At 69.0% G+C, this 55,960-nt stretch carries 52 protein-coding genes and 3 pseudogenes (2 of these 55 running past the window's edge); 16 read left to right on the top strand and 39 right to left on the bottom strand.

The window, feature by feature from the left end; genetic code table 11:
- The 12 genes from Q3A80_RS05470 to Q3A80_RS05415 form a co-directional block, all read right to left on the bottom strand.
- On the bottom strand, nt 1–71 hold the start of the coding sequence (locus Q3A80_RS05470) for an SDR family oxidoreductase (RefSeq protein ID WP_446328045.1). Its footprint begins 808 nt before the window's first position; only the first 71 of its 879 coding nucleotides appear in the window; its start codon is at nt 69–71; the stop codon falls past the left edge of the window.
- A 47-nt stretch (nt 72–118) separates the two neighbouring features.
- Nucleotides 119–1,270, bottom strand: coding sequence for an acetyl-CoA C-acetyltransferase (locus Q3A80_RS05465; protein WP_446328044.1), 1,152 nt, complete (start codon nt 1,268–1,270; stop codon nt 119–121).
- Nucleotides 1,267–2,337 (bottom strand): acyl-CoA dehydrogenase family protein, encoded by a 1,071-nt coding sequence (locus Q3A80_RS05460; RefSeq protein ID WP_446328043.1) that lies wholly within the window; start codon nt 2,335–2,337, stop codon nt 1,267–1,269. Before Q3A80_RS05460 ends, Q3A80_RS05465 begins: the two co-directional genes overlap by 4 nt.
- 34 nt (nt 2,338–2,371) lie before the next feature.
- A complete protein-coding gene (locus tag Q3A80_RS05455; RefSeq protein WP_446328042.1) occupies nt 2,372–3,541 on the bottom strand; it encodes an acyl-CoA dehydrogenase family protein in 1,170 nt (389 codons plus the stop codon).
- Nucleotides 3,538–4,347 carry an enoyl-CoA hydratase family protein gene (locus tag Q3A80_RS05450; RefSeq protein WP_446328041.1) on the bottom strand — a complete coding sequence of 270 codons (810 nt, stop codon included), beginning with the start codon at nt 4,345–4,347 and terminating at the stop codon, nt 3,538–3,540. The genes Q3A80_RS05455 and Q3A80_RS05450 overlap by 4 nt, the downstream gene beginning before the upstream one ends.
- A gap of 25 nt (nt 4,348–4,372) precedes the next feature.
- Nucleotides 4,373–5,464 (bottom strand): NAD(P)H-dependent flavin oxidoreductase, encoded by a 1,092-nt coding sequence (locus Q3A80_RS05445; protein WP_446328137.1) that lies wholly within the window; start codon nt 5,462–5,464, stop codon nt 4,373–4,375.
- Between the two features lie 5 nt (nt 5,465–5,469).
- Nucleotides 5,470–6,387 carry an enoyl-CoA hydratase gene (locus tag Q3A80_RS05440; protein ID WP_446328040.1) on the bottom strand — a complete coding sequence of 306 codons (918 nt, stop codon included), beginning with the start codon at nt 6,385–6,387 and terminating at the stop codon, nt 5,470–5,472.
- Nucleotides 6,388–6,395: 8 nt separating this feature from the next.
- Nucleotides 6,396–7,193: a CoA-transferase subunit beta gene (locus Q3A80_RS05435; RefSeq protein WP_446328039.1), complete on the bottom strand. Its 798-nt coding sequence runs from the start codon at nt 7,191–7,193 to the stop codon at nt 6,396–6,398.
- Nucleotides 7,194–7,203: 10 nt separating this feature from the next.
- Nucleotides 7,204–8,097, bottom strand: a complete 894-nt coding sequence (locus Q3A80_RS05430; RefSeq protein WP_446328038.1) for a CoA transferase subunit A — start codon at nt 8,095–8,097, stop codon at nt 7,204–7,206.
- A 9-nt stretch (nt 8,098–8,106) separates the two neighbouring features.
- Nucleotides 8,107–9,003, bottom strand: a complete 897-nt coding sequence (locus Q3A80_RS05425) for a VOC family protein (RefSeq protein WP_446328037.1) — start codon at nt 9,001–9,003, stop codon at nt 8,107–8,109.
- 247 nt (nt 9,004–9,250) lie between these two features.
- Nucleotides 9,251–9,667 (bottom strand): PIN domain-containing protein, encoded by a 417-nt coding sequence (locus tag Q3A80_RS05420; protein ID WP_446328036.1) that lies wholly within the window; start codon nt 9,665–9,667, stop codon nt 9,251–9,253.
- Nucleotides 9,654–9,890 (bottom strand): FitA-like ribbon-helix-helix domain-containing protein, encoded by a 237-nt coding sequence (locus tag Q3A80_RS05415; protein ID WP_014899176.1) that lies wholly within the window; start codon nt 9,888–9,890, stop codon nt 9,654–9,656. Before Q3A80_RS05415 ends, Q3A80_RS05420 begins: the two co-directional genes overlap by 14 nt.
- Before the next feature lie 647 nt (nt 9,891–10,537).
- On the opposite strand from Q3A80_RS05415, the gene Q3A80_RS05410 reads away from it, so the two are divergent.
- The gene (locus Q3A80_RS05410; protein WP_446328035.1) at nt 10,538–11,764 is read left to right on the top strand and encodes an acyltransferase family protein; all 1,227 of its coding nucleotides are present in this window, start codon (nt 10,538–10,540) and stop codon (nt 11,762–11,764) included.
- A 487-nt stretch (nt 11,765–12,251) separates the two neighbouring features.
- Here the strand turns inward: Q3A80_RS05410 and Q3A80_RS05405 are convergent, their stop codons facing one another.
- The 8 genes and pseudogenes from Q3A80_RS05405 to Q3A80_RS05370 form a co-directional block, all read right to left on the bottom strand.
- A complete protein-coding gene (locus Q3A80_RS05405) occupies nt 12,252–13,025 on the bottom strand; it encodes an SDR family NAD(P)-dependent oxidoreductase (RefSeq protein WP_446328034.1) in 774 nt (257 codons plus the stop codon).
- Nucleotides 13,026–13,062: 37 nt separating this feature from the next.
- A complete protein-coding gene (locus Q3A80_RS05400; protein WP_446328033.1) occupies nt 13,063–14,649 on the bottom strand; it encodes a FadD3 family acyl-CoA ligase in 1,587 nt (528 codons plus the stop codon).
- A 46-nt stretch (nt 14,650–14,695) separates the two neighbouring features.
- Complete coding sequence (locus Q3A80_RS05395; RefSeq protein ID WP_446328032.1) at nt 14,696–15,754, bottom strand: 2Fe-2S iron-sulfur cluster-binding protein; 1,059 nt, start codon at nt 15,752–15,754, stop codon at nt 14,696–14,698.
- Between the two features lie 10 nt (nt 15,755–15,764).
- A complete protein-coding gene (locus tag Q3A80_RS05390) occupies nt 15,765–15,965 on the bottom strand; it encodes a hypothetical protein (protein WP_446328031.1) in 201 nt (66 codons plus the stop codon).
- A gap of 40 nt (nt 15,966–16,005) precedes the next feature.
- Nucleotides 16,006–16,524: a flavin reductase family protein gene (locus Q3A80_RS05385; protein ID WP_446328030.1), complete on the bottom strand. Its 519-nt coding sequence runs from the start codon at nt 16,522–16,524 to the stop codon at nt 16,006–16,008.
- A pseudogene (locus Q3A80_RS05380) lies at nt 16,524–18,280 on the bottom strand (FAD-dependent oxidoreductase). Before Q3A80_RS05380 ends, Q3A80_RS05385 begins: the two are co-directional and overlap by 1 nt.
- A 10-nt stretch (nt 18,281–18,290) precedes the next feature.
- A complete protein-coding gene (locus tag Q3A80_RS05375; RefSeq protein ID WP_446328029.1) occupies nt 18,291–19,484 on the bottom strand; it encodes an acyl-CoA dehydrogenase family protein in 1,194 nt (397 codons plus the stop codon).
- 184 nt (nt 19,485–19,668) lie between these two features.
- On the bottom strand, nt 19,669–20,808 hold the full coding sequence (locus Q3A80_RS05370) for an LLM class flavin-dependent oxidoreductase (protein ID WP_446328028.1): 1,140 nt from the start codon (nt 20,806–20,808) through the stop codon (nt 19,669–19,671).
- Nucleotides 20,809–21,067: 259 nt separating this feature from the next.
- Here Q3A80_RS05370 and Q3A80_RS05365 point away from each other — a divergent pair, with 259 nt between their 5' ends.
- On the top strand, nt 21,068–21,418 hold the full coding sequence (locus Q3A80_RS05365) for a VOC family protein (protein ID WP_446328027.1): 351 nt from the start codon (nt 21,068–21,070) through the stop codon (nt 21,416–21,418).
- 102 nt (nt 21,419–21,520) lie between these two features.
- Here the strand turns inward: Q3A80_RS05365 and Q3A80_RS05360 are convergent, their stop codons facing one another.
- On the bottom strand, nt 21,521–22,390 hold the full coding sequence (locus Q3A80_RS05360) for a LysR family transcriptional regulator (RefSeq protein ID WP_446328026.1): 870 nt from the start codon (nt 22,388–22,390) through the stop codon (nt 21,521–21,523).
- A 184-nt stretch (nt 22,391–22,574) separates the two neighbouring features.
- Here Q3A80_RS05360 and Q3A80_RS05355 point away from each other — a divergent pair, with 184 nt between their 5' ends.
- On the top strand, nt 22,575–23,963 hold the full coding sequence (locus tag Q3A80_RS05355) for a DHA2 family efflux MFS transporter permease subunit (RefSeq protein WP_446328025.1): 1,389 nt from the start codon (nt 22,575–22,577) through the stop codon (nt 23,961–23,963).
- Between the two features lie 27 nt (nt 23,964–23,990).
- On the opposite strand, the gene Q3A80_RS05350 is transcribed toward Q3A80_RS05355, so the two are convergent.
- On the bottom strand, nt 23,991–24,371 hold the full coding sequence (locus Q3A80_RS05350; protein WP_446328024.1) for a DUF4377 domain-containing protein: 381 nt from the start codon (nt 24,369–24,371) through the stop codon (nt 23,991–23,993).
- A gap of 245 nt (nt 24,372–24,616) precedes the next feature.
- On the opposite strand from Q3A80_RS05350, the gene Q3A80_RS05345 reads away from it, so the two are divergent.
- From Q3A80_RS05345 to Q3A80_RS05335, 3 genes and pseudogenes are all read left to right on the top strand, one after another.
- Nucleotides 24,617–25,795: a helix-turn-helix transcriptional regulator gene (locus Q3A80_RS05345; RefSeq protein WP_446328023.1), complete on the top strand. Its 1,179-nt coding sequence runs from the start codon at nt 24,617–24,619 to the stop codon at nt 25,793–25,795.
- 102 nt (nt 25,796–25,897) lie between these two features.
- A pseudogene (locus Q3A80_RS05340) lies at nt 25,898–26,652 on the top strand (SDR family NAD(P)-dependent oxidoreductase).
- 89 nt (nt 26,653–26,741) lie between these two features.
- Nucleotides 26,742–27,943, top strand: a pseudogene (locus Q3A80_RS05335) (tyrosine-type recombinase/integrase).
- A gap of 106 nt (nt 27,944–28,049) precedes the next feature.
- Here Q3A80_RS05335 and Q3A80_RS05330 read toward each other — a convergent pair.
- The 3 genes from Q3A80_RS05330 to Q3A80_RS05320 all read right to left on the bottom strand — a co-directional run bounded on the left by Q3A80_RS05330 (nt 28,050) and on the right by Q3A80_RS05320 (nt 30,879).
- Entirely contained in the window at nt 28,050–28,235 is a 186-nt protein-coding gene (locus Q3A80_RS05330; RefSeq protein WP_446328022.1) for a YXWGXW repeat-containing protein, read from the bottom strand.
- 74 nt (nt 28,236–28,309) lie between these two features.
- A complete protein-coding gene (locus Q3A80_RS05325; RefSeq protein WP_446328021.1) occupies nt 28,310–29,473 on the bottom strand; it encodes a DUF1501 domain-containing protein in 1,164 nt (387 codons plus the stop codon).
- A gap of 2 nt (nt 29,474–29,475) precedes the next feature.
- On the bottom strand, nt 29,476–30,879 hold the full coding sequence (locus Q3A80_RS05320) for a DUF1800 domain-containing protein (protein ID WP_446328020.1): 1,404 nt from the start codon (nt 30,877–30,879) through the stop codon (nt 29,476–29,478).
- A gap of 282 nt (nt 30,880–31,161) precedes the next feature.
- Here Q3A80_RS05320 and Q3A80_RS05315 point away from each other — a divergent pair, with 282 nt between their 5' ends.
- Nucleotides 31,162–32,085 (top strand): DMT family transporter, encoded by a 924-nt coding sequence (locus Q3A80_RS05315; RefSeq protein ID WP_446328019.1) that lies wholly within the window; start codon nt 31,162–31,164, stop codon nt 32,083–32,085.
- 16 nt (nt 32,086–32,101) lie between these two features.
- On the opposite strand, the gene Q3A80_RS05310 is transcribed toward Q3A80_RS05315, so the two are convergent.
- The 5 genes from Q3A80_RS05310 to Q3A80_RS05290 all read right to left on the bottom strand — a co-directional run bounded on the left by Q3A80_RS05310 (nt 32,102) and on the right by Q3A80_RS05290 (nt 35,300).
- Nucleotides 32,102–32,947, bottom strand: a complete 846-nt coding sequence (locus tag Q3A80_RS05310) for a GNAT family N-acetyltransferase (RefSeq protein WP_446328018.1) — start codon at nt 32,945–32,947, stop codon at nt 32,102–32,104.
- Between the two features lie 166 nt (nt 32,948–33,113).
- Entirely contained in the window at nt 33,114–33,617 is a 504-nt protein-coding gene (locus tag Q3A80_RS05305; RefSeq protein ID WP_446328017.1) for a periplasmic heavy metal sensor, read from the bottom strand.
- Nucleotides 33,614–34,039 carry a hypothetical protein gene (locus Q3A80_RS05300; protein ID WP_446328016.1) on the bottom strand — a complete coding sequence of 142 codons (426 nt, stop codon included), beginning with the start codon at nt 34,037–34,039 and terminating at the stop codon, nt 33,614–33,616. The genes Q3A80_RS05305 and Q3A80_RS05300 overlap by 4 nt, the downstream gene beginning before the upstream one ends.
- Nucleotides 34,036–34,779, bottom strand: coding sequence for an RNA polymerase sigma factor (locus tag Q3A80_RS05295; RefSeq protein WP_446328015.1), 744 nt, complete (start codon nt 34,777–34,779; stop codon nt 34,036–34,038). Before Q3A80_RS05295 ends, Q3A80_RS05300 begins: the two co-directional genes overlap by 4 nt.
- Nucleotides 34,780–35,000: 221 nt before the next feature.
- Nucleotides 35,001–35,300 carry a YXWGXW repeat-containing protein gene (locus tag Q3A80_RS05290; protein WP_446328014.1) on the bottom strand — a complete coding sequence of 100 codons (300 nt, stop codon included), beginning with the start codon at nt 35,298–35,300 and terminating at the stop codon, nt 35,001–35,003.
- A gap of 306 nt (nt 35,301–35,606) precedes the next feature.
- On the opposite strand from Q3A80_RS05290, the gene Q3A80_RS05285 reads away from it, so the two are divergent.
- Nucleotides 35,607–37,292, top strand: a complete 1,686-nt coding sequence (locus tag Q3A80_RS05285) for a purple acid phosphatase family protein (protein WP_446328136.1) — start codon at nt 35,607–35,609, stop codon at nt 37,290–37,292.
- A gap of 93 nt (nt 37,293–37,385) precedes the next feature.
- On the opposite strand, the gene Q3A80_RS05280 is transcribed toward Q3A80_RS05285, so the two are convergent.
- Together Q3A80_RS05280 and Q3A80_RS05275 are read right to left on the bottom strand one after the other, a co-directional pair.
- Nucleotides 37,386–38,018, bottom strand: a complete 633-nt coding sequence (locus Q3A80_RS05280) for a LysE family translocator (RefSeq protein ID WP_446328013.1) — start codon at nt 38,016–38,018, stop codon at nt 37,386–37,388.
- 133 nt (nt 38,019–38,151) lie between these two features.
- Nucleotides 38,152–39,048 carry a LysR family transcriptional regulator gene (locus Q3A80_RS05275; RefSeq protein WP_446328012.1) on the bottom strand — a complete coding sequence of 299 codons (897 nt, stop codon included), beginning with the start codon at nt 39,046–39,048 and terminating at the stop codon, nt 38,152–38,154.
- A 240-nt stretch (nt 39,049–39,288) separates the two neighbouring features.
- Here Q3A80_RS05275 and Q3A80_RS05270 point away from each other — a divergent pair, with 240 nt between their 5' ends.
- The 3 genes from Q3A80_RS05270 to Q3A80_RS05260 all read left to right on the top strand — a co-directional run bounded on the left by Q3A80_RS05270 (nt 39,289) and on the right by Q3A80_RS05260 (nt 41,404).
- A complete protein-coding gene (locus Q3A80_RS05270) occupies nt 39,289–40,137 on the top strand; it encodes a sulfite exporter TauE/SafE family protein (RefSeq protein ID WP_446328011.1) in 849 nt (282 codons plus the stop codon).
- 420 nt (nt 40,138–40,557) lie between these two features.
- Nucleotides 40,558–40,818 carry a hypothetical protein gene (locus Q3A80_RS05265; RefSeq protein ID WP_006760082.1) on the top strand — a complete coding sequence of 87 codons (261 nt, stop codon included), beginning with the start codon at nt 40,558–40,560 and terminating at the stop codon, nt 40,816–40,818.
- 286 nt (nt 40,819–41,104) lie between these two features.
- Nucleotides 41,105–41,404, top strand: coding sequence for a DUF4148 domain-containing protein (locus Q3A80_RS05260; RefSeq protein WP_446328010.1), 300 nt, complete (start codon nt 41,105–41,107; stop codon nt 41,402–41,404).
- A 117-nt stretch (nt 41,405–41,521) separates the two neighbouring features.
- Here the strand turns inward: Q3A80_RS05260 and Q3A80_RS05255 are convergent, their stop codons facing one another.
- From Q3A80_RS05255 to Q3A80_RS05245, 3 genes are all read right to left on the bottom strand, one after another.
- The gene (locus tag Q3A80_RS05255) at nt 41,522–43,297 is read right to left on the bottom strand and encodes a diguanylate cyclase domain-containing protein (protein ID WP_446328009.1); all 1,776 of its coding nucleotides are present in this window, start codon (nt 43,295–43,297) and stop codon (nt 41,522–41,524) included.
- The gene (locus Q3A80_RS05250; protein WP_446328008.1) at nt 43,294–44,418 is read right to left on the bottom strand and encodes an extracellular solute-binding protein; all 1,125 of its coding nucleotides are present in this window, start codon (nt 44,416–44,418) and stop codon (nt 43,294–43,296) included. The genes Q3A80_RS05255 and Q3A80_RS05250 overlap by 4 nt, the downstream gene beginning before the upstream one ends.
- A 239-nt stretch (nt 44,419–44,657) precedes the next feature.
- Nucleotides 44,658–45,380, bottom strand: a complete 723-nt coding sequence (locus Q3A80_RS05245) for a FadR/GntR family transcriptional regulator (protein WP_446328007.1) — start codon at nt 45,378–45,380, stop codon at nt 44,658–44,660.
- A 262-nt stretch (nt 45,381–45,642) separates the two neighbouring features.
- Here Q3A80_RS05245 and uxuA point away from each other — a divergent pair, with 262 nt between their 5' ends.
- From uxuA to Q3A80_RS05230, 3 genes are all read left to right on the top strand, one after another.
- Entirely contained in the window at nt 45,643–46,752 is a 1,110-nt protein-coding gene (gene uxuA, locus Q3A80_RS05240) for a mannonate dehydratase (protein WP_446328006.1), read from the top strand.
- A 71-nt stretch (nt 46,753–46,823) separates the two neighbouring features.
- A complete protein-coding gene (locus Q3A80_RS05235; protein WP_446328005.1) occupies nt 46,824–48,134 on the top strand; it encodes an MFS transporter in 1,311 nt (436 codons plus the stop codon).
- Entirely contained in the window at nt 48,134–48,469 is a 336-nt protein-coding gene (locus tag Q3A80_RS05230; protein ID WP_446328004.1) for a hypothetical protein, read from the top strand. Before Q3A80_RS05235 ends, Q3A80_RS05230 begins: the two co-directional genes overlap by 1 nt.
- A gap of 40 nt (nt 48,470–48,509) precedes the next feature.
- Here Q3A80_RS05230 and Q3A80_RS05225 read toward each other — a convergent pair whose 3' ends face one another.
- The 3 genes from Q3A80_RS05225 to Q3A80_RS05215 form a co-directional block, all read right to left on the bottom strand.
- Entirely contained in the window at nt 48,510–49,787 is a 1,278-nt protein-coding gene (locus Q3A80_RS05225; protein WP_446328003.1) for a virulence factor family protein, read from the bottom strand.
- Nucleotides 49,784–52,378 (bottom strand): bifunctional lysylphosphatidylglycerol flippase/synthetase MprF, encoded by a 2,595-nt coding sequence (gene mprF, locus Q3A80_RS05220; protein WP_446328002.1) that lies wholly within the window; start codon nt 52,376–52,378, stop codon nt 49,784–49,786. The genes Q3A80_RS05225 and mprF overlap by 4 nt, the downstream gene beginning before the upstream one ends.
- A 379-nt stretch (nt 52,379–52,757) precedes the next feature.
- Entirely contained in the window at nt 52,758–53,660 is a 903-nt protein-coding gene (locus Q3A80_RS05215) for a LysR family transcriptional regulator (protein WP_446328135.1), read from the bottom strand.
- 98 nt (nt 53,661–53,758) lie between these two features.
- Here Q3A80_RS05215 and Q3A80_RS05210 point away from each other — a divergent pair, with 98 nt between their 5' ends.
- Together Q3A80_RS05210 and Q3A80_RS05205 are read left to right on the top strand one after the other, a co-directional pair.
- Complete coding sequence (locus tag Q3A80_RS05210; RefSeq protein WP_446328001.1) at nt 53,759–54,196, top strand: GlcG/HbpS family heme-binding protein; 438 nt, start codon at nt 53,759–53,761, stop codon at nt 54,194–54,196.
- A 4-nt stretch (nt 54,197–54,200) separates the two neighbouring features.
- Nucleotides 54,201–54,977, top strand: a complete 777-nt coding sequence (locus Q3A80_RS05205) for an SDR family oxidoreductase (RefSeq protein ID WP_446328000.1) — start codon at nt 54,201–54,203, stop codon at nt 54,975–54,977.
- A gap of 135 nt (nt 54,978–55,112) precedes the next feature.
- On the opposite strand, the gene Q3A80_RS05200 is transcribed toward Q3A80_RS05205, so the two are convergent.
- Nucleotides 55,113–55,960, bottom strand: the 3' portion of a protein-coding gene (locus tag Q3A80_RS05200) for a molybdopterin-dependent oxidoreductase (RefSeq protein ID WP_446327999.1). It continues 3,340 nt past the right edge of the window; 848 of the gene's 4,188 nt are visible here — the last part of the coding sequence; its start codon lies off the right edge, out of view; its stop codon occupies nt 55,113–55,115.

Below are 55,960 nucleotides of genomic sequence, written 5' to 3'. Positions count from 1 at the left end.
CGCGCGTACTCGCGCCCGAGCCCGCCGCCCGCGCCGGTGATGATAACGGTGCGTCCGTTACAGATTCCCATGCTGGTGCCTCTTGAATCGAGAGATCGTGAAATCGACCATGACGCGCTCACAGGCGCTCGATGATCGTGACGTTCGCGAGCCCGCCGCCTTCGCACATCGTCTGCAGTCCGTAACGGCCGCCGGTGCGCTCCAGCTCGTGCAGCAGCGTCGTCATCAGCCGCGCGCCGGTCGCGCCGAGCGGATGACCGAGCGCGATCGCGCCGCCGTTCGGGTTGGTCTTCTCGTGCGGAAAGCGCGTATCGGCGAGCCATGCCTGCGCGACCGATGCGAACGCCTCGTTCAGCTCGACGACGTCGATCTGCGCCCAATCGAGCCCGCTCTTTTTCAGCGCGGCCCTGGTCGCGGGAATCGGCGCCGTGAGCATCCACAGCGGATCGTCGCCGAGCACGCTCAGGTGATGGATCCGCGCACGCGGCGTGAGGCCGTAGCGCTTCAGCGCCTCCTCCGACACGATCAGCAGCGCCGCGGCCGCATCGCAGGTCTGGCTCGCGACGGCGGCCGTCAGCGAGCCGCCGGGCGCGAGCGGTTCGAGCGTCGCCATCTTTTCGAGCGACGTGTCGGGACGCGGCGTCTCGTCGTGCATCACGCCTTCGAACGGCACGATTTCCCGCTTGAAATGGCCGGCTTCGATCGCCGCGATTGCGCGGCGATGGCTCTCCAGCGCATAGCGCTCCATCGCGTCGCGCGACAGGTTCCAGCGATCGGCGATCCGCTGTGCGGCGACGAACTGCGACACCGGCGCGTCGCCGAAGCGCGCGCGCCAGCCGGTGCTGCCCGAGAACGGATCGGTGAAACCGAGCGGCGCCGCGCACGTCATCGCCGACGAGATCGGAATCTGCGTCATCGTCTGCACGCCGCCCGCGACGACGACGTGCTGCACGCCGCTCATCACCGCCTGCGCGGCGAAATGCACGGCCTGCTGCGACGAACCGCACTGGCGGTCGACCGTCACACCGGGCACCTGCAGCGGCAGCCCGGCCGCGAGCCAGCACGTGCGCGCGATGTTGCCGGCGAGCGGGCCGATCGTGTCGACGCAGCCGAACACGACGTCGTCGTAGTCGTCGGCCGGAATCGCGTTGCGTTCGACGAGCGTCTTCAGCACGAAGCCGCCGAGGTCCGCCGCGTGCACGTGCGCGAGCCCGCCCTTGCGGCGGCCGGTCGGCGTGCGCAGCGCATCGACGATATAGGCTTGTTTCATGGATGGGTTTCCTCGAAATCGAAGGTCTGCGCGGGGCCGATCGGCAATGCGTCGCCGAGGATCGCGTCGGCCACGCGGGCCTTGTGGAACGCGGTATCGCCCCAGCTGCCGGCGAGCGCCCAGATCCGTTTCATGAAGATCTGCAGGTCGAGCTCCCACGTGTAGCCGATCGCGCCGTGCACCTGCATCGTGTGGCGCGCGGCCAGCTGTGCGGCGGCGATCGCCGCGAGCTTCGCGTGCGACACGAGCACCGCGCGCTGCGGGTGATCGTCGGCGAGCGCCTGCGCGGCGCGCGCGACCACCGGTCGCGCGAATTCGTAGCGGATCGCGACGTCGGCGAGCAGGTGCTTGAGCGCCTGGTACGAACCGATCGCCTTGCCGAACTGCTTGCGCTGCGCGCTGTAGTCGATCGCGACGTCGAGCACGCGCTGCGTGAGGCCGAGCAGCTGCGCGGCGACCGCGAACGCGCCGTGGTCGAGCGCACGGTTCAGCAGCGGCGCGGCTGCGTCGGCGCTCGCGATGCGCGTGGCCGCCGACGGCTCCCAGTCGAGCGTGAACAGGCGCCGCGACGGGTCGACGCTGTCGACCGCGCGCCACACGCATTGCGCGGGGTCGACGCGGTGCAGTTCGCCGCGGTGCTCGCACAGCAGCGCCTGCGCGACGTGCACGTCGGCCGCATACGGATTCACCGGATGCACGAGCGCGACACGTGCGCGCCCTTCGGCGATGTCGCGCAGCAGCGCGTCGCGCCAGTCGCCGGCAGGCAGCCGCGCGAGCACGCCGGCCGACACGAGCGCCGTGTCGAGCAGCGGCTCGGGGCTGCCGAAGTAGCCGTAGGTCTGCGCGAGCAGCGCCCATTCGACTTCGGTCAGGCCGAGGCCGCCCTGGGCTTCGGGCACCGACACGGCGGTCAGCCCCTGCGACGCGAACAGCGACCACAGCGCGTCGGAGCGGCCGGTCGGCGTGGCCCACAGCTCGCGGATCAGCTCCGGCGTCATCTCGGTCATCAGCAGGCGCTTCACGCTGTCCGCGAGCGCTTCCTGGTCTTCATCGAATACGAAATCCATACGATGTCCGTTCAGTGAGGGAATCGCCGTGCGCTTACGCGCGCGGCATGCCGAGCATCCGTTCGGCGACGATGTTGCGCTGGATCTCGTTGGTGCCCGCGTAGATCGGGCCCGCCTGCGCGAACAGGAAGCCGTCGAGCCAGTGGCCGAGCGTCGCGTGCTGCGCGGCCGTCTGCGGGACGACCTCGCCGTGCGCGCCGAGGATGTCGAGCGCGGTCTGGTGCATCCGCAGGTCGAGCTCCGACCAGAACACCTTGTTCGTGCTCGACTCCGCGCCGATGTGGCCGCCTTTCAGCAGCCGGCTCGCGGTCGCGTAGGTCGACAGCGCATACGCCTGCGCATCCATCCATGCGGACACCACGCGTTCGCGCAGCGTCGGGTCGCGGTCCGCGCTGTCGCGGTGCGCGAGATACAGGTCGCGCAGCGCCTGAGCGGTGCGCTGGAAGCGCGCGGGCGAACGCAGCATCAGCCCGCGCTCGAAGCCGGCCGTTGCCATCGCAACCTGCCAGCCCGCGCCTTCGGCCGCGAGACGGTTCTCGACCGGCACGCGCACGTCGTCGAAGAAGATTTCCGCGAAACCCGTCTGCCCGTTCAGCTGGCGGATCGGCCGCACCGTGATGCCCGGCGCCGACAGCGGCACCATCAGGAACGTGAGCCCGTGGTGACGCGACGACTCCGGATCGCTGCGGAACAGCCCGAACAACCAGTCGGCCCACACCGCGCGAGTCGACCAGATCTTCTGGCCGTTGAGCACGTACTCGTCGCCGATGCGGATCGCCGACGTGCGGATCGCGGCCATGTCCGAGCCCGCGTTCGGCTCCGACCAGCCCTGCGCCCACACGTGCTCGCCAGCGGCCATCGCGGGCAGGAAGCGCGCCTTCTGCGCATCGGTGCCGAAATCCATCAGCGTCGGGCCGAGCAGGAAGATGCCGTTCTGGTTCACGCGCATCGGTGCATCCGCACGCCAGTACTCCTCCTCGAAGATCAGCCACTCGATCAGGTCGCAGCCGCGCCCGCCCAGCTCGCGCGGCCACGTGACCATGCTCCAGCGGCCCGAGTGCAGCGTGCGCTCCCAGTCGCGGTGCGCGGCGAACCCCTCCTCGGTATCGAAGCTCGGCAGCCGCTCGCGCGGCACGTGCGCGGCGAGCCATTCGCGGATTTCCGCGCGGAACGCCTGTTGCTGCGGCGTATAGGTAAGGTTCATGCGCGGGCCTCCTCGGCGGCTGCCTGCGCGTCGAACCGCGCATCGCGCTTCTCGACGAACGCGGCACGCGCCTCCGTCGAATCGTTGGTCATGTATGCCTGCAGCGTGAAGCCCTGCTCCCAGCGGTATTTGTCCTCGAGATCGCCGTCCTCGACGCCGTTCAGCGCCTCCTTCGCGAGCCGCACCATCGCCGGGCTCTTGTCCGCGATCCTGCGCGCGATCGCGAGCGCCGCGCCGCGCAGCGCGTCGCGCGTCACGACCTGCTCGAGCGCGCCGAGCCGGTACGCTTCGGCCGCGTCGATCATGTCGCCGGTGAAGTACATCGCACGCACCTTCTGCACACCGAACAGCCGTTGCAGATGCGCGCCGCCGCCCATCGCGCCGCGGTCGATCTCCGGCACGCCGAAGCGCGCGCAGTCGGCCGCGACGACGATGTCCGCCGCGCCGCAGATGCCGATCCCGCCGCCGAGCACGAAGCCGTGCACCGCCGCGATCACCGGCTTCGGATTGCGATGCACCGCGCGGAAGGTTTCGTAGTTGCCCGCGTTGACCGACACGATCCGTTCCGGATGCGCGGCCAGCTCCTTGATGTCGACGCCCGCGCAGAAGCCGCGGCCGTCGCCGCGCACGACGATCGCGCGCACGTCGTCGTCCGCGCCGAGCGCATCGAGTGCACGCGCAAGCGCATGCCAGCCCTGCGCATCGAGCGCGTTTACCGGCGGATGCGCGATCACGAGTTCGGCGATGCCGTCCGCGCGCTCGACCCGGAACGGCGTCGCGCCGTTCGGTTGATTGGTTGCAGTCATCTCGAAAGCCTCCCTGTGATGTTTTTCAAGCCGCCTGAGCCGCTGCCGCGCCGCGCAGCGCGGCCAGCGCATCCAGCCGCTCGCCGGCTTCCGCGACGATCCTTGCGATCAGCGCGTCGCACGATTCGATCGCGCCGATCATCGCGGCCGCCTGGCCGCTCGGCAGCACGCCTTCGTCCGGGCGGCCCTCGACGATCGCGCGCTGGATCAGGAACGGCGCGTTCGCCGCCATCAGCGTCTGGCTCGCCGTGTAGTCGTGCGAGCGCAGCGCCTTGAGCGCGAGCCCCAGCATGTCGGTCGTGCGCAGCCCGTTCTGGCGGCGCCACGCGTCGGCCGTCTTCAGCGCGAACAGCGTGCGGCGCAGCGGGCCGAAGCGTTCGAGCTTCAGCAGATACGGGTTGTCGATCATTCGTTGCGGCAGCCCGTCGAGCGCGTCCGACACGCGGATGAGCGCCGGATCGCCGACCGCGACGTACCGGTCCAGCGTCGCGCGCGGCACCGGCGACTCGGCGCTCATCAGGAAGCGCGTGCCCATCGCGATTCCCGCCGCGCCATACGCGAGCGCGGCGGCGAGCCCGCGTCCGTCGAAGAAGCCGCCCGCCGCGACGACCGGCACGCGCACCGCGTCGAGCACCTTCGGCAGCAGCAGCGTGGTCGGCACCGAGCCCGTGTGACCGCCGCCTTCCGCGCCCTGCACCGTCACGATGTCCGCGCCGAGCTCAACTGCCTTCGCCGCGTGCTTCGGCGCACCGACGGTCGGCATGCAGACGATGCCCGCGTCCTTGAAGCGGCGGATCGTCTTCGCGTCCGGCCCGCGGCCGTAGCTGACTGCGCGCAACCGGTGCTTGATCGCGAGATCGACGACCTGTTCGGCATTCTTCTGAAACATGTGGAAGTTGATGCCGAACGGCTGGTCGGTCAGCGCCTTCACCTTCAGGATCTCGGCCTCGACCTGTTCGGGTTCGAGCGTCGCGCCGGCGAGGAAACCGAAGCCGCCCGCGTTCGCGGTGGCCGCGACGAGCCGCGCGTCCGCCACCCAGCCCATCGCGGTCTGCACGATCGGGTAGCGGCAGCCAAGCAGGTCGCACAACGGCGTGCGCAGCCGGGTTGCATGCATCGTGTTCATGCCGCGGCTCCGTTGACGGCGGCCGGTGCGGCGTCGCGCTGAGCGTCGTCGCCGGCCGTGCGCTGCGAACTGGCCATCTTGCGTGCGTCATAGCCGCCGAGGCGGTCGCCGCTGACGAGTTCGTTGTGCGCATGCGCGAAGTGATGCCATGCGAACGCCGCGTCCATCGCCGCGCGCTTGCCTTGCAGTTCCTCCACGTGGTTCAGCGCCTGCTTGGTCAGCGTGAGACCGAGGCGCGGCATCGTCGCGATCTTCGCGGCGATCGCGTAGGTCGCGTCGCGCAGCCGCTCGCGCGGCACCACGCGGTTGACCATCCCCATCTGGTATGCGCGCTCGGCCGGCATCCGCTCGCCGAGGAACAGGAATTCCTTCGCGATGCGCGGGTTCAGCTCGTACGCATGCGCGAAATACTCGACGCCCGGGATCCCCATCCGCACGACCGGATCCGCGAAGAACGCGTCCTCCGACGCGACGATCAGGTCGCACACCCACGCGAGCATCAGCCCGCCCGCGATGCACGCGCCGTGCACCATCGCAATCGTCGGCTTCGGCAGGTCGCGCCAGCGCCGGCACATCCCGAGGTACACCTCCTGCTCGCGTGCATAGAGGAACTCGCCGCCTTCCTTGTCGACGTGGTCGTACCACAGCGACGCACGATCGAACGACTCGTGGATGTCGCGACCCGGCGTGCCGATGTCGTGCCCCGCCGAGAAATGCTTGCCGGCGCCCGCGAGCACGATCGCCTTCACCGCGTCGTCGTGCGCCGCGCGCCGGAATGCCGCGTCGAGCGCATAGGTCATCTTCGAGTTCTGCGCGTTGTGATACTCGGGGCGGTTCATCGTGATCGTCGCGATGCCGTCCTCGACCGCATAGTCGACGACACCGTCGCCGAACGTCATCTGGGTCGCTTCCATGTCGGACCTCATCCGCGGCGCGGCGCCGGATTGTTGCGCACGATCGTCGCGCGCAGGTTGTGAGGATCGAGCGCCCGCACGATGCGCAGGTCGTCCGCACTCGGCGCGGCCGTCGTGCCGAGTTCCGGATGCGCGAGCAGCGGGAAGCCGGTCGCGTCCTGCACCTCGTCGAAGCTCACGCCCGGATGCAGCGAGCGCACACGGATCGCATGATCGGGACCGCCGAAATCCATCACGCACAGGTCGGTGACGATGCTGCGCAGGTCGACGAAGGTCCTCATGCCGGGCAGCCGGCGCGCCGGGTTGTAGCCGACCGTGCAGACCATGTCGACTTCGCCGGCGACGAACGTGCGCTTGCCGTGGCCGCTGACGAAGAACGAGTTCGCATGGTTCGTCGAGTTGCCGGGAAAGCCGCGTGCACCCAGCAGCTGCGTCTTCGGACGCGCGTAGTCGTCGCCGAGCCACGAGATGTTCGCCTGGCCGAAGCGGTCGATCTGCGTCGGCATCACGAGCGCGTGGCGGCGGCCGTGCCACAGGCAGTCGAACACGCGTTCGTAGGTCATCCAGCCGCTCGCCTTCACGCGGTAGCCGTCTGGACGGGGTCCTAGCGGGATCGGCTCCTCGACGAGATACGCTTCGCCGTCGGTCAGCATCAGCCCGTTGTTGTACGCGAGCCGCGCGAGGCCGGCCGCGAGCCGCGGGCCCGTGCCGATGCCGGTCGCCAGCACTTCGCCGTCGTCGCGCCACAGTCGCGCGGACGCGACGATCATCAGTTCCGCGAGGGAATGGTCGAGAGATTCGCTCACAGGCGCTCCTTTACAGAATCGGCAACGGCAGCGTCGTCACGTGCGACAGGCCGCCTACGCCTTCGAGGTACTGGCGTTCGTCCTGGCCGACCACGTCGCGCAGGTACGCCGCCGTCTTCGCATCGTCTTCCGCGCTCGCGCAGTACGCGCGCAGGTGCGGCAGATCCCAGCCGTAGGCGGGCCCGCACGACGTCGGATGCGCGCCGCCCGGTGCATGCACGACGCCGGTGACGAGCGAGCGCTCGAACGGATTGCGGCGCGCGGCATCGAGATCGTCGCTCGCGAGCGATGCGTCGACCGTTTCCGCCGACACGTAGCAACGCTTCGCGGCGCGCGCCATCCATGCATCGAAGAACGGATCGGGGCCATCGATGCGCGTATTGCCCATCCGGTCGCCCGCGTTCACGTGCAGCAGCGCGGCGTCGAGTTCGATCGCCGGCATCGCGAGCAGCGTCTCGCCGTCGTCATACGGCGACTGCACGGTGCGCAGCTGCGGCGCGTGATCGAGCAGCGCGGTGCCGAGCCCGGCACGCGTCGGCAGGAACGGCAGGCGCGCGGCGGCCGCGCGCAGGCCGAGCTGCAGCATCCCTTCGTCGAGCTCCAGCACGTCGACGCGGCCCTGTTCGCGGGCGCGGCGGAAATGCGGCTCGAGCGGGATCGCGTCGAGCGACACGAAGCCGAATACCGCCTTGCGCACCTTGCCCGCAGCGCACAGCAGCCCGATGTCGGCGCCGCCGTACGCGACGATCGTCAGGTCCTTCAGGTTCGAGCGCGCGATCTCGCGCACCAGCGCCATCGGCTTGCGCCGCGGCCCCCATCCGCCGATGCCGATCGTCATGCCGTCGGCGAGTTGCGCGACCACGTCGCGCGCGGACATCGTCTTGTCGAGAGGTTTCGTCGTCATCGTGCTGGCTTACCGGTATCCGATGCTGAAATCGTGGCCCCACTGGCTCACCTTCGTGGCCTCGAATACCGCGTGCTTCGACCAGTCGACCGTGAGGCCGCCGAAGCCGTATTCGAGATCGAAGCCGCCGGGGGTCTTCATGTAGAACGAGATCATCTGGTCGTTGCAGTGCCGGCCGAGCGTCGCCGACAGCTTCACGTCGTGCGCGGCGGCCCGGTCGAGCGCACGGCCGACTTCGTCCATCGAGTCGACTTCGGCCATCACGTGCACGCAGCCCGACGGCGCGGCCATCTCGAACAGCGCGAGGCTGTGATGGCGCGCGTTGCGGCAGTGCATGAAGTGGATGCGCTTCTCGGGTTCGGCCGGATCGGGCGTGAACTTCACGCGGTAGATGTCGGACAGCTCGAAGCCGAGCACGCCGCGCACGAATGCGTCGGTCGCATCGAACTGCGGCGCGGGCAGCACCGCGTGGCCGAGCCCCATGTCGCCGGTGACGAAACGCGCGACGCCCAGCGGCGACACGAAGCGGCGGAAGTCGCAGCGTGCGCCCCAGTACAGTTCGTGGCGGTTGCCGGACGGGTCGGTGCACCATGCCATCGCCTGCACGCGGCGCAGCGCGGCTTCGTCGCGCGTCGCGCGCACGGCTTCGACGCCCGCCTGCTGCAGTGCGGCCAGCGCGGCGTCGAACGCGGCGCCGTCGGCCAGCTCCCATCCCGATGCGAAATAGCGGTCGGTCGCGCCGGGAACGATCACGTAGCGGAAATCGCGCTCGTCCATCTTCAGGTACAACGCGCCGTCGGGCGCGTCGAGCGCCTGCATGCCCAGCACGTCTTGCGCGTAGCGGCGCCACGCATCGACGCGGGTCGCCTCGACGACGACGTAGCCGAGCGCACGGACATCGATCATGTCGGCCTCCTCCAGGTTCAGAATCCGTTGTTCGTGAAAGGATTCTGGCCGGTCGGGGATGGCGTCACATCGTCTGTTGGGACGAGAGGCGGCCGGTCTTTCAGGACCAGGCCGAACGGGAAGGCGATGGCGATCGGAGGTGCGCTGAAGCCCGGCGCGGCGGGCGCAGGCGTGCGATGCGCGATGCAGAAAGCGGAAGGAAGAACGGGGAGCGCGCCGACGGGCTGCCGCGCTGCGGCGCCGCGCGTCAGTCGAACGGGTTCAGCAGCCGGACGCCGGTGCCGGCGAAGTCGTCGACATTGCGCGTGACGACCGTCAGATCGTTGATCAGCGCGGTGGCGGCGATCAGCTTGTCGAGCGCGTGCGCCGGGTCCGGCACGCGCAAATGGCCCCACATCTGGCTGGTCTCGATATCGACCGGCAGGATGTTCGACGCATAGCCGGACAGGATCGTCGCCATCCAGGCCTCGAGCGCCGACGCCTGCGGATGATCGCCGCGATGACGGATCAGGTCGACGCCGCGCCGCAGCTCGGCCACCGTCACGACCGACAGGTAAAGCGGGCTCGCGTCCGCCTCGGCCCGCCTGAAGAACGCGCGTACGCCGCGGTTGGTTCGCTTGCCCTTCCTGATCTCGCTGATGACGTTGGTATCAATCAAAAACACGCCTGACCTCGCCGGAATCCTGAACACGTTGGAAATCCGCGTCTTCGCCGACGTCCGGCATGCTCATCAGCACTTGCGCGAAGGTCCGTCGCTTCGGCCGGCCGAGCGCATCGGCCAGAATGGCCCGATGTTCGGCCTCGGCGCTCCTGCCGTTGGCCGCAGCCTGCTCGCGCAGGCTCTGAACGATACTGTCATCCACGTTACGCACCAGAAGATTTGCCATGGGTCCCTCCACTCAGGTTGCTATCAATGATAGCGCGATGCCGGTGAATTGCAAGCATTGCTATCACCGTTGTGGCCGAATGGAAGACGGGTCGGCGTGGGCCGGCGGCAGCGGGTGACGAGGGTCGCCCACGGTGCGCCGCCGGCCCGACGCGTTGAGTTGCTGTCGAGCAAGGTAAGCCGGATCGGCAGGACGGGAAAGACGGCCGAATGGCCATTGACTGACGAGTCGTCCGAGCCGGTGCGGTGCGTCCGGCGCGGCCTGCTGAGTCGTGACGTCGCGCCACCCCGTCGACCTGGACGAGTGGAGTCGCCGGTAACGGCGGACGCATCACGCGAGGAACGGGTTTTGCGGTGCCGCGATACTGAAGCCGACGCGACGCGCCTCGGTTGAACGACCTCGCGTCATCCGTCTCGGCCATCGTCCATCACCCAGTGGTGCGCCTCACAGCGACATGGCGTCGCGCCAGACGTGCGAAACATCATGTTGCATCTGCGTGCGGCATGCCGTCGCGATCGTTTGATAACATCGATTGACGAGACCGGCGCTCGAACGCCGCACAAAACGCGTGGAAGACCTAGCATCGACGCGGACCATCCGTGCCTGAAATCCCGATCCGAGCGATCCAAGACACGAGACGCCCTCCAGTGGACCTGACACCCTCTTCTCTGGACATCCTGTTTGCTCCGACTCCGGACAAGCTTTACTTCCCCGCGTGCGTCGCGGCGGTGGCGATCATCGCGTGGCTCGCGGCCAGGCACGTGCCGTTCTACCGGGCGGCCGTCGACAAGTCGCTGTCGATGCGCTATCAGAACCTCGACGGCTTCCGCGGCATCCTGGCCACCTCCGTCGTGTTCCATCACTTCGCGTGCAACCTCGGCGTGTTCTCGACCGGCGTCTGGGGCGCCACCTCCGACTTCCTGCGCAATCTCGGGGCGATTCCCGTCGCCATGTTCTTCATGGTGACGGGCTTCCTGTTCTGGGAACGTGCGTGCCGCGGCACGCTCGACGTGCGCGCCTTCTTCGTCGGACGCGTGCGGCGCGTCGCACCGCTCTACCTCTTCTACGCGGCGGTCATCGTTGCGTGCACGCTGTACTGGTTTCCGCGCAACGTCGTCAACGCGCCGATCCCGTTGCTCGTCGACCTGCTCAAGACCGCGTCGCTCGGCTGGTTCGGCGCGTTCCCGGTCAACGGCGCGGAACAAACCAGCCAGTTGAGCGGCGTATGGTGGACGCTCGCGTACGAATGGCGCTTCTATGTCGCCATTCCGTTTCTCGCGTGGTTCGTTGCGATGCAAGCGTGGCGCAAGCTGCTCGCGCTCGCGATCGTCACGCTCTGTGCCGCGCTGTACGGGCCGCCCGGCGGCATGGCGCTGCTGTTCGCGTGCGGCGCGCTCGCGTTCGAAGTATCGCGCCATCCGGCGCTGCGCGCGCTGCTCGGCACGAAATCGGCGGCCACCGTTGCGCTGCTGATTCTCAGCGTCTGCCCGTACCCGACCGAACGCTATTCGATCGAGGGCGCGCTGCCGCTGCTTCCCGTGTTCCTGTGCGTCGCGTGCGGCAATACGTTCTACGGGATGCTCACGACCCGGCCGCTCGCATTGCTCGGCACCGCCAGCTTCAGCATCTACATGATCCACATGGTGATCGTGTACGCGCTCGTCCGCGCGTTCAACAAGTTCGTTTTCCCGATCGATGCCTTCGATGACGCGGGCGTGTGGGCGTTGTCGCTCGCATGCGCGCTGGTCGCCGTCTTCTGTGCATTGATGACGTACCGCTACATCGAACATCCGTTCATCGCGAAGCGCAACACGCCGCGCCCGGTACGCCGGACGCTCGAACCCGCGCGCGAACATCACACGGCCGCGCTGTGACGCCGGCGCGGCTCGCAACCGGTACGAGATTCCGATCTGCACGACCGGATACCGGCGATACCGCGACATCATCCGGTTCGGTTCGTCGACGCGAAAAAACCGCCCCGCCGCGCGCAGCACGTACCGCCACGCGCAGCGGGTCCCCCGGCACGACATCATGCAAGCTTGCTCTTTGACGGAGCGAACGCGCGATGCCCGTTCGCGTCGCCGATACGACGCCATGCGTCCGACGCGACGGGCCGCCATCCCGCGGCTCGATCCGATCCCCGATATTTCGATGTCGTTGCGTGCCGCTCCCGCGCATCGTCATTGCGTTGCACGCGGCTGTGTCGAGCGGCACGGGCCTAGCAGCAAGGCGTGTGCCATGCGGCGCAAAGCCGCGCCGGACAAGCGTCGCGATCAAACGTCTGCGGTTACGCCGGCAGGAATCGATGGAAATGTTTCAGGAACGCAGCTGTTTTCGCAGTCCAGCACGCTCCGCGTGCCACTACAGCCCATACCCACCCGACACATTCAGTTGCTGCCCCGTGATGTAATTCGCGCGATCCGATGCGAGAAACACCGCCGCACGCCCGATGTCATGGGCCTTTCCCCAGCGCTTGAGCGCGAGCATCTTCTGCGTCTCGTCGATCCAGGCCTGATCGAACTGCCCCTGTTCGAGCAGCACCGGAAACATCCCGGCCTCGATCACGCCGACCAGGATCGAATTCGCGCGGATCTCGTAACGGCCTTCCTCGCGCGCAAGCCCCTTGACCAGCGCCTCGTTCGCCGCCTTCGGCGCGACCGACAGCCCGTCGCGATCCGGCCAGCGCAGATGGCCGGCCGAGCCGAGCGTGACGAACGACCCGCCTCCCGATGCTCGAAAATGCGGCAGCGCAGCCTTCGCCGCATTGAAGAAGCCGACCGTCTCGACGTCGATCGCGCGACGCCAGTCGTCGTGCGTCATGTCGGCGATAGCGCGCTGGTTCACGAACGGGCCGGCCGCCCACACGATCGTGTGCACGCGCCCATGCGCGTCGATCGCCGCCGCGAGCGCCGCATCGATCTGCGCGGGATCGGTCACGTCCGCGCAATGCGCGGTGGCGGCGACACCTGCGCCGCGCAGTTCACGCAACACGCGCTCCGCCACGGCGGCGTTGCTGCGATAGCCGAGCGCGACGGGCACGCCGGCGCGCGCGAACTCGAGCGCGACGCCCTGCCCGATTCCGCCGCTGCCGCCGAACACGAGCACTGCGCCATGCGGAAATCCGTTGTCGTTCATGGAATCGTCCCGTCGAAGTGATGTCGCGCGCCGCCATTCAGGCCGCCGCTTCGGCGTCCGCGCGCAGCCGGTACTTCAGCACCTTGCCGGCCGCGCTCGTCGGCAACTGCTCGACGAACGTGAAATACCGCGGCACCTTGTAGTTCGCCATGTTGCGGCGCGCCCAGTCGTTCAGTGCATCGGCGTCGACCTGCGCACCGGGACGCAGCACGACGTACGCATGGCCGACCTCGCCGAGCCGCGTATCGGGCACGCCGACCAGCGCGACCTGCGCGATCGCCGGATGCGCGGCGAGCAGCCGCTCGATCTCCGCCGGATAGCAGTTGAAGCCGCCGACGATGAACATGTTCTTGATCCGGTCGGTGATCTTCAGGTTGCCGTGCGCATCGACGCAGCCGAGATCGCCGGTATGCAGCCAGCCGTCCGCGTCGACCGTTTCGCGCGTCGCGTCCGGCTGGTTGAAATAGCCGCGCATCACGTTGTAGCCGCGCACCCAGATCTCGCCCGTCTCGTCGGGCCCCAGCGCCGCGCCGTCCGGCCCCGCGATGCGCAGCTCGACATCCGGCATCGGCCGCCCGGATGTACAGGCGACCGTCTCCGCATCGTCGCCCTGGCGGCACAACGTCGCGAACCCGCACGATTCGGTCAGCCCGTAACCGGTCAGCACCGTCTCGAAACCGAGCTCCGCGCGCATTCGCTCGATCAGGCTCGGCGCGATCGCGGCCGCGCCCGTCACCGCGATCCGCAGCGACGACAGATCGCGCGTCGCGCGATCGGGCGCATCGAGCAGCGCGTAGTACAGCGTCGGCGGGCCGGGCAGCACCGACACGCGCTCGTCGGCGATGCGCCGCAATACGTCGGCCGGCTGGAACACCAGATGCGGCAGCACGGTCGCGCCGCTCGACAGCGCGGCGAGCCAGCCGGCCTTGTAGCCGAACGTATGGAAGAACGGATTGACGATCAGGTAGCGGTCGTCGCGGCGCACGCCGGCGATCGCCGCCCACGCCTGCGCGGCGCGCAGGTTCTGCCCGTGCGCGGTCATCACGCCCTTCGGGCGGCCGGTCGTGCCGGACGTGAACATCAGGTCCATCACGGTGTCGGGCGTCACCTGCGCTTCCCGCTCGCGCACCGCATCGAGCGGCACGGCCGCGCCGCGCGCGAGGAACGCGTTCCAGGTCTCGTCGCGCGCGCCGGACGGCGGCTCGCCGTCGAACACGACGACACGCTCGAGCGTCGTCGGCCGGTGCGGCGCGAGCATCGCCGGATAGGATTCGCCGAGAAAGGTGCCGCAGCAGAACAGCAGCCGCGCGCCGCCGTCGTGCAGGATGCCGCCGACCTCCATCCCTTTCATCCGCGTGTTCACCGGCACGAGGATCGCGCCGACGGTATGAATCGCGAGCGCCGCGACGATCCATTGCGGCAGGTTCGGCGCCCATACGGCGACCCGGTCGCCGATCTCGATACCGCTCGCGAGCAGCGCGCGTGCGGCTTCGACACGCGCCGCGTCGAGTCCTGCATAGGTCAGCCGGCCGTGCTCCGACTCGATCGCCGGATGCGCGCCGTGGCGCGCCGCGGCCCGCGCGATCAGTGCGGGCGTGGTGAGGATTTCGTTGTCCATCGTCATAGGCATCGGAACAGGGTTGCCGCGCGCGCCGCCGGCGCGCCGCGGCTCAATCGGGGAACACCACGCGAAGAGCGTCGCTGGCAGGCCGCGCGCAGCACGCGAGCGTCCAGCCGGCCGCGATCTCGTCGTCGTCGAGCACGTGATTGCCGTCGAGTGTCACTTCGCCGCGTTCGACGCGGCACATGCACGCGCCGCACTGGCCCATCCGGCACGAGCTCGGCGCCGGCAGGCCCGCACGCAGCATCGCATCGAGCAGCGTCTCGCCCGGCGCGCTGTCGAATGCAAACGCGTCGCCGTCGAGCACCGTCTCGATCGCCGCGCCGCGGCCGGACGCGGCAGCGGCGGCCGCAACCGAAGCCGATGCGGAAGCAAACGCTTGGTCCTGCACCGGCGCATCCGGCAGCGACGCAAACCGCTCGACATGCACGCGCGCACGCGGCAGCCCGAGGCCGAGCATCGCGGCGAGCGCATTCTCCATGAACAGCGCGGGCCCGCAGATGAACGTTTCCTGCCGGCTGAACGGCCGCGCGAGTTCCTCCAGATGGCGCTGCTGCGGGACGCCCTGCACGCTGTCGAGCCAGTGGATCGCACGCAGACGCCCCGGATGGCGGTGCGCCAGCTGCTGCAGCTCGTCGCGGAACAGCACCGAGCGCTCGTCGCGGTTCGCGTAGATCAGCGTCACCATCGCGCGTCCGTGCACGAGCGCCGATTTGAGGATCGACAGCACCGGCGTGATCCCGCTGCCGCCCGCGAACAGCAGCAGGTCGCCGTCGAGCGTGCGCGGCGTGAACACACCGGCCGGCGGCAGCACGTCGAGTACGTCGCCCGCACGGATGCGGTCGCACAGCCAGTTCGACGCGCGGCCCTCGCGCACGCGCTTGACGGTGATCTTCGGCGCCGCATCGATGCCCGGCGCGCTCGACAGCGAGTAGCAGCGCGCAACGGTCGCGTCCGTGCACGGCACGTTCAGCGTCAGGAACTGGCCGGGCCGGTATGCGAACGCATCGCGCAACGCGGCCGGCACGTCGAACACGAACGAGCACGCGTCGTCGCTTTCGGCGATGACGTCGGCCACGGTCAGCCGATGAAAACGGGAATCGCTCATCGCCGGCTCCTCATGCCGCACCGGCCGCGGGCCGGCCGTTGACGTCGGTGCGGCGCGCAGCAACGGCATGCTGCGCCAGCGCCAGCGCCGGCGCGCTGCACGCGAACGCGTTCGGCATCCGGGTCGCCGCATTGCCGACCAGCTGCACGACGTCGCGCAGGATCGTCGTAGCCGCCCCGTTCGCGATATTGCGGTTCGGTCTGCGTGTCATGAATCGCCTCCGTCCGATGCAGGAAAACGCGCGGCCATCGTCACGCGGCCGCTCGGCTCGCCGGCGCGCCGGGCGTCGTGTATGCGCCGTCGAGATAGACGAGCGGATCGACGTCGCCGCTCATCAGCACATCTCGAATGCGCCCGATGAACACCGTATGCGTGCCGTATTCGAACCGGCCGTCCTGCTCGCACACGAGGCTCGCCTGCGCATCGTGCAGATACGGAACGCCGAGCGGCGACGTGCGCCATTCGCCGGTCGTGAAGCGCGCCTCGCCCTTCAGTCGGCCGCTGCAGTCGATCGCGATGCCTTCATGGCGCGCCGACAGCACGTTCACGCAGAACGGTGCGCCCGCGTCGAGCGGCGGATACAGCGACGCGCTGCGATTGATGCAGATCAGCAGCGACGGCGGATCGGTCGACAGCGAATCGACCGCCGTCGCGGACATCGAGTAGCGCCGGCCGTCGTGCGCGCTGCTGATGACGGTGACGGAGCGCGCGAGGCGGCGCATCGCGAGCAGCATGTCGGTGCGCAGCGGATGGGTAGTGAGATCGCTCATCATTGGACTCCGTCTAGTTCAGTCGTGGACGGCCGCGCAGGCGGCCGCCGGCATCGGCCGCCTGCGCGGCCAGGTGGTCGGCGGCGATGAACCCGAAGGTCATCGCCGGACCGAGCGTCGAGCCCGCGCCGGGGTAGCTCGTGCCCATCACCGATGCACTGGTGTTGCCGATCGCATAGAGGCCGTCGATCGGCGTGCCGTCCGCGCGCAGCACGCGCGCGTGCGGGTCGGTGACGAGCCCGCCCTTCGTGCCGATGTCGCCCGCATCGATCCGCACCGCGTAGAACGGCGCCTCGTCGACCGGCCCGAGGCACGGGTTCGGCCGGTTGCGCGGATCGCCGTAGTACGTGTCGAACAGGTTGTCGCCCTTGCCGAACGCTTCGTCGATGCCGGTCGCCGCATAACGGGCCATGTCGCGCAGCGTGTCGTGGAGCCCGGCCGCATCGACGCCGATCCGCGCGGCGAGCGCGTCGATCGTGTCGGCCTTGACGAGCACGTCGCGAAACGCGGCCGGAATACGCGAATCGGGCATCATCGACGCCGGCATGATCGGCCCGCACGGATACTTGCGGCGAAAGCGTGCGTCGAACACCATCCACGCCGGCACGCACGCGCCGGTGCGCGCATGGTCGCGATACATCGCCGGCACGAACTCCGAATACGGCGCGGCTTCGTTGACGAAGCGCCTGCCGAGACCGTTGACGATCACGCAACCCGGCAGGTTGCGTTCGACGAACAGCGCGCGCTGCTTCTCTTCGCCCGCGACGCCGACCGTCGGCGCACCCCACACGTGTTCCATCAGCGCGAGCGCGCCGCCGAGCCGGTGACCTTCGGCGATCGCGTCGCCGGTATTGGCCGGCGGCGTCGCGCTCCATTGCATCTGCGTCGGCTGCGGCAGGTAGCGTTCGCGCATCGGCTGGTTGCGCTCGAAGCCGCCCGCGCCGAGGATCACGCCGCGCCGCGCGACGATCGTCACCGGCTGCCCGAAGCGCTGCGCGCGCACGCCCGTCACGCGGCCGTCGACGTCGAGCAGATCGCGCATCGGCGTGTCGAGCCACACCGGCACGTTGCGCTCGAGCAGCGCGCGCCGCAGACCGCCGATCAGCGCGTTGCCGAGCGTCAGGCGCCGGTCGCGTCGCGTGCGGCGGCGCACGCCGACATCGAGCCAGTAGCGGCCGAACTGCGCGATCGCGAGCCTCATGAAGCCCGGCCCGCGCGAGAACAGCGTGTGCGCCTCCTTCGACGTCACCGCCACGCGGCCGCCGATCAGCGTGCCGGGCGACGGCGGACGCAGCCGCTCGAGTTCGTCGCCGAGCAGCGCGCCGTCGAACGGCAGCGGATCGAGCGCGCGATAGCCCGGCATCGCGCCCGGCAGCTTCTGGAAATAGTCTGCGTACTTCGGCAGCGCCTGGTAGCGCACCGGCGTCTTCGCTTCGAGGTAGCGCAACATCTCGGGCGCGTGGTCGAGATACGCATCGAGCTTGTCGGACGGCGACGCGCCGGCCGTGCACGCGTCGAGATAGCGGCGCGCGGCGTCGCGCGAGTCGGTCGCGCCGAGTTCGGCGACATGGTGATTGCACGGCACCCAGATGCCGCCGCCGGACACCGCCGACGTGCCGCCGTACAGCGCCGTCTTCTCGATCACGACGACGGACAGCCCGCGGTCCGCCGCGCGACATGCGGCGAGCAGCGCGCCGGCGCCCGAGCCGACGACCACGACGTCGAACGCGTATTGCTGCGCTTGCGTGTCGTTCATCGCGGCCTCGTCAGATGAAGTAGTCGGTGTTCTCGCGGCCGAGCATCACGGCGCCGAGGTTCTGGCCGAAGCGGTCGACGTTGTTCGCGTAGTGCGCGCGCGCCGCGTGCAGGTCGAGGAAACGGCGCACCAGCGGATTGCGGTGATAGATGCCGTTGCCGCCCGCGTAGCGCAGCAGCGCGTTCGCGGCCTGCGCGCAGCGCTCGGCCACCTGCGCGGACTGGTAGCGGAAATGCACGCGGCGCTCGATCGACACGGCCGGCCCGCCCGTCACCGATGCCATCAGTTCCGCGAAATTGCGCTTGAGCAGCACCTTCATCTCGTCGATCGCGACGGCCGCGTTCGCGCATGCGCTCTGCGCGCCCGGATCGTCGGTCGTCTTCGCGCCGCTGTTGGCCGATATGCGCGTGGCCGCATAACCGGTGAAATCGTCGAGCGCGCCCTGCAGCGCGCCGATGCACGACGTGCACACCGCGCGCACGAAGATCTGCGCGAACGGCAGCTTGAACAGCGGCGCATCGTTCACCGCGAGCCCCGGGCTCGTCCCCATCATTCCGTCGATCGCCTTGTGCGTGCGGTACGCGGGCACGAACGCGTCGTCGACCACGATGTCGTGGCTGCCGGTCGCGCGCAGGCCGAGCACGTCCCAGTCCTGCTGGATCCGGTAGTCGGATTTCGGCAGCAGGAACGTGCGGTATTCCGGCGGCTGGCCGGCTTCGGCCGGCGGCACCAGCGCGCCGAGGAACACCCATTCGCACAGTTCGCTGCCGCTCGAGAACTTCCAGTGGCCGGACAGGCGAAACCCGCCGTCGGCCGGGCTCACGCGGCCGACCGGCATGTAGGTCGACGCGATCAGCGTCGCCGGATCCTTGCCCCACACGTCCTGCTGCGCGCGCGCGTCGAACAGCGCGAGCTGCCAGTTGTGCACGCCGACGACGCCGTACACCCACGCGGTCGACATGCAGCCGCGCGCGAGCGCCATCTGGATGTCGAAGAAAGTCTGCGGATCGAGTTCGTAGCCGCCGTAGCGCTTCGGCTGCAGCACCTTGAAGAAGCCGGCGGCCTGCATGTCGGCGATCGTCTCGGCCGGGATGCGGCCCTGCGCTTCGGCCTGCGCCGCGCGGCCGGCGAGCGTCGGCGCCAGGGCCTCGGCGCGGGCGATCAGCGTGGCGGCCAGTGCGTTCGAATCGTTGTCGCGATGCACGAATGTCTCCTGTGATGCGGAGCGCGCGCGCCCCGTTCTCTCTAAGTGGTTCGTCGCGGGCTGCGCCGCGGGCGAGGATTGCTGCAGTGCCGATGGTCGGCTGCGCGCGGCCGCACCGCATCGTCCGAAGGGACGACGGGCACGGCGCGCCGCCGCGCCGCGCCGGCACCGGCGGCGGTCCGCTTCACGCGCAGGCGCGCTCCTTCTCCTTGTTGAAGAACGGGATCACGTGCTCGCCAATATTGCGGATGGTTTCCATCTGCGCGTCGTGCGGTACCGTACCCATCTGGCACAGGAACAGCACTTCGTCGACGCCCGCTTCCTGCAGCCGGCCCACGTAGCCGATGCAGTCGTCCACCGTGCCGTACGCATGGTTCGGGTTCATCATCGCGAGCGCCGGATCGGCGAAGTTCACGACGACTTCCTCCGACGCGAAGCGCGAACGGATCACCATCTCGCCGGTATCGGCCTGCACGAGGTCGTCGCCCCACTTCGCCGGATCGGGACGCTCGCCGCCCGTGTACCAGTACGCGAGCGACTCCATGAAATAGCGCTGGCCGCGGATGCCGATCTTGCGGGCCTTCTGGCCGTCGGCCATCACGACCGTCGGGCACAGCGCGGCGAGGTGCTGTGTCGGGCGGAAGCCGACCTGGTCTTCCGGCTTGCGGTTCGCCCAGGCTTCGCGATACACGGCATTCTTCTTCGCGACTTCGTCGGGGCCGCCGAAGCCGAGCACCAGCGCGCCCATCCCGCGCTGGCCGGCGCGCAGCAGCGCGTCGGTGTTCGTGCACGCGAGATACATCGGCGGATGCGGATCCTGGAACGGCTTCGGGTGGATCGGACGCTTCGGAATCTTGATGTACTGCCCGTCGTGCTCGATCTCGTCCTGCACGAACATCTTCGGCACGAGGTACATCGACTCGTCGATCATCGGCTGCAGTTCGTTGAGGTCGTAGCCGAACGCACCGGCTTCCTGCTGGCTGCCGCCCTTGCCGACGCCGAAATGCACGCGGCCGCCCGACAGGATGTCGAGCAGCGCGACGCGCTCGGCGACCTTGATCGGATGGTTCATCGCCGGCGGCAGGCACACGACGCCGTGACCGAGGCCGATGCGCGTCGTGCGCCCGGCCAGGTATGCAAGGAAGGTTTCCGGCGCGCTCATGTGCGCATAGTTGGTCAGCGACGTGTGCTCCACGCACCAAATCGTGTCGAAGCCGACCTGCTCGGCCAGCAGCGCCTGCTCGACCGTCTCCTTGAACACCCGATGGTCGCCCTCGCGCGATGCGTCGGTAGTCTGGGCTTCGTAGATGAGGGAAAACTTCATTGCGTGCGTCTCCATGTATGTTGGACGAGTCGGGGTCGTGCAGCCGATCCGCCCGGTACGGACGAACAGCGACGGTCCACGGATGGGAGTGTCGGCGCGCGGGCCCGCCCGGGCATCGTCTGTTTGGAGTAACGGTGCGTACGCGGGGACAGAGGGGTTTCACCGTCATCCGAACAGACTGCGTCGCGGCCGGCACCGCGCGCTAGCATCGAACGACGGTGCCCGCGCGCCGCACACATCACGACAACGGAGAGAGGGAATGAAGGTATCGATGCTGCTGTATCCGGTCGACGACATCGACACGGCGTTGCCGCTGTTCGTCGACGGACTGGGGCTCACCGTGAAGTTGCGCGACGGCGAACGCTATTGCGCGCTCGACGGCGGCCCGCTGACGATCGCGCTGGTCGCCGGCGACGAGCAGATCGTCGAGCGCGCGGCGCTCGTGCTGCGCGTGGACGAGGACGACGATCTCTACGCCGCGATGGCGCGGGTCGTGAAGGCCGGCGCGTCGGTGCGCGTGCCGGTGCAGGCGGGGCCGCACGAATACCGCGCGGTGCTGGAGGACAAGAACGGCGCGCTGCTGGTGATTTCGCAGAAACGCGCGGCGTGAGGCTGCGAAACGGGGTGCGCGGCGGGGTGCGCGGCGCGGCCCTGTGCGATTCCGGCCGCACGCCGCGTGCCGTACCCCGCCGATGTCCGGTCGCGACGTGCGCTACACGTTCTCCGCCGCCGCGCCCGGCGTGCGCAGGTCGCTCGTCTCCAGCAGTTCGAGCAGCGTGCCGGCCGGCTGGCTGAGCCGCTTCGCGGCGAGCGCGATGAATTCGACGTCGGGCAGCGCGGGCAGCCCGTCGCCGTTCACCGGTGGCGCGAGGCCGCGCGCCGACAGATACTGCGACGTCGCGGTGAGCCCGAGCCCGGCCCGCGCGGCCGCGATGCAGCCCGGCTGACTGCTGCTCGAACACACGACTTCCCAGCCGATGCCCTTTTCCGCGAGCGCATTCAGCACGACCGCGCGCGTGACGCTCGGCTCGGCGACCAGCACGAGCGGCAGCGGCCGCTCCAGGTCGACCACGGTGCCCGGCCGCGCGACCCATTCGAGCCGAGCGCGCAGCAGCGGCGTGCCGCGCCGCTCGCCGAGCCGCCGCTTGCCGACCATCAGGTCGAGCGCGCCCGCATCCATCATTTCGTAGAGCCGGCTCGTCATCCCGGTCGTGATCTCCAGCGCGACGTCGGGATGCGCGTCGCGAAACGCGGCGAGCACGTCCGGCAGCGCGACGAGCGCGAGATCGTCCGACGCGCCGAGCCGCACGCGGCCCTGCAGCCGCGGCTTGCGGAACTGCGATTCCGCGCGGTTCAGCGCCTGCAGGATCACGTTCGCATGCACGAGCAGCGCCTCGCCGTCGGCCGTCATCGCGATCGAATGGGTGTCGCGCACGAACAGCCGCCGGCCGACGCTCTCTTCGAGACGACGGATGTGTTCGCTGACGCTCGACTGATTGAGCCCGAGTTGCCGCCCCGCTTCGGTGAAGCTGCGGCAATTCGTGACGGTCGCGAACGTCTTGAGCCAGACGGGATTGAGCATCCCGCATTGTCATCGGCAATTCCGATGACAGTCAATGCCTTAAGGCAGCTTCCCGATGACCGGCGGAATCGGTACCATCGAGCGCTTGTAGACCGGCCGTGCGCCGGCGCGAGCCTGCCAGGCCATGTCGCGCGCCATGCCACGATGTCGCCGCCGCGCCGGTCGCCTCTCCTGCCATTTCGTCATGTCCCGCGAACCCTCACACTCCGCGCTGCTGTGGATCGTCGCCGCCGCGTTTTTCATGCAGTCGCTCGACACGACCATCGTCAATACCGCGCTGCCGTCGATCGCGCAGAGCCTGCATGCATCGCCGCTCGCGATGCAGCCGGTCGTGGTCGTCTACACGCTGACGATGGCGATGCTCACGCCGGCGTCCGGCTGGCTCGCCGACCGGTTCGGCACGCGTCGCGTGTTCTCGGTCGCCATCCTGGTGTTTTCGCTCGCCTCGATCGGCTGCGCGGCGTCGCACACGCTCGGCCAGCTCGTCGTCGCGCGCGCGGTGCAGGGCATCGGCGGATCGATGCTGCTGCCGATCGGGCGGCTCGCCGTGCTGCGCCGCGTGCCGGGCGAGCAGTACGTCGCGGCGATCGCGTTCGTGTCGATCGCCGGGCAGCTCGGCCCGATCGTCGGGCCGACGCTCGGCGGCTGGCTCACGCAGGCGATTTCCTGGCACTGGGTGTTCATCGTCAACGTGCCGGTCGGCGTGGTCGGCTTCATCGCGGTGCAGCGCTTCCTGCCGCACGATCGCGCAACGCAGCCGCCGCCGTTCGATTTCGTCGGCTGCGCGCTGCTGTCGGTCGCGATGATCGCGCTGTCGCTCGCGATCGATCCGCCGATGCCCGCGCACCGCACCGGGGGGGCCATCGGGCTGGCCGTGCTCGGCGTGGCGAGCGCGCTCGCTTACCTGCCTCATGCGCGGCGTCGCGCGCAGCCGCTGTTCCGGCTGGGGCTGTTCCGCGAACCGAATTTCGGTTCGGGGCTGCTCGGCAACCTGCTGTGCCGGATCGGCACGAGCGCGGTGCCGTTCATGCTGCCGCTGCTGATGCAGGTACAGCTCGGCTATACGCCGCTGCAGTCGGGGATGATGATGCTGCCGGCCGCGATCGCCGGCGTGATCGCCAAGCGCTGGATCGCGCCGCTCGCGAAACGCTTCGGTTATGCGAACTTCCTGGTGGTGAACACGGGAATCGTCGGCTGTGCGATCGCGGGGTTCGCGCTGGTATCGGCGCGGCCCGCGCCGGTGCTGGAGAGTGCGTTGCTGATCGTGTTCGGCGCCGCGAATTCGATGCAGTTCGCCGCGATGAACGCCGCGACGCTGAAGGGGCTGTCGCACGCCGACGCCGGCAGCGGCAACAGCCTGTTCACGATGATGCAGATGCTCGCGATGGGGCTCGGCGTGTCCATCGGCGGCGGGCTCGTGAACCTGTTCGCCGCGCATTGGGGCTCGATGGCGAACGGCTTCATGCTGTCGTTCGTCTGCATGGGCGCGGTCACGCTGCTGTCGTCCGTCGTGTTCCGGCGGATCGACGCGGCCGCGCCGCCGACGCCGGTCGCGCCGCGGCCCTCCGCGTAAGCGGCGCCGCGGGCAGGCCGCTCGCCGTCAGTTCACCTGGCGGCGCTCGACCACACGCTTGAGCACCCAGCGGATCGACGAGCCGTCGGCCGGCGGCTGCGCGACGCGATATTCGTCGACTTCCAGCACATATCGATAACCGGGCTGGTACGCAAAACCTTCGATGCCCGCGTACCACAGGCTCCACGGCTCGGCGGGGCTGCTGCGCACCTGCAGACAGTCCATCGGCGCGACACCTGTGCAGCGCGCCGCCTGCGGCGCGACGTAGACGGTCTTCGTCACGGGCTGGCCGTCGGCCGGGCGGGCCGCGCGCGCAGCCGTCGCGACTGCGTCGGTCTGGCAACCGGCGAGCAGCGCGGTGCCGGCGATCGCGGCCGCGCCGAGCAGCGTTCGGGTCTTGCGATTCATCTGATGTTCCTCCGGAAGCGTGAGCGGGGCGATTAGACGAACCGCGCGCCGGGAAAGTTCACAAACAGCTTACAGCGCGCGTGCCGCCACCCTCATTCGTGGGATGTCGCGCGTGCGCCGATGCGCTACCGTGTGCCGGTGCAGGCAGCTTCGCGCCGTCGCCCCCGGCGGTCCGCGCCCGACCCTGCACGCATCGGCACGCCCGGCGCACAGCGACCGGGCGGCTGCAACAGGAGACAACCGCGATGACCACGGCGCCCCCGCCCTTGCCCCCGGGCCTTGCCCGCTCGGCACTGACGCTCGAGCAGTTCGACGCACTGCTTGCGAAAATCTATGAAGGCCCGCTGGAAGACGTGCCGTGGGGCGGCGCGCTGGAGCAGATCCGCGTGCATCTCGACGCAAACTACGTGACGATGATCCTGCGCTGGCCCGCGAGCGGTCACGCGGGGCTGATGATCAATGCGTCCGAGCACAGCGCGCCGCTGCCGGGCGTCGCATCGTACAACAACTACTATTACGCGCTCGATCCGTTCGTGAACCTGCCGAGCGATCGCGTCGTCACCGTCGACGAACTGCTCGGCGTCGGCGTGTGGCGCAACAGTGCGATGTATCGCGAGTTTCTCGAACCGTTCGACGTCGGCTACCTGATGGGCGCCGACCTGCGCACGGCCGACGGGATCGAATGCCGGTTCCGCGTGTGCCGCTCGCACAACGGCCATGCGTTCTCGACGGCCGACAAGGCCGTCTGCAACGCGCTGCTGCCGCACCTGAAGCGCGCGGTGCGGCTGCATGCGAAGTTCGGGATGGTCGAATCGGAGCGCACGCTGTATGCGAGCACGATCGACCGGATGCTCGTCGGCACCGCGATTCTCGACGAGCGCGGCACGATCATGAAGACCAATACCGTCGCGGACGAGATCTTCGCCGAATGCGACGGGCTGCGCGTGCGGGCCGGTGCGCTGGAGGCGTCGTATCCGCTGGAGGACCGCAAGCTGCAGAAGCTGATCCGGCAAGTGCTCGCGGAACGCCTGGGCGGCGACGCGCCGTCGGTCGCGCAGGCGATCGCGGTGCCGCGCCCGTCCGGCAAGCCGCCGCTCGGCGTGCTGATCCGCGCGGTGCCGCTCAGCGAATGGTCGGAGGACAATCCGCGCCGGCCAGCGTGCGCGATCTTCATCCGCGATGCGGAGCGCAAGTCGCAGGCGTCGCACGACATCGTGCGCAAGCTGTTCGACCTCACGCCGGCCGAGACCGCGCTGGCGCTCGCGCTCGTCAACGGACTGACGCTCGAGGAAGCGGCCGACGAACTCGACATCAGCAAGAACACCGCGCGCTCGCATCTGCGGGCGATCTTCTCGAAGACGGGCGTCACGCGGCAGGCGACGCTCGTGCGCACGTTGCTGAACAGCGTGTTGTCGCTCGGATGATGCACGCGCCACGCCGTCGACACCGCCTAGTCCGTTTCAACGTCGAAGCGTGCGCAAGCGCGCCCTAACCTGTCGGTTCGTTCACCGCCGCAGGAGACAGGCATGGAAAGCTTCGCAGGAAAAGTCGCCGTCGTGACCGGCGCGGCCACCGGCATCGGACGACAGGCCGCGCTGTGTTTCGCGCAGGCCGGTGCGCGGGTCGCGGTGCTCGACACCGTGGTCGCGGCCGCCGAGGACACCGCGCATGCCATCGCGCAGCTCGGCGCGAACGCGATCGTGCTGCGCACCGACGTGTCGCGCGCCGACGCCGTCCGGACGGCGATCGACACGGCGGTCGCCACCTTCGGCCGCCTCGACATCGCGTTCAACAACGCGGGCATCGCGCCGCGCGGCGCGCCCGTCGCCGAATTCGACGAAGACGAATGGACCGCACGATCGCGGTGAACCTCAAGGGCGTATGGCTGTGCATGAAGCACGAATGCCGGCACATGCTGGCGTCCGGCGGCGGGGCGATCGTCAACACGTCGTCGATCATGGGGCTCGTCAGCGGCCCGGGCCTGTCGGCCTATTCGGCATCGAAAAGCGGCGTGATCGGCCTCACGCGTTCGGTCGCGATCGACTATGCGAACCGCGGCATCCGCGTGAATGCCGTATGCCCGGGCGGCATCGCGCACACGGCGATCACCGACCGGCCGGAGAACCGCGACGACATGGCGCGGCTGACGCAGGCGACGCCAATGGCACGGCTCGGCGAACCGCGCGACATCGCGGAAACGGTGATGTGGCTCTGCTCGCCGGCCGCGCGCTTCGTCACCGGCCAGGCGATCGCGGTCGACGGCGGGTTCACCGTGTGGTGATCGTGTATTACCATCGGCGCTTCCTCGTACGCTTCGCGCTGCGTGCTGCGCCCGTCCGCGGCCGCGGCCGCGCCGCGCCCCTGCTTCGCATGACTTCACCCGTTCCGTCCGACGCCGCGCTGCGGCCGCTGCCGATCGATGCGCTGAGCGTGCCGGCCGCGCTCGACGGACGCGCGGGTACGAACCGTTCGAACGGCGCGCATCCGCAGATCGCCGCGACCAACGATCTCGACGCGGTGCGCGCCTGGCTCGCACGCTTCGTCGATACGCCGACCACGTTCCAGAACTACCGCAAGGAAGCCGAGCGCCTGCTGCTGTGGGCCGTGATCGCGTGCGGCAAGCCGCTGTCGTCGCTGACGCACGAGGACCTCGTCGTCTATCGGCAATTCCTGCTCGCGCCCGCGCCGGCCGACGTGTGGTGCGCGAACGGCGGCCGCAAGCATCCGCGCGGCGACCCGCGCTGGCGGCCGTTCTACGGGCCGCTGTCGGCGGCCAGCCAGCGGCAGGCGATGGTGATCCTGAACGTGATGTTCTCGTGGCTCGTGCAGGCCGGCTATCTGGCCGGCAATCCGCTTGCGCTTGCGCTGTCGCGGCAGCGGCAACGGCGGCCCGCGCCGCGCGTCACGCGCCATCTCGCGCCGCCGCTGTGGCAGGCGGTCAAGGATGCGATCGCCGCGATGCCGCGCGACGATGCGCGCGCTGCGTTCCATGCGGATCGCGCGCGCTGGGTGTTCACGCTGCTGTATCTCGGCGGGCTGCGCATCACCGAGGCCGCCGACACGACGATGGGACAATTCTTCGCGCGGCGCGATGCGCGCACGGACGCGATCGCTGGTGGCTCGACGTGACGGGCAAAGGCGGCCGGCAACGGCTCGTGCCGGCTACCGCGGAAATGATGGACGAACTCGCGCGTTACCGGCGCGCGCACGGCCTGCCCGCGCTGCCGGCCGACGGCGAGCCTACGCCGCTCGTGCTGCCGGCCGGTCACACGCGCAAGCCGCTCACGCGCGCGGCGCTGCACCGGATCGTGAAGCAGGTGTTCGGGTTCGCAGCCGACCGGTTGCGCACGCAACAGGACGACGGCGAAGCGCAGGCGCGCGTGCTCGAACAGGCGTCCGCGCACTGGCTGCGCCACAGTGCGGGCTCGCACATGGCGGACGGCCGCGTCGACCTGCGGCTCGTGCGCGACAACCTCGGGCACGTGTCGCTGACGACGACGAGCCAGTATCTGCACGCGGACGACGACTGGCGGCACAGCGAAACCGAGGAGAAACACCGGATCGGATGGTAGTTCGCAGGGCCGGCGCGCAGCACGGTTCAATTTGCGGGCACAGGTGCGGGTGCGCTTCCGCTCCGCTTTGCCGTCGACTGCACGGCACCCCGCCGCGCAGATCCGGTCAATACACGGCCACCCAATGCCCGGGCACCCACGCCCAGTGGTTGCCAGCCCAGCGGTAATGGCCCTTCGCCCAGCGATAACCGGGCGCGGGCGGCGGCGGCCGCGCCGGTTCGACCACGCATGCGGACATCAGCGCTGCGGTCGCCGTCACGAGGGCGGCAAGCGATACGGATCGGGTCTTCATCTTCATGTCTTTCCGTCGTGTAATCGGTTGGGCGGTGCGTCAAGGCGTCGACGCGCTTTCGCGCTTGCCGCGCATCACGCCATGCCGCGAATGAGCGCCGTCATCGGCCGCGTTGCACCACTTTCAGCGAACAGCGTCGCAACGGTACGGCCCGGATCGAGCCGCAGGCTTTCGGCGGCTGCGCCCGCGATCAGCGCATCGAGCGACGCGGTCGGTTTCAGATCGCGCCCTTCGTACAGGTCGCTTGGCCGCAAGCCCGGCCAGTCGGCGATCACGCGGCCGCCCGCGACCGCGCCGCCGGCGAGCATCGCGACCGACGCCTGCCCGTGGTCGGTGCCGCCGGTGCCGTTCGCCGCGGCCGTGCGGCCGAACTCGGTCGCGACCAGCACCGTCGTCTGCTGCCACACCGGGCCGAGGCCGTCGCGCAACGCCGCGAGCATCGTGTCGAGTGCCTTCAGCTGATTCGCGAGTCGCGCGTTCTGCGCGCTGTGCGTGTCCCAGCCGCCGGTTTCGATCATCGCGATCCGCGGGCCATCGTCGCGCGCGAGAAACGTCGCGGCCAGCTTGCCGACGCCCGCCGGATCCTGGCGCGCATGCGCGTCGCCGGCGAGACCGCGCGCGGCCATCGCCGATTGCCATAGCGGGCCGAGTTGCGCGTCGGCCTCGTAAAGCGCCGACACGCGTGCGAGCAGATCGTCGGGCGCAGCGGGCAATCCGGATGCCGCATACGACGCGGCCTGCACGCTGCCGCGCAACGCGAGCGGCACGGTCGGCGCGAATGCGATCGCGCTTTCGCGCGCGGCCGGCAACATCGCGGCGAGCCGGTTCAGCCAGCCGTCCTTCACCTGGTACGGCGCGCGGCCGCCCGTCTCGAGCACGTTCTGGCCGTCGAAATGCGAGCGGTCGCGATACGGCGACGCGATCGCATGGACGAACAGTGCCTGCTTGTCGCGATACAGCTGCGCGGTCTGCACGAGCGACGGATGCAGCGCGAACGTGCCGTCGAGGCGGGTCGCCGCCGCTGCGTCGATCGCGAGCGGGCCGCGCAGCGACGCATACGCAGGCTCCGCATACGGGACGACGATGTTCAGTCCGTCGGCCGCGCCGCGCTGGATCACGAACACGAAGCGCCGGTCGGTCTCGACGTTCGCGAACACGATGCGCGGCGCGACGAGGATCGCGCCGGCGCCCGCGGCGGCGATGCTGAGGAATTGGCGGCGGGTAACCGATCGAGCCATGTTCATCTCCGTTGAAAATCGGGCGACACGAGCAGCAGCGCGAGCGATGTGGTCACACTTTCGGCACGCGACAACGCAGTCGCCGTCGGTGCGCTCAGCGAGCCCGCCAGCAGCGTCTTGCCGAGCGTGCGCGGATCGAGCCGGTCGCCCGTGCGCGCGGCGAGCCGCTGCGCAATCTCGACGCGGCGCACCAGCGCGTCGGGCGCCGCCCAGCTCGCGGCGACGTCGTCGTAGCCGGCCGGCGATCCGGGCCGCCATACCGGCTGGCCGAGTTGCGCGAGCAACGGCGCGGCCTTCAGGTCGCCCAATTCGCCTGTATTGCGCCAGCCGAGCCCGCGCAACGACGACACCGCCCACTCCCACGGCGTCTTGAACTTGCGATTGACCGGCGACCACGCGTCCGGCGCATCGACGAGCGCGCGATAGACCGCGGGCAAATCGCCGCCGCTCGCCTCGAATGCGCGCGCAAGCCGGTCGATGAGCGCGGGCGGCGGATCGTCCGCGACGAAATGGCGGGCTAGCTGGAACGCGATATGCCGGCCCGTCGCCGGCGAACGCGCGAGGTCGCCGAGGATCGCGCGCGCCTGCGCTTCGCCCGGCTGATCGTACGTACGGCCCATTACCGTACGAGTGCCCGGTTCGTGCAGCGCCGGACGAAACACGAACGCGCCGGGCGCCGCATCGTCCGGCTGCGGCCCGCGTCCGGCGGCAATGCTCCAGCCGGTCAGTGCGCGTGCGAATTCCGTCACGTCGGCTTGCGTGTAGCCGGTGCGTACGCCGAGCGTATGCAGCTCCATGATTTCGCGCGCGAGGTTCTCGTTGAGGCCGCGTCGCGCCGCGGGATTGCGCGCTTCGGCGCGCAGCGCGGCCGGACTGTCGGGGCCGACCGAGCGTGCCTGGTCAAGGAACAGCTGCATCGCCGGATGCTGCTCGACGGCGACGAGCATGTCGTCGAAGCGGCCGAGCACGTGCGGGCGAATCGCGTCGCGCTCGAATGCGCCCGCGTACGCGGCGACCTGCCCCTTGTCGACCGACACCGCGAAATGGTTCGCCCAGAAATGCACGAGGCGTTCGACGAACGGCGCGGACGTATCCAGCGCACTGTTCAGTCGCGCCGCGACTGCGCTGCGATACGCGTCGTAACCGGCGCGACGGATCGCTTGCGCGGTCGCGCGCTTTGCCGCCGCATCGCCGGTCGGCATCGCGTTGCGTGCATCGGCGAAGCGTGTCGCGAGCGCGACCGCATCCGGTTCGCCGGCCCACGCGGCGGGCCGTGCGTCGTAACGGTCGAACTGGGCGAGCAGCGACGCTTTCGGATCGGCGGGCGGTGCTTCGTCGGCGCGCGCGCCCAGACCGAAGCGGTTCAGCGCGATCGCCGCCGGTGAGATGTCGTTCGGGTGGTCCATGACGTGCGTTCTCGCGATGCGTACCCGTGTTTAACGGGGCGAGCCGGGAAATCCGTCGCGGAACTGCGAAATATTTTTTGCCTGGCCGCCGAGGCTGCGCACGGCTTGCCGTTTGCTTTCAACCGGCGAAGGCCAGTCGCGCGGCTACGCAGCGCGTACATTCCCGAGGATCCCGAAGCATGATGTCGCGATCCGTCGTCGCGATGCCGATATTGTTCTATCCGCCCGTTTCCGTACCTGATCAACTGACGGTCCATCTCGTGAGCCGATCAGGCGGGCGCCATGAAACTGACCAGAGTTACTTTCGTTCTTCTCGGCCTCATCTGGGGATCCAATTTCATCTACATGAAATGGGCGGCAGCCTGGATCAGCCCGATGCAGATCGCCTTCTTGCGCGTGCTGTTCGGTTTTCTGCCGCTGGCGTTCGCCGCGTGGCGTCGGCGCGCGATCCATCGAAGCCAGGCCCGGCATCTGCCGCATTTTTTCGTGATGGCGGCGGTCGCGACCGCGCTGTACTACGTGGCCATCGTGAAAGGCACGGCGCTGCTTCCGTCGGGGATCGCGGGCGTGCTCGGCGGCTCGATCGCGATCTTCACCGCGATCTTCTCGCTGCTGTTCCTCCGGACCGAGAAGTTGAATGGTCTGATGGCAGCGGGCGTCGTCGTAGGGTTCGCCGGCATCGTGCTGATCGCGCGCCCGTGGGAAGGTGCGGGAAATCCGGTCGATCCCGCTGGCGTCGCGTGGATGCTGGCAGGCGCGATCATCCTCGGGCTTTCATACGTCTACGTGAAGCGCTTCCTGTCGCCGTCCGGCCTGCAGCCGCTCGCGCTGGTGACCTGGCAGATGGGCCTGGCATTGCTGATGCTTGCCGTGCTGACCGACTTCACCGGAATCGACCGCATCTGTCACGACTGGCGCGCCGCGTCCGGCGTCGCGGTTGGGCTCGGCCTGTTGGGGACCGGCGTCGCTTACCTGCTCTACTACCATCTGCTGCAGGAACTCGGGCCCGTCGCGGCGTCGGGTTCGACGTACATCACGCCGACCGTTGCACTGCTGCTCGGCTGGGCAGCCGGCGAACACGTGGGCATCCTGGAAGCGAGTGCGATCGCGCTGGTGCTCGTCGGGATCGCAATGTTGCAGATCGGCCGGCAACGCGCGGCTCGCGACGTCGCACAACCGGTACCGGCGGTGAACGCTCGAACCTGACGTTCGCGGCGATCGATCATCCCAGCTCGAACGACGTCACCCCGAACACGCGATCGATCTCGATCGCGGGCGCTTCCTTCGTATACATGCGTGCAGTCTCGAAGACACTCGACATCCCGTGCCGCTCCGCGAGCGCGACGGCCGCCGGATTCGTGTCCGGTACGTCGAGCACGATCGTCTCGCCGGGCATGCGTGCCGCCAGCGCGCGCAACAGCCCCGTGGCAATGTCCGCGTCATCGGCGAACAGCGGGCCGATCTTGCAGCCGATCCGGCAGCGGCGCACGACACCGTATCCCGCGACGCGCCCGGCGTCGATGGTTGCGAGCGCAACGGCATCCGGTTGCACGATCCACGCGGAAACGAATCGCTCGCGCGCCGCCGGAAAACACTGGCGATCGTACGCGAGCAACTGCTCGAACGGCACATCGGCCGCGGCTACCGCATGCGCGCACCCGATGCCGGTCACGCGCCCCTGATAGCGGATGTTGCGATACGCGAGCCGGAACCCCGACTTCCCGTAGTTCGCCTGCTGTGCAACGACGCCGTCGAGACCGATGTTGCGGTCTCCGAGGTAGCGCATGCCGTGCTGCCACACGCGCATGCCGAAGCCACGGCCGCGAAACGCGGGTTTCACGATATAGAGACCGATGAAGCCGAAGTGTTCGTCATAGGCGACCGCGGACAGGCTCGCAACCGGCTCCCCGCGCCAGACACCGACGAAAAACCCCGCCGGATCCGCGCTCCTGAAGCAATGCGAATCGTGCCGCCCGGGGTTCCACCCTTCGGCCGCCGCCCATTCGATCGACATCGCGATCTCGTCGGCCGACATCGTGCGTACGACAAAGTCTTCGCTGCGATCCATGGTTCGCTCCCTGTCGCCGCGCGCGTGATTGCCGCGCGCGTTGCGGTGAATACGTCGCCGCTGCTGCCGATCGGATCATCATAATCCCGCAAGCGCGCGCGAGCGACACGCGCGACACGCATCGTTTGGCGATCGGCAAACGCGACATGCCGCCACTCGACACTGCTTACCGGCTCCCCGCCGCATCGCGCTTCTGCTGCAACTTCGCGGGCAACCGCCAGTTACCGCTGCGCCGCAAGCCGTCGACGAATTTCGCGCGCTCGTCCGGTGTCAGCGTCGCCGCGAAGTCGACGACACTGCGCTCGACCTGCGCACGTAACGCGCTATCGGCCGCTCGCGTCCGATCGAGCGCCGCATCGATCGCCGCGCGATCGAGCTGCGGCGCGGCGAGCAAGTCCAGCACCGTGATCCGCCCGTCGCGCCCTTCCCGCGCGAAATCCCGGCCGTCCTTGCGCGCCGCCTTCAGTGCCGCCGCGAACTCGCGTTGCCGCGCATCGGGCAATTCGTCCGCGGCAAAACGCAATGCCGTGCGCTGTCCGGGCGTCGCGGCCCCGCGCAGATCGCGATGAGTCGAGAACCACTGATACGCGCCGCCGCCGACCGCGCCGAGCATGAACACGTTCAGCACGACCGAGCCGACGAGAATCCATTTCCAGCCGCGTTCGCTCATTCGTCGCCTCCGTCGACGCTCGGGCCGCCGAACGTCGTCGTCAGATAGCCGGGTTCGTGCTGCGCGATCGGCGCGCTGCCGAGCATCAGCATCGACACGGCCACCGCACCGGCGAGCGCGCCGGCCAGCCCGACGCCCGCGAACGCGGCGCCCGACCACCACACCGTGCGTCGGCCGCGCGTGCGCCGCGGCGCCGGCGCGGGCGCCGTCGCGACGATGCGTTCGACCAGCGCCGGCGCGGGCGGCGCGACCGTATCGTGCATCAGCCAGCCATCGAGCTCGGCGGCCTCGTCGAGCGCTTCCAGCGCATCGCGCGGATGCGCTTGCGCCCACGCTTCGGCCGCCGCGCGTTCGGCCTGCGGCCAGCGCCGCGCATCCGCGCCGTACGCGGCGACGATGGTACGGAATCGTTCGGGTGTCATCGCTTGTCCTCGCTAGGTGAATCGCCGGCCAGTTGCGCACGCAGGTTGCGCCTCGCGCGCGCGAGCAGGCTTTCCAGCGCATCGACGGTGATGCCCATCAGGTTGGCCGCTTCAACGTTCGACATCTCCTGATAGTACTGGAGCACGAGTGCTTCCCGCTGCCGCGGCGGCAACGCGGCAAGCGCATCGCGCACGCGCACGTCGCGCGAGCGCAGCTCCGCGTGCGCGGCCGGCTCCGGTTGCGGATCCGGCACGTCGGGCAGCGTGTCGACCGGCTCGTCGCGGCGCCCGCGCAAGCGGTCGTAGCACAGGTTCAGCACGACGCGATGCAGCCACGTGTCGAAGCGCGCTTCGCCGCTGCGCCAGCGCGGCGCGTGATGCCAGATCCGCAGGAAGGTTTCCTGCGCGACGTCTTCGGCTTCGCTCCGGTCGCCGAGCATGCGCGTCGCGAGCGCAAGCAGACGCGGCAGCTTGCGTGCGACGAGCACGCGCACGGCCGACGCGTCGCGCGCACCGACCCGCGCGACGAGTTCCGCGTCCGGATCGGCGTCGCTCAACGCGAGCGGCTCCGCAATGCGCGGCCGGAACGCAGCAGGCTGCCGGCGGACAGATCCGCCATCCGGATGAAGCTCATCGTCGTGCTCTCCTTGCATGCATCGGGCCGGCGCGTCGGCCGCACGCGATGCGACGCGCGCGACGCCGGCTCCATCGGTTTCGTCGCTATCCGGTTCGAACGGCATGTCGCTCGCGTCGATCGCGCGCCGGCCGGCGCGCTCAATATACGACGACCGGCGCGGGCCGGTAATACACCGGGCGCGCCGGCACGATGACACAACCGGCCAGCACGACCGCTGCGGCCGCCAGGATCACGATGGTTCGGAAGCGCATGGTTCGACTCGCGAGATTGCATGGATGGCGTGCGGCCGCAGCGGGCGTTGCCCATCGCGCGGCATCGCGTGCGTCACGCCCAGTGTCCCGGCACCCAGCGCCAGTTCGGACCGCGCGCGACCCAGTGCCCCGGCACCCAGCGGTAGCCGGCACGCACCGCCTGCCAGTGCCCGGGGATCCAAACGTAGCGGCCATGCCGCCAGTGCCAGTGGCCCTGATCCCACACGTAGCCCGCGCGCGGCGCCGGCATCGCCTCGACGCGCGGCGGCGGCGGTGCGACCGGCGCGACGATGACGGCCTGCGCGAAGACGGCGGACGTCGCAAGCGCCGCTACGCATCCCGCAGCCAACCGTAATGAAATGGAAAGTTTCATGCAAGACTCCGAAGCATCGTGTATCGAATGTCCGTGCCCGCCAGGGCCGTTCATGCGTTAAACGGCGCATCCGGGCCGAATCCGTCGCGACGCCTGCAAAAAAATTTCCGCCGCGCAGACCGCGCCCTGCACGCTCGCAGACGCGCACGATCCGTCGCTTGATTACCGTCTGTCACAACGCGGCAAAACTGCGCTTCGACAATGCGTGTCACCGGGATCCCGCTCGTTTCCGGCCCACGCCCCGGACGCGCTCGCGCACGGCCGGGCGGTTCCGCATCTCGCATGCCATTCAACGAAAATACGATCATGTCGAACCAGGACAACTTCCCCGCCGAGCCGAACGAGCCGGCCGCTTCCGTATCGCGTCGCGGCTTCCTGAAACTGGCCGGCGTCTCGGGCCTCGCCACCGCCGCGGGCGGACTCGCAGCGGCCCGTGCCGCCGCGTCGACGCCGGACGGCACACCCGAGCAGGTGCACCTGACGTGGGGCAGCGACCCGGCGTCCGAGGTCGCGATCTCATGGGCGTCGCTCGCACCGGCCGTCAATCCGCGCGCGCGCATCGTCGCCGACGGCGAGCCGGCCCGCACCGTGCACGGCGTGCAGCGCCTCTACACCGATGGCCTGAACGGCGAGACGGTGTTCACGTATCACGCACGCGTGCACGGCCTGAAGCCGAACACGCGCTACCGCTACGAGCTCACGGCCGACAACGACAGCAACGCCGCGCAGCCGTTCGCCGCGACCTTCACGACCGCGCCGCGCGGACGCGCACCGTTCCGCTTCACGAGCTACGGCGACCTCGCGACGCCGAACGGCGCGTGGGTGCTGTCGTCGCCGCAAAGCCGCTTCGCGGTGCAGGCCGTCGAGCAGTTCCAGCCGCTGTTCCACCTGCTGAACGGCGACCTCTGCTATGCGAACCTGAACCCCGCGCATCAGCCGGAAGTGTGGCGCGACTTCGGCAACAACAACCAGACGTCGGCCGCGAACCGCCCGTGGATGCCGTGCCCCGGGAATCACGAGATCGAATTCAACAACGGCCCGCAGGGGCTCGACTCGTATCTCGCGCGCTACACGCTGCCCGAGAACGGCACGCGCTTTCCGGGCCGCTGGTACAGCTTCCGCGTGAGCTCGGTGCTGTTCATCTCGCTCGATGCCGACGACGTCGTGTACCAGGATGCCGCCGCGTTCGTCGGCGGCCCCGATCCGCTGGTGCCGGCCGCGAGCACCGGCCGGCCGCCGATCGAACCGGGCACGTCGTTCTACGTGCGCGGCTACAGCAACGGCGAGCAGACGCGCTGGCTCGAGCACACGCTGCGTCACGCGGCGCACGATGACGACATCGACTGGATCGTCGTGCAGATGCACCAGGACGCGCTGAGTTCGTCGAAGACGGGCAACGGCTCGGACAAGGGCATTCGCGAAGCATGGCTGCCGCTGTTCGACCGCTACGGCGTCGACCTCGTGCTGTGCGGCCACGATCACGACTACGAGCGCAGCTACCCGGTGCGCGGCTGCAATCACCGCGCGGGCGTCGATGCGTCGACCGGCGAAGTGGTCGAGACGCTGCAGCCGCGCCCCGTCGGCTCGACCGATCCGAACCGCACGACGTTCGACACGAGCCACGGGACGATCCACCTGATTCTCGGCGGCGGCGGCACCAGCGCGCCGCTCGACGTGTACGGCGAGAACGCGGCGACCGGCTACGCGCAGGCGAAGGTCTTCACGAAGCCGAACCGGCCGGTGCCCGGCGCCGCGCCGAACACGTTCGTGCGCAAGCCGGCCGACGCGCTGGAAGATGCGATCTGGTCCGCGCGCCGCGATACGGGCACCGGTTACGGGATCGCCGTGTTCGACCACGATCCCGGCAAGCCGGGCGGCCACACGACGATCACGATGCGCTACTACCACGCGCCGGGCGCGGACCAGCACCCGACCGCGCAGTACGAGCTGTTCGAGACGATCGAGCTGAGCAAGAAGCGCGGCGAGCGCTGAGGCGGCGGCCGCCCGCGGCGTGCGGTCGTGCGGCGGGCGGCTACGGTTCGCCGATCGGGAGAATGCGCGCAGCCGGTGCGGCGCGCGCTGCGGCTAGTTTCGCGATTCCAGCGCGATGCGCACGGCCAGCCCCGCCAGCACCGTGCCCATCAACCAGCGCTGCACGCGCGCCCAGCCCGGCCGATCGGCAAGAAACCCGGCGATCGAACCGGCCATGCTCGCGATCAGCGCATTGACGCTGACACTGACCGCGATCTGCACGCAGCCCAATGCCAGCGATTGCGCGAGCACGCTGCCGTGTCCCGGCGCAATGAACTGCGGCAGCAGCGACAGATACATCACCGCGATCTTCGGATTCGCGAGGTTCGTGACGAAGCCCATCGTGAAAAGCTTCGCGCCGCTGTCGTGCGGCAACTGCCGGACCTGGAACGCCGAGCGCCCGCCCGGCTTCAGCGCCTGCCACGCGAGATACAGCAAATACAGCGCGCCGGCGACACGCAGCGCGTCATACGCATACGGCACGGTCAGCACCAGCGCGGTAATGCCGAATGCCGCGCAGAACATGTAGAACACGAACCCGAGCGCGACGCCGCCGAGCGACACCAGCCCCGCGCGGCGGCCCTGGCAGATCGAACGGGAAATCAGATAGATCATGTTCGGCCCCGGCGTGAGCACCATGCCGAGCGACACGAGTCCGAAAGCAATCAGGGTGGGCAAGGCCGGCACGGGCGGGCTCCTTCGGGTGATGAAGTCGGGACGAACGTCGAACAATATATTTCATGTCGGACGGTGAAGGCATGAATAAACTGCAAGCCCCGCATGAACCCGCTTCATCGCGCCGTACTCCGCTGCCGGCGCGTTACTTCTCCTTCTTCGCCCGCGTCCGGATTGCTTTTCCTGCCTTCGCGCGCCGTGCCTCGACCAGTTTCACGAATGCATCGGCGACCGCGTTGCCGGTCGCGTTCCACGACAGCCGCACCGAGCGCTGCAGCTTCGGCGACAGCTCCAGCACCCGTCCGCCGAAGGTCGTGTACGTGAGCGTGATGCGCGGCACGATCGACACGCCCATCCCCGCCTCCGCCATCGACAGGATCGTCCGCATCTCGACCACGTTGAATGCGGCGCGCAGCGATGCGCCGTTGCGCGCGAAGTAGTCCGCGATGACCGGCCCGCACCCCGCCTTCGAGAAAACGAACGGCATCGTGGACAACAGTTTCGCCGACACGCTCTTGCGGCCGTCGAACGTCCCGTGCGCCGCCACCGCGACGAAGTCCTCGTCGAGCAGCGGCAGGTTGTGCGCGAAGGTTTTGGTGCCCGCGACCACGCCGATGTCGGCGGTGCCGTCTTCGAGCCACCCTTCGACTTCCGCGTCCGTGCCTTCGAGCAATACCGCCGTCACGCCGTCGTGCGCGGCTTTCAGCGCCTCGAGCGCGGGCACGACGAATGCCAGCGAGACGCTCGGCAGCGATGCCACCACGAGCCGCCCTTCGAGCTTGCCGCGCGCGAGGCCGAACTGCTGGCGCAGTGTCTGCGCTTCCCGGACGACGTTCTGCACGTACGGCCACAGGCGCTCGCCGGCCGCGCTCAGCACGACCGGCTGGCGGTCGCGCAACAGCAGCTTGACCTCGGTGAGGTCCTCCAGTTCGGTCAATGCATGGCTGATCGCCGACTGACTGCGGCTGAGCCGCTCGGCCGCGGCCGTCAGCGAACCGAGTTCGACCACGGCCGCCAGGGCCTGCAACTGCGCAAGCGTCATCTCACCTCCTTGTTTCGACGCATCTATCTTTCACATGACAGCGTCGCACATCATGAACGATATTGAACGACGGCGCCGATATCCGGCGACGACCGCGACGCAATTCCGGCGTCCGCGATTGCCGGCCCCCGTCACCGGCCGCGATGTTCCGCGCGGTGCTCGGGTAAGATTCAGCGTCGAACCGGAACGCCCGCTGCCGACGACCGCACCCGCCGCCGCATCTCACTCGACCTGCTCCCGATGACCCATTTCGATCTGACTGAAGGTGTGTTGGTGTCCAACCTACACGGGCTCGCGCTGCTCGACCTGATCGGCATTGCCGTCGCGCTGCTGCTCGGCGGAATGGTCAAGGGCATCACCGGCATCGGCGTGCCGCTGGTGGCGATGCCGATCCTCAGCCAGTTCCTGCCGATCCGGCATGCGGTGCTGCTGTTGTCGATGCCGATCATTCTCGGCAACATCCCGCAGGCGCTGGAAGGCGGCGAAGTGCTCGCCACCGCACGCAAGATCGCCGCGCCGATCGCGGGCACGATATTCGGCAACGTCGTCGGCGTCGCGATCCTGCTGTCGCTGAACGCCGGCCACGCGCAGGCGGCGTCCGGCGCGCTGCTGATCGTCGCCGCGACGCTGATGCTCGGCGCGCCGAAGCTGAACCTGCCGCCGGCCTGGCAAAAGCCCGTCGGCTTCGCACTCGGGTTCGGCGCGGCGCTGATGGAGAGCATCGCGTCCGTGCCGGGCCCGCTGCTCGCGACCTACCTGATTTCGTCGGGCGCGACCGGCCGCGCGTTCACGAAGCAGATCGCAATCATCCTCGTCGTATCGATCGTCACGCTGATCACGACGTTCAGCGGCGCCGCGCATGCGAGCGCCGCCGATCTCGCGGTTTCGGCGGCGGCGAGCCTGCCGGCCATCGCCGGCATGTGGGTCGTGCGCCCGCTGCGCGACAGGATGTCGCCGCGCGTGTTCCGGACGGTCGTCCTGCTGTTCGTGCTCATCGCCGCGTCCCAGATGATCTGGAAATCCGGCGTGTTCCGGCACGCGCCGCCACCGGCCGCCCATGCCGGCAGCGCACCCGCGGACAAACGATGATGGCGGCCCCGCGCCGCCCTTCAACGCGGCGCTGATGCCACGCGACCGCAAGCAACCGCGCATGCGTTCTGAAAGCCGACAAGCGTAGTATTCGCAACCTCGACGTCGGCGACGGCGCAATTTCGGAGGCGCGAAATGGAAACTTGCGTGTTGCTGGGCTGCGGATTGGGCCTCGGTCTGCTGATTGCCGTGTGGGGAATCTGGTCGCTCAGGTGAGCGGCGAATACGCCGGCGCAAGCCGTCCGCAGGCAGAAACACGGCCGATCGTATTTTCCCGTCGGCCGCGCGCCGCGATCGATTGGCAGTGCGACGCAATAACGCCCGCATCGCGATCCGCGAGTCCGGCAGCATGGCACCGCCCATGCTGCCCCGCCGCCGCGCCGCTCGGCCACGATCCGCAAGACGCGTTAGACTGTCCCGATGGAACAATGCCGCTATTGCCAGAGAATCCGCGATGAATGGGATTGCCACGGGGACGAATGCCGCCGGGCAATCGCGAAGGCACTGCGCCGGCAGCGCGCGGGCCTGCCGATGGTCCCCGATCGCATCCGCAACGAGCTGCCGTCCGGTGCGCCGACCCAGCAGGTGATCGCCGTCCTGTCGCGCCAGCGCCTGCGGGCGCGCCGCGGCAACGAGGAACGCCGCGAGCGCAAGGAAATCGACGACGCCGACGGCGTCTGATCCGCGGCGTCCGGTCCCGCATCGCACGCCTGTCCCCCGTTCCGCCGGCGGCTGCCGACGCCGCCGCCTCGCGCGTGCACGCCGCATCGGCACACACGGTCGCCAAGCTTGCCGTTCGCGCAACACCGACTGGGGCCGGATCGCATTTATCGCAAAATTATTGCCTCGTTCGCAAGAATCTTTCGCTGGAATCCACGTTTACCCTAGGAGCACCGAAGCCTACGATGTAATCAATCGCTCACGACATGGTGTCGCCGGCGAAGTCAATAGAACATCGGAGGTCATCATGAAATCGCTCGTTTCCGCAGTCGTTGCCGCTGTCGCCCTGTCCGCTTCGTTCGGCGCTTTCGCACAAAGCACCGTGACCCGCGCCCAGGTGCGCAACGAACTCGTCCAGCTTGAAAACGCCGGCTACAAGCCGACCCAGTCGAGCCCGTACTACCCGGCCGACATCCAGGCCGCACAGGCGCGCGTGCACGCAGCCGACAACAGCGGCTACGGTGCGCAGCCGGCTCCGGTCGTCCAGGGTGGCGCGCCGGCAGTCAAGGTGCAGAACGCCCGCGACTCGGTCTACTTCGGCCACTAAGCCTGCCGCCGCGCGCTCCGCGCGCGGCCGTGCACACGCAACGAGCCCGTCCCGCGACGGGCTCGTCGCGTTTCTGCGGCACACATGCGGCACGCATGCGGCACCCGGCACGCGCGGTCAACGGCTACCGCCGGCCGCGATCCGGGTGGCGGCCTCCCCGGCAATACCGCCGCCCAGCAAGTCCTGGTAACGCACGCACGCGCACTGCGCGGACGCCTTCGCCGCATACATCGCCGCGTCGGCCTTGACGAGCAGTTCCTCGGCCGACGCGCCGTCGGCCGGATACTCGCTGACGCCGATGCTCGCGCCCACGGCCAGGTTCCGCTCGCCGAACTCCAGCTGCTCGGCCATCACGATCTGGATGCGCGACGCGATATCGCCGATCACCTCGGGCGAACGCACGTCCGAAATCAGCACGATGAACTCGTCGCCGCCGAGCCGCGCGGCCATGTCGCCGCTGCGCAGCACCTGGCTCAGCCGTTTCGCGACCGCGACGAGCGTCCGGTCGCCGGCCGCATGCCCATGCTGGTCGTTGATCTGCTTGAAGCGATCGAGGTCGACGAACATCACCGCCAGCCCTTCCCGCACCGCGGCCGCGTGCCGGATCGCGGCATCGAGATGCTCCATGAACAGCAGGCGGTTCGGCAGCCCGGTCAGCGGATCGTGGCCGGCGAGATGCGTGAGCTCCAGCTGCTTCGCGCGCAGCATCGCAACCTGCGTGCGGATCTCGACGCGCATGCTGTCGAAGCAGCGCGCGAGCACGCCGATTTCGTCGGCGCGCGCGACGGGCAGCCGTTCGGCGGCCGGATCGTCGAACACGTGGGTCGCCGCGCGCGCGAGCATCTGCAACGGTCGCGTGATCGCGCGCGCGAACAGGATCGCGAGAATCACGGCGGCCAGGCTCATCAGGAACACCATCCGGATGATCCGTTCGCCGAGAATCCCGCCCGGTGTCAGCACGTCCATGAGTGGACGCGCCATGCCGAGCACGACGAAACGGTTGCCCTCGCTTTTGCCGAACGGCGTGCGCACAAATGCGAACATCTGCCCCGGCGCACGGTCGGGCTGCGCGAGACCGTCGAGCGTGACGTTCGTGCGCGCGCCGACGAACAGCAGCCGCGTGGCGGGAAAGCTCTCCTGCATCAGCACGCGCCGTCCGCGATCGAAGCCGAACGTCTGCGACGGATCGGGATGCACGATGAAATCGCCCCACTCGTTCGCGAGATAGACCGCGTAGTCCTGCGGCAGATCGCGCTCGAGCCGATCGAACACGCGTGACAGTTCGATGTCGACGATCAGCGCGCCGACGACCTGGCCCGCCGCATCGACGACCGGCGTGCCCACGCGCAGGATCGGCACCCCTTCGGCCGCATGCGAACCGGTCTCGTGATTGATCACGATCGGCGACAGGTAGATGTGGCCGGGTGCCGTCGAGAACGTCTCGAATACGTATGGAAACTGCCCTTTCTCCTGAAATGCAGTCTCCGGCAACACGACGATGCCGCGCGCGTCGCGATCGACCCGCAGTCGTTCAAGCCCGAAATGCGCGCGGGCGATCAGCCGGATCTGCAGATACTCGGGATGATTCCGCATGAAGCTGTAATACACCTGCTCGAGCCGCGCACGCGCCGGACGGTCGGCGTCGTCGCTGCCCGCGACGAGCGCCGACGACGGCAACTGCGCGAGCACCAGCGCATCGTCGGCCACGTCGGACAGCGCGGTCGTGAAGCGTTGGGCGAGCAATTGCGTCGACATCAGCAGGCTGTGCTGCGCCTCCTGCACGAGCATCGTCCGGTTCGCGCGATAAGCGTAATAGCCGGTCGTGCCGGACGCGATCACGCCGATGCACGCGAACAGCACCGACAGCTTCGACGTGAGTCCGAGCCTGATCATTTTTCGAATCGCTCCGGCCGGTCGCCCGACACGATACGGCTCCACAGCGATTCGCGCCGCGCGATGTCCTCGACCGGCTGGATCCACACGAGACGCGAGCGGCCGGCATCGAGACCGGCGGGCGATTGCAGCGTATTCGCGAGCCCCTGGCGTTCGGTCAGCAGCGCGCCGATCGCCGGTTCGAGCATGTAGTTGATCCATGCGAACGCGAGCGCGCGGTGCTCCGCGCCGCGCGTGACGCCCCAGCAATCGAGCCACGCGAGCGCGCCCTCGTCAGGAATCACGTAGCCGACATCCGCGCCGGCGCGACGCAGTTGCTCGACCTGCTGCGTGCCGTAGTTGCCGAACATCAGCGCCGCGCGATGCTGGACGAACAGTGCGGTCGCTTCTTCCGGAAGCGTGTAGTACGTAAGCAGGTTGCGCCGCAGGTCGATCAGCTTGTGCGCGACGGCAAGCGTTTGCGCGGGCGACAGATGGAACGGATCGGCATAGCCGAGCGCGAGCGCGGTAAACGAAAAATTATGCTGCGCGCTGTTGAAGTCGAGCACCTTGCCGCGGTAACGCGGATTCCATAGTTCCAGCATCGAGTGCGGCGCGGCCGGCACCTGCTTGCGATCGTAGATCAATCCCATCGACGAATACGTGAACGGAATCGCATACGTGGCGCCGTTGTACGTGAGTCCGTTAATCGTCGCGAGCTGCTGGAAGTTCGGCAGCTGCCGCCGCCGGTTCGGGATCTGCGACAGGTCGATCGGCATGAGCAGGCCTTCGCGTGCGTAGCGCTGGATCTCGGCGGTATTCGCTGCGAGCACGTCGTACGGCGGCGGCGACGCGCTGTGCATGCGCGTCCACAACGCCTCGTCGGAATCGACGAACGTCACTTCGACGCGTACATGAAAGTGCGTCTCAAATGCATTGACGACGTCGGTATCCGCATAACCCGGCCACGCGAGCACACGCAGCACGGTGTCACTGATGGTCTCGGGGGAAGCGGCGCGTGCGGACAGGCCCGGCAAGCCCAGTGCCAACACGACGAACAGCCTGCATGCGACACGGCGCGCGCGTCGACACGCGCCGATGTCGCCGATCAGTCGGTCCCCGCCCGAGTTCCCCGTGTGCATTCGACTGTCCTTTTTCGAGTCGATGCGAGATCGTGCAACAAGACCATAAAAAATTTCGCCGCGCAATTGGCACAAGCCGCACGAACACCGTGTTCGCGGATATGGAACGCGACACATGTGCGCGCATTCGCATTCGATATGCGTGTGGCCGCACGCAAACGAACACCGCAGCACGAACGGAGCATGATCAGTCGAAAGCGCTCACGCGAAGCGGGCGACGACGACACATTGCATGCGCATCAACGCCACGCCTGCGTGAACTCCGCGATCACGCGCGACAGATGCGCGCGCATTGCATCGCGCGCACCGTTTGCATCGCGCGACATGATTGCCGCGAAGATCCGCTGGTGATCCTCCTGCGATGCTTCGCGCAGCGCGGTCGAGTGAAAGTGTTCCTCGATCTTGTCCCACAGCGGATCGCTGCGTGCACAGTCCCACATCGCGGTGACCATGTGCAGCAGCACCGTGTTGCCGGTCGACTCCGCGATGCGCAGATGGAACTGACGATCTGCCGCGTCGTACGCGGCCTTGTCGTTCATCTGCTCGCGCATCGTCGTCAGCGCGAAGAACAGCCGGTCGAGATCGGCGTCCTTGCGCTCGGTCGCCGCGAGCGCCGCGACTTCCGCCTCGATCAGCCCGCGCGCGCGCAGCGTCTCGATCGGTCCCGGGCCGCGCGGCACCTCGAACGTCACGGGACGCGCGGCGTCGGCCGCCGACACGTAGATGCCCGACCCGACGCGCACCTCGACGATCCCCTGCACCTCGAGCGCGATGATCGCCTCGCGTACCTGCGTGCGGCTCACGCCGAACTGGTCGGCCAGGCTGCGCTCCGACGGCAGCCGCGCGCCGGCCTCGAACGCGCCGGTCGCCACCATCGCGTGAATCTCGCGCGCAAGGCCGATATAGGAACGATCCGCGGCTTCGGTGTCGCGGCTGGCGGAGAGGCTGGAAAGATCGGTCATCGAAAGGCTCGCAACGGGCTTTCCGGCACACGGGCGGCACCGGATCGTCAAAATGGTACACCAATTCTGCACGACGCCCTGCCCAGGCGGCTTGGGCGCATTGTCAGACCACCGCTACGTCGGCCCAAGGCAGCCGCACAACTGGTAAACCACTATCCCACCAAACTGGCATACCACTCATAATCCGCTCACGCCGACGACGTCCGGGCCGGCATGCCGCCACGGTCGTCCGATGCATGAACCACCAGCCAGGAGCACGCCAGTGAAGATGTCTTTCCGTTGGTACGGCGAGTCCGATCCGGTCTCGCTGCAATACATCCGCCAGATCCCGGGCGTCACGCACATCGTGTCCGCGATCTACGACGAACCGGTGGGCGCGGTCTGGCCTGCGGACAAGATCGCCGCATTGAAGGCGACGATCGAACGGGCCGGCCTGCGCTTCGAGGTCGTCGAATCGGTGCCGGTCCATGAAGACATCAAGCTCGGCAAGCCGACGCGCGACCGCCTGATCGACCACTACCGGCAGACGATCCGTCATCTCGGCGCGGCCGGCATCCGCGTGATCTGCTACAACTTCATGCCCGTGTTCGACTGGACGCGCACCGAACTGTCGAAGACGCTCGACGACGGTTCGACGTGCCTCGCGTTCAGCACCGACGCGGTCGACACGATCGATCCGAACGACGGGATCGCGCTGCCCGGCTGGGATTCGAGCTACCGGCCCGACGAACTGCAGGCGCTGCTCGCCGAGTACCGCGGCGTCGACGAAGCCGCGCTGTGGGCGAACCTCGAGTACTTCCTGACCGCGATCATCCCGGTGGCCGAGGAAGCCGGCGTGAAGATGGCGATCCACCCGGACGATCCGCCGCGCCCGATTTTCGGGCTGCCGCGCATCGTGAAGAACCGCGACGATCTCGCGCGCATCCTGCGCATCGTCGACACGCCCGCGAACGGGCTGACGCTGTGCTCGGGCTCGCTCGGCGCAGGCCCGCAGAACGACGTCGAGGCGCTCGTGCGCGAATTCGGCGCACGCGGCCGCATCCATTTCGCGCACATCCGCAACGTGAAGGTCGACGCGAACGGCGATTTCGAGGAAACCGCGCACCTGTCGAGCTGCGGCTCGCTCGACATCGCCGCGATCGTGAAGGCCTACCACGACACCGGCTTCACCGGCTACGTGCGGCCCGATCACGGCCGGATGATCTGGGGCGAGACCGGCAAGCCCGGCTACGGGCTCTACGATCGCGCGCTCGGCGCGGTCTACCTGAACGGTCTGTGGGAGGCGCTCGCGAAATTCGATCGCGCGCCGCATGCGAATGGAAACGAGAACACGAACGCGAACGTGAGCGCAAACGCGAACCCGTCGCGCTGAACCGCCCTTCGAGGCAGCCGGCGCAGCGGATCGCCGGCCGTCCGTCACGACAGTCCGCGCGGAGACTTCACATGCCACGCATCCGATGGGCCATGATCCTGATGTGTTTCCTGGCCAACGTCATCAACTTCATCGACCGCGCGAATCTCGCGATCGCCGCGCCCAGCATCCGCGCCGACCTCGGCCTCGACGCGGTCGGCATGGGGCTCGTGCTGAGCGCATTCTTCTGGACCTACGCGTTCCTGCAGCTGCCGGCCGGCTGGTTCATCGACAAGGTCGGCGTGCGCGTGAGCCTCGCGCTCGCGGTCGGCTGGTGGTCGCTGTTCACCGTCGCGACGGGCGCCGCGCGCGGCCTCGCGCAGCTCGTCGGCGTGCGGCTGATGCTCGGCGTCGGCGAAGCCGCCGCGATCCCGTCGTTCGCGAAGGTCGCGTTCAACTGGTTCCCGCGCAGCGAACGCGGGCTCGCGAGCAGCATCTTCGACAGCGGCTCGCGCGTCGGCTCCGCGCTGTCGCTGCCGCTGGTCGCGTGGCTGATCTCGATCGTCGGCTGGCGCGGGTCGTTCGCGATCACCGGCGCGATCGGCATCGTATGGGCGCTTGCATGGTGGTTCGTCTATCGCGACCCGGAACGCTATCGCGCGATCGCGCCGGACGCCGTCGATGCGCTGCTCGCGCAGCGCGGCGCGCCGGCCGTTGCGCACGCAACCGACGGCGCGAAGGTGTCGTGGCTCGACCTGTTCCGCTATCGGACCGTGTGGGGGATGATGATCGGCCTGTTCTGCCTGAACTTCGCGATCTACTTCTTCATCACGTGGTTCCCGAGCTATCTGCTGCAATCGCGCGGCTTCTCGCTCGCGTCGCTCGGCACGTGGGGCATGCTGCCCGCGCTGCTCGCGATTCCCGGCGGCTGGCTCGGCGGCTACGTGTCGGACAGCCTGTTCCGGCGCGGCTGGAGCGCCACCGCCGCGCGCAAGACCTGCCTCGTGCTCGGCATGCTGCTGTCGTCGTCGATCGCGCTGTCCGCGTTCGTCGAGAACGTATGGGCGTGCCTCGCGCTGTTCGCGCTCGCCTATGCGAGCCTGTCGTTCGCCGGCGCGAACGTGTGGACGCTGGTCGGCGAAGTCGCGCCGACGCCCGCGCACGTCGCGTCGCTCGGCGGCATCCAGAACTTCGCGGGCAACCTCGCCGGCATCTTCATCACGACGTTCACCGGCGTGATGCTGTCGCTCACGAAAGGCTCGTTCGTCGTGCCGCTCGCCGTGGCCGGCGCGCTGTGCGTGGTCGGCGCGCTGTCGTACCTGTTCGTCGTCGGCAAGGTCGAGCCGCTGCCGCCGCTGCGCAGCGCAGCGAACCGCCGCAACGCGGAGCCGAACGCGGCCTGATGCTGCGCAAGCAGCGCCAGCGCCAGCGCCGCGCAAGCGCGACGGTCGCGCCGCGCGCCGCACCGGTGCCGCCCGACGGCGCATACCATCCGGCCGGCACGCGCTGCAGGGCCGGCGACGCGCCGAGCGCGCCGCGCCGCTTGCCGTGCAACCGCTGCGACGTCGGCCGCTGCGTGTCGCGCGGCCGTCCGTTCCCGCGCGATCAGGGCTGGCGGCGGCACTTCATCGACGAGCGGATCCGCGCGCCCGGTCCGCGTGCGATCGTCGACGCACGCGCGTCAGCAGGCTCGCCAAATGAAACGGGCGGCCCGTCACACGGGCCGCCCGTCCGATGAACCGCAGATCCCGCGCCCGCAGTACAGCGGGCGCCGGCGTTCAGCGCGCCGCGACCGGCTTGCCGAACGCGCCGAGGATCTTCTTCTCGAGCGCGATGTAGTCGTGGCCGAAGTGGTGATCGCCTCCGGTCTTGATCACATCGGCGCCGGTATTCGCGAGCGCCGGACACATCGTTTCCTTCTCCTCCGCGCCGTAGAAGCACTGCACGAGCTGCGGCGGCACCTTCGCGATTTCAGGCGCGACCTTCAGCGCGTTGTCGCTCGCCGGCATCCCGAGCCAGCCGGTCACGCGGATCTGGAAATCCGCCGCCGGCGCGAAGCCGAGCAGCGACATCACCGAGACCTTGTCGCGCAAGTCGGCCGGCAGCCGGTTGTACGCGAACGGCATCACGTCCGCGCCGAACGAGTAGCCGACCAGCGCGACGCGGTTCGCATGCCAGCGCGCCATGTACGTGCGCATCACGCGCGCGAGGTCGCGGCTCACCTGCGCGGGCGGCTTCTCGCTCCAGAAGTAGCGCAGGCTGTCGATGCCGACCACCGATACGCCGTCGCGCTGCAGCGCCTCGGCGATCGTCTTGTCGAGATCGCGCCAGCCGCCATCGCCCGAGATCACGATCGCGAGGCGGTCACTGCCGCCCTTGGCCGGCAGCTCGACGAGCGGCAGGTCCGACACGTCGAGTTCGTCGGTGCTGCTGGTGTCGTGCAGGTGCGACGTGACGAGCGACACGAGCTTCGCACCGTCGCCGGCTGCGGCCGTTTCGACGAAGCCCGGCATCGCGCGGCGCACGATCGTCGGATCGGGCGGGCACGGCTTGAAGCGCGCATCGAGCTGCGCGGCCGGATCGACCGACACGGCGCCGGCAATCGTGTTCTCCGGCGCCATCGACAGGATCTGCTTCGCGATCGCGCCGCCCTGGCCGACGCCCGCGACGATCGGCGTGTAGTAGCGCGCCGATTGTGCGAGACGTTCGAGCTGGTGGCTGACCGCCTCGGCGTCGCCGTCGAGGTGGTGACACGTTTCCTGCTTCGCGGCGAGATTCGCCGCATAGCGCGCCGAATCCACGCCGACCGTCATCGCACCGGCTTTCGCGAGTGCGTCGGCCGCCTGCTGGTCGCCCGCGCTCCATCCGCGTCCGCGCGAGAACAGCACGACGAAGCCGCGCAGCGGACCGTTCGGCTTCGTCACGGTGACAGGGCCGTAGCGGCCGCCCGGCACGGTTTCCGGTTTCGCCGCCGGCTGCGCCGCGAGCGCGGCGGCGGCCAGCATCATACCCGCGCAGGCGACTGCCGCCCGCGCGATACCTTTCTTCACCATCATGAACGCCGACCTCCAGCCAGCAGGGACAGATCCGCGAGCGTGACGAACACGCCGACCGAGCCCGAGGCCGCGAGATAGCGCGGCTCCCAGTGCGGCTCGAACTTGCTCTTGAATGCACGCAAGCCACGGAAGTTGTAGAAGCGGCCGCCGAAGCGCCAGACCATCAGCCCGAGCCGGTGCCACGGCGACGGCATCTTCGCCGCCCCCATCCCCGAGAACGGCGCGATGCCCAGGCTCAGCTTGCGGAACCCCGCTTCCTTCAGATGCAGCGCGAGCTGCGTAAACAGATACTCCATCGCATACGGCGACGCTTCCGGCAGATGACGCATCACGCCGACCGTCGCCTCGGTGTTGAGGTCGGTCGTCATGAACGTGACGAACGCGATCGGCTTGTCCGCCTGGCGCACCAGCATCACCGACTGCGTCGCGAGATAGCCTTCGTGGAACGCGGCCACCGAGAAGCTCTTTTCGCGTGCGTCGCGGCTGTCGAGCCAGCCGTCGGAGATGTCGCGCAGCGCCGGCAGCGCGGCCGGCACGTCGGCGGGCGCGATCACCTCGACCGACAGCGCGTCCTTGTCGCCGCGGCGCAGCGCATAGCGCAGGTGCGAGCGGTTCGAACCCTTCAGGTCGAACCGGTCGAGCGCGATGTGCGCTTCCTCGCCGAGCTTCATCAGCGTAAGCCCCGCATCGAGATACAGCGGCAGCGCGTTCGCACGCACCTGGTAGAACGCCGCGCGGCCGCTGTGCGCGTGCGCCAGCGCAATGAACTTGCTGATCAGCGCCGGCCATTCTTCGCGCGGCCCGACCGGGTCGTGCAGCGCGGCCCACGTGCGGCCGTTCTTCGCGTACATCAGGAACGCGCGGCGCGATTCGGAGAACAGGAACGACTTGTCGCCCATCAGCGCGAGGCCCGCGTCGCTGCATTCCTGCGCGCGGATGATCCGTTCCGCGTCGAGCAGGTCCTGCTCGGCCGGCTTCACGAAACGGCCGGGCGCGGGCCGCAGCAGCTGCCACAGCGCGAACATCGCGACGAACACGCCGGCGGCGAGCGTCGCGCGCAGCGCGCGCGGCGCGCGGGCGTCGAACGAGAAATGCGACCACAGATCGCGCGTGTACGGCACGTCGCGGAACGCGAAGCACAGCACCCACACCGCGAGAATCAGCACCAGCGTGACCGACACGAACCAGCTCACCGTGAAGCGCTCGGCGAGCAGCGACGAATGCCGGTTGAAGCGGCGCCGGCTGACGAGCAGCAGCACCAGCAGCGTGCCGAGCACGCCGGCCTCGACGAACGCGAGGCCTTTCGCGAGCGACAGCGCGAGGCTCGCGAGCGTCAGCGCGAAGGTCATCCACCAGGCGCCGTCGAGGCGGCGCAGCAGCCCGCGCGCGACGAACAGCAGCGCAACGCCCAGCACGCTGCAGATCACCTGCGAGCCTTCGAGCACCCACAGCGGCACGATGTTGCGCAGAATGGCGATCCGGTGCCAGAACGCGGGCGTCGCGCTCGAGATCACCAGCATCCCGCCGACCGCGAACGTCACGAGGCTCAGGAACAGCGGCGCCAGTTGCGACACGCGCGCGGCCTGCCGCGACACGAGCCGGCGCCGCAGCGCGCGCCCTTCGAAGCCGGCCAGCAGCCCGGCCGACAGCACGAGCGGCACGCCGAAGTAGATCGCGCGATACGCGATCAGTGCGGCGACCATCGCATGCGCGGGCACTTCGCGACCCAGCGTGAACACCATCGCGGCTTCGAACACGCCGATCCCGCCCGGCGTATGGCCGATCATCCCGAGCAGCAGCGCGGCCGCATACACGGTGATGAAGGTCGGAAAGCCCACCGGCGCGGCCGGCAGCAACACCCACAGCGTCAGGCCGGCGGCCACGACGTCGAGCACCGCGTACACGACCTGCGCGACGAGATCGCGCCGCGCCGGCACGTCGAACGCGAGCCATCTGAAGCGCGTGACGACCGGGCGTGCGGTATTGCCGCACAGCGCGACCATGCCGGCCAGCACGACGAGCAGCGCGGCGCCGCCCCACGTGAGCACGCCGGGCGCGACGTGCAGCATCGCGGCGAGCGTCTGCGGCACGCAGACCATGCCGATCGCGGTCATCCACACCATCGCGAGCGCGAGCGTGCCGCTGGTGAAGACCGTCATCCGGCCGATCTGCGCGGGCGTGACGCCCGACACGCCGTACACGCGCGCGCGCACGGCGCCGCCGGTCAGCGCGCCGAAACCGGTCGCATTGCCGAGCGCGGAGCCGGCGATCGCGCCGATCCACAGCGCGGCGCGCGGCACTTTCGCGCCGACGTAGCGCAGGCCGACCGCATCGCGAGCGACGAGCGCCAGATAGCTGAGCGCGGTTGCGGCCAGCGACGCGCCCCACTCGCCGACGGCCATCTGACGCAGCTGGCGGATCACCGACCGGTAGTCGACGGATTCCGACAGGTGCTGGAAAACCACGATCAGCAGCAGGCCGATGCCGAGCGCGAGCAGCGGCGACAGCACGCGCTCGTGGCGGATCAGCGCCGAGAAACGGGCGATCGCCGACGCGGCACGGCCGGGCGGACCAGGGTGACGGGAAGACATAGGTTATTCGTGCTGGTGCATAGCATGTCGCGGCGCGGGACGGCCGGGCGGCGACGAATCGGGTTGTTCTGCGTGGGCGGTCGGCCGCAAGCAGAGGCAGGCGGCGCCTGGATCAGAAATTACGAGTATACGGATTTTATATTACAGAATCTTTCGGTCTCACACCGGGCGGTTGGGGCCGCCCGTCGCGTCAACGCCGCATCGAAATCATGCGCAAGGTGCGCATCATACCGGGAACCGGCGGCGGTTTTTCATCGGATGACCGATGAGCCGCACATTTGGGAAGAATTCTCCCTGGCGGGCCGGCTGCGCGAGCGCAAAACCGCGAGCGGCCGGCCGTTCGGGAAATGGGGACAGGGCACCGCGCCGCCTCGCCACGTTACTGCGCCCGCTCCCGCAGCACGTCGATGAACGCGCGCAGCTTCGCCGGCACGTGCTTGCGATTCACGTAATAGAGCCACATCGGCGGCAGCGTCCGGCACGCGCCGGGCAGCACCTCGACGAGCGTGCCGTCGCGCAGGTCCGCGTCGATGCGCTCGCGCATGAACGCGAACGCGATGCCGACGCCCGAGCGCGCGGCATCGATCACCGCATCCGCATCGTTCGTCACGAACACGCCTTCCGGGTCGAGATCGATGTCGCGGCGCCCGTCGCGCAGCAGCCACTTGTGCAGGCGCCCGCTCTCCGAAAACCGGAACCGGATGCACGCATGCCGTGCGAGCCCGGCGATCGACTCGGGCGCGCCGTGCCGCGCCAGATAGGCCGGCGACGCGACCAGCGCGCACGTCAGCGCCGGCGCGATCCGCACGCCGATCATGCCCGGCTGCAGCCGGTCGGCCAGGCGAATGCCCGCGTCGAAACCGTCCTTCGCGATATCGACGAGTTCGTTGTCGTAGCGGATTTCCAGCCGGATCTTCGGATAACGCTCGCGGAACGCCGCAAGAATCGGCGCGATCACGAGCGTGCGCGCGAGCGGCAGCGCGGTCACGCGCAGCAGCCCGCCCGGCTCGCTGCGCACTTCTTTCAGCGCGTCGCGCGCCTGCATGACCTGCCGGTACGCGGGCTCCGTCTGCTGCAGGTAATGCTGGCCGGCCTCGGTCAGGCTCACGCCGCGCGTGCTGCGGTTGAACAGTTTCGCGTGCAGCTCGCCCTCGAGCTGCCCGATCGCGAGGCTGACGGCCGCGGGCGTCAGGCCCAGCGCGGCGGCCGCGCGCGTGAAGTTGCCGGCCGTCGCGACGGTCATGAACACGTGCAGCCCGGCCATGGGATCGCGTCTGCTCATCATTAAAAAAACTTGAAACGCTTTCGAGCGGAATGGCGATTCTCCCATATACCGGAACTGCCTACACTGGCCCGGTCGTCCCCCAACCGGAGCATCGAATGGATCCGCACCGCCCCGCACTGACGCTGGAAGCCGTCCGGCACACGCTCGACGCCGCGCTCGCGCACGCCGCATCGCTGCAGGTCGCCGGCGTGTCGATCGCGATCGTCGACGCCGGCGCGAACCTGCTCGCGTTCATCCGCACCGACGACTGCTTGCTCGGCGCGATCGATCTCGCGCAACGCAAGGCGCTGACGGCCGTCCGCTTCCGCACGCCGACCGCCGCGCTCGGCGCGCTGTCCGGTGCAGGCCCGCTGCGCGGGATCGAACACAGCCACGGCGGGCTCGTCACGTTCGGCGGCGGCGAACCGCTCGTCGACGGCAACGGCCGCTGCGTCGGCGCGATCGGCGTATCGGGCGGCAGCGTCGAGCAGGACGATGCGATCGCCCGGCACGGCCGCGATCGCTTTCAAGCAACCTTTCCCACCTCGAGGTAAGCACATGGCACGCAAACGCATCCTCATCACCGGCGCGGGCAGCGGCTTCGGCCGCGAAGTCGCGCTGCGGCTCGCGCAACACGGTCACACCGTGACGGCCGGCGTGCGCACGACCGCCGAGATCGACGCACTGACGGACGACGCCGCGCAGCGCGGCACCGCATTGCGCGCGGTCAAGCTCGACGTGACGTCGGCCTACGATCGCGCGCGCGCCGCCGAATTCGACGTCGACGTGCTCGTGAACAACGCGGGCGTCGGCGAAGCCGGCGCGCTGGTCGACCTGCCGATCGAGATCGTGCGCGAGCTGTTCGACGTCAACGTGTTCGGGCCGCTCGAACTCACGCAGCAGATCGCGCGCGGAATGCTCGCGCGCAAGCACGGCAAGATCGTGTTCGTGTCGTCGATCGCGGGGTTGATCACCGGGCCGTTCACCGGCGCCTACTGCGCGTCGAAGCACGCGATCGAATCGGTCGCCGAGGCGATGCACGCGGAACTCGCGCCGCACGGCATCCGCGTCGCGGTCGTGAACCCCGGCCCGTACAGCACCGGCTTCAACGACCGGATGATGGAAACGCCGCGACGCTGGCGCGATCCGGCCGTCCATACGGTGACGCCCGAGCGGCTGATCTTCCCGCTCGAGCAGCACGATCCGGAGGAAATGATCGCGAAGATGGTCGACGTGATCGAACGCGACGGCGGTGCGTTCCGCAACCTGCTGCCGCAGTCGTCGGAAGCGTTCGTGCGCGCCGAGCAGGCGCGGGCTTGGGAGCGGCAGCAATAGAGCCGCAGCCGCGGTGGGCCGTGGCCGCTGCCCGCTACCCGTTGCCGGTGGGCGGTGAGCCGGTGCGAGGTGACCGATGGCCGGCGAACGCCAAGCCCCAGGCGGCGGCCCCGAAAGCCCCCGCCGTACTCGCCCTCAGTAGACGTCGCGCATGTAGCGGCGCGCCTTCGCCAGCCGCGCAACGTAGTCGTTCGCGGCTTCGTCCGACATCCCGCCGTGCTCGGCCACGACTGCCTTCAGCGCGGTGTCGACGTCCTTCGCCATCCGCGCGGCGTCGCCGCACACGTAGAAGTGCGCGCCCTCCTCGAGCCACTTGTAGAGTTCCGCGCCCTGCTCGCGCATCCGGTCCTGCACGTAGATCTTGTCGGCCTGGTCGCGCGAGAACGCGAGATCGAGCCGCGTGAGGAAGCCGCTGTCGCGCATCGCGGTGAGTTCGTCGCCGTAGTAGAAGTCGGTCTGCGCGTGCTGCTCGCCGAAGAACAGCCAGTTGCGCCCGCGCGCGCCGCGCGCCTGCCGCTCGTGCAGGAAGCCGCGGAACGGCGCGACACCGGTGCCCGGCCCGACCATCACGACCGGCACGTCGCCGTTCACCGGCGGCCGGAAATGCGCGGATTTCTGCACGAACACCGGCACGCGGCCGTCGTCCGCGCGATCGGCGAGGAACGTCGACGCAACGCCTTTGCGCGCGCGCCGGCCGTTGTGATAACGCACGGCCGACACCGTCAGGTGGATCTCGCCACGGTGCGCGCTCGGGCTCGATGCGATCGAATACAGGCGCGGCTGCAGCCGCTTCAGCATCCCGACCAGCTCCGTGCCCGACAGCTCGATCGGGAATTCGTGCAGCACGTCCGCGAGCTGTTGCCCCCACAACCATTGCTTCAGGTCGGCCTTGCGATCGTCGCCGAGCAGTGCCTTCAGCGCGCCGTTCGCGCTGCGCGATGCAATGAACGCGAGCGTGTCGGGATGCGGGCGCGTGATGTCGA

The organism is Burkholderia sp. SR8, from assembly GCF_052851275.1.
This window is presented reverse-complemented; position numbering and strand designations above follow the sequence as displayed.

Excerpts from the sequence above, each read along its gene's own strand:
- Q3A80_RS05465 (WP_446328044.1), bottom strand. The coding sequence starts at position 1,270 with ATGAAACAAGCCTATATCGTCGATGCGCTGCGCACGCCGACCGGCCGC.
- Q3A80_RS05460 (WP_446328043.1), bottom strand. The coding sequence starts at position 2,337 with ATGGATTTCGTATTCGATGAAGACCAGGAAGCGCTCGCGGACAGCGTG.
- Q3A80_RS05455 (WP_446328042.1), bottom strand. The coding sequence starts at position 3,541 with ATGAACCTTACCTATACGCCGCAGCAACAGGCGTTCCGCGCGGAAATC.
- Q3A80_RS05450 (WP_446328041.1), bottom strand. The coding sequence starts at position 4,347 with ATGACTGCAACCAATCAACCGAACGGCGCGACGCCGTTCCGGGTCGAG.
- Q3A80_RS05445 (WP_446328137.1), bottom strand. The coding sequence starts at position 5,464 with ATGCATGCAACCCGGCTGCGCACGCCGTTGTGCGACCTGCTTGGCTGC.
- Q3A80_RS05440 (WP_446328040.1), bottom strand. The coding sequence starts at position 6,387 with ATGGAAGCGACCCAGATGACGTTCGGCGACGGTGTCGTCGACTATGCG.
- Q3A80_RS05430 (WP_446328038.1), bottom strand. The coding sequence starts at position 8,097 with ATGACGACGAAACCTCTCGACAAGACGATGTCCGCGCGCGACGTGGTC.
- Q3A80_RS05425 (WP_446328037.1), bottom strand. The coding sequence starts at position 9,003 with ATGATCGATGTCCGTGCGCTCGGCTACGTCGTCGTCGAGGCGACCCGC.
- Q3A80_RS05415 (WP_014899176.1), bottom strand. The coding sequence starts at position 9,890 with ATGGCAAATCTTCTGGTGCGTAACGTGGATGACAGTATCGTTCAGAGC.
- Q3A80_RS05405 (WP_446328034.1), bottom strand. The coding sequence starts at position 13,025 with ATGAACGACAACGGATTTCCGCATGGCGCAGTGCTCGTGTTCGGCGGC.
- Q3A80_RS05400 (WP_446328033.1), bottom strand. The coding sequence starts at position 14,649 with ATGACGATGGACAACGAAATCCTCACCACGCCCGCACTGATCGCGCGG.
- Q3A80_RS05395 (WP_446328032.1), bottom strand. The coding sequence starts at position 15,754 with ATGAGCGATTCCCGTTTTCATCGGCTGACCGTGGCCGACGTCATCGCC.
- Q3A80_RS05390 (WP_446328031.1), bottom strand. The coding sequence starts at position 15,965 with ATGACACGCAGACCGAACCGCAATATCGCGAACGGGGCGGCTACGACG.
- Q3A80_RS05385 (WP_446328030.1), bottom strand. The coding sequence starts at position 16,524 with ATGAGCGATCTCACTACCCATCCGCTGCGCACCGACATGCTGCTCGCG.
- Q3A80_RS05370 (WP_446328028.1), bottom strand. The coding sequence starts at position 20,808 with ATGAAGTTTTCCCTCATCTACGAAGCCCAGACTACCGACGCATCGCGC.
- Q3A80_RS05365 (WP_446328027.1), top strand. The coding sequence starts at position 21,068 with ATGAAGGTATCGATGCTGCTGTATCCGGTCGACGACATCGACACGGCG.
- Q3A80_RS05360 (WP_446328026.1), bottom strand. The coding sequence starts at position 22,390 with ATGCTCAATCCCGTCTGGCTCAAGACGTTCGCGACCGTCACGAATTGC.
- Q3A80_RS05355 (WP_446328025.1), top strand. The coding sequence starts at position 22,575 with ATGTCCCGCGAACCCTCACACTCCGCGCTGCTGTGGATCGTCGCCGCC.
- Q3A80_RS05350 (WP_446328024.1), bottom strand. The coding sequence starts at position 24,371 with ATGAATCGCAAGACCCGAACGCTGCTCGGCGCGGCCGCGATCGCCGGC.
- Q3A80_RS05345 (WP_446328023.1), top strand. The coding sequence starts at position 24,617 with ATGACCACGGCGCCCCCGCCCTTGCCCCCGGGCCTTGCCCGCTCGGCA.
- Q3A80_RS05330 (WP_446328022.1), bottom strand. The coding sequence starts at position 28,235 with ATGAAGACCCGATCCGTATCGCTTGCCGCCCTCGTGACGGCGACCGCA.
- Q3A80_RS05325 (WP_446328021.1), bottom strand. The coding sequence starts at position 29,473 with ATGGCTCGATCGGTTACCCGCCGCCAATTCCTCAGCATCGCCGCCGCG.
- Q3A80_RS05320 (WP_446328020.1), bottom strand. The coding sequence starts at position 30,879 with ATGGACCACCCGAACGACATCTCACCGGCGGCGATCGCGCTGAACCGC.
- Q3A80_RS05315 (WP_446328019.1), top strand. The coding sequence starts at position 31,162 with ATGAAACTGACCAGAGTTACTTTCGTTCTTCTCGGCCTCATCTGGGGA.
- Q3A80_RS05310 (WP_446328018.1), bottom strand. The coding sequence starts at position 32,947 with ATGGATCGCAGCGAAGACTTTGTCGTACGCACGATGTCGGCCGACGAG.
- Q3A80_RS05305 (WP_446328017.1), bottom strand. The coding sequence starts at position 33,617 with ATGAGCGAACGCGGCTGGAAATGGATTCTCGTCGGCTCGGTCGTGCTG.
- Q3A80_RS05300 (WP_446328016.1), bottom strand. The coding sequence starts at position 34,039 with ATGACACCCGAACGATTCCGTACCATCGTCGCCGCGTACGGCGCGGAT.
- Q3A80_RS05295 (WP_446328015.1), bottom strand. The coding sequence starts at position 34,779 with ATGCCGTTCGAACCGGATAGCGACGAAACCGATGGAGCCGGCGTCGCG.
- Q3A80_RS05290 (WP_446328014.1), bottom strand. The coding sequence starts at position 35,300 with ATGAAACTTTCCATTTCATTACGGTTGGCTGCGGGATGCGTAGCGGCG.
- Q3A80_RS05285 (WP_446328136.1), top strand. The coding sequence starts at position 35,607 with ATGTCGAACCAGGACAACTTCCCCGCCGAGCCGAACGAGCCGGCCGCT.
- Q3A80_RS05275 (WP_446328012.1), bottom strand. The coding sequence starts at position 39,048 with ATGACGCTTGCGCAGTTGCAGGCCCTGGCGGCCGTGGTCGAACTCGGT.
- Q3A80_RS05270 (WP_446328011.1), top strand. The coding sequence starts at position 39,289 with ATGACCCATTTCGATCTGACTGAAGGTGTGTTGGTGTCCAACCTACAC.
- Q3A80_RS05265 (WP_006760082.1), top strand. The coding sequence starts at position 40,558 with ATGGAACAATGCCGCTATTGCCAGAGAATCCGCGATGAATGGGATTGC.
- Q3A80_RS05260 (WP_446328010.1), top strand. The coding sequence starts at position 41,105 with ATGAAATCGCTCGTTTCCGCAGTCGTTGCCGCTGTCGCCCTGTCCGCT.
- Q3A80_RS05255 (WP_446328009.1), bottom strand. The coding sequence starts at position 43,297 with ATGATCAGGCTCGGACTCACGTCGAAGCTGTCGGTGCTGTTCGCGTGC.
- Q3A80_RS05250 (WP_446328008.1), bottom strand. The coding sequence starts at position 44,418 with ATGCACACGGGGAACTCGGGCGGGGACCGACTGATCGGCGACATCGGC.
- Q3A80_RS05245 (WP_446328007.1), bottom strand. The coding sequence starts at position 45,380 with ATGACCGATCTTTCCAGCCTCTCCGCCAGCCGCGACACCGAAGCCGCG.
- Q3A80_RS05235 (WP_446328005.1), top strand. The coding sequence starts at position 46,824 with ATGCCACGCATCCGATGGGCCATGATCCTGATGTGTTTCCTGGCCAAC.
- Q3A80_RS05230 (WP_446328004.1), top strand. The coding sequence starts at position 48,134 with ATGCTGCGCAAGCAGCGCCAGCGCCAGCGCCGCGCAAGCGCGACGGTC.
- Q3A80_RS05225 (WP_446328003.1), bottom strand. The coding sequence starts at position 49,787 with ATGATGGTGAAGAAAGGTATCGCGCGGGCGGCAGTCGCCTGCGCGGGT.
- mprF (WP_446328002.1), bottom strand. The coding sequence starts at position 52,378 with ATGTCTTCCCGTCACCCTGGTCCGCCCGGCCGTGCCGCGTCGGCGATC.
- Q3A80_RS05215 (WP_446328135.1), bottom strand. The coding sequence starts at position 53,660 with ATGAGCAGACGCGATCCCATGGCCGGGCTGCACGTGTTCATGACCGTC.
- Q3A80_RS05210 (WP_446328001.1), top strand. The coding sequence starts at position 53,759 with ATGGATCCGCACCGCCCCGCACTGACGCTGGAAGCCGTCCGGCACACG.
- Q3A80_RS05205 (WP_446328000.1), top strand. The coding sequence starts at position 54,201 with ATGGCACGCAAACGCATCCTCATCACCGGCGCGGGCAGCGGCTTCGGC.